The organism is Pandoraea sp. E26 (assembly GCF_000681415.1).
GTDB classification, from domain to species: Bacteria; Pseudomonadota; Gammaproteobacteria; order Burkholderiales; family Burkholderiaceae; genus Pandoraea; species Pandoraea pnomenusa.
In genome coordinates, this window is record NZ_AYXJ01000018.1 from 1 (window position 1) to 57,671 (window position 57,671).

The following is a 57,671-nucleotide window of genomic DNA, read 5'->3' on the forward strand; positions in this document are numbered from 1 at the left end:
GGGTGATTACGCCCGCCCGGCCAAACGCGGCGCCGATGACCGCGCGCCGCGTCGTTTCGACGAAGGTGGTGCACGGGGTGCACGGGGTGATTACGCCCGTCCGGCCAAACGTGGCGGTGAAGACGCACCACGAGGGCGCTTCGCCCGCGAGGACCACAATGCGCGTCCGGCACGCCCGGCACGCGCGGCGCGTGTCGAACGCGACGACGATGACGACATCAAGGTCCATCACGACGCGGCAGGCTCACTGCGCCTGTCCAAGCGCATGTCAGAGCTGGGCCTGTGCTCGCGACGTGAGGCGGATGAGTGGATTGCCAAGGGGTGGGTGCGCGTCGACGGCAAGGTCGTGACGGAACTCGGCACCAAGATTCTGCCGACGCAGGAAATCACGGTTGTCCAGGCCGCGCACAAGGAGCAGGCCAACCGCGTCACGATCCTGCTTCACAAGCCCGTGGGCTATGTCTCCGGACAAGCGGAAGACGGGTACGAACCCGCCGTCGTTCTGGTCACGCGAGAACACCATTGGGCCGAAGACGATGCCGGCGTGCGTTTCTCGCCATCGCACCTGCGTAGCCTGGCGCCCGCCGGGCGTCTCGATATCGATTCGACCGGCCTGCTCGTCCTGACGCAGGACGGGCGCATCGCCAAACAACTGATCGGCGAAGATTCCGAGATCGAGAAGGAGTATCTCGTGCGCGTGTCCTACAACGAGCATTCGCAGAACGTTCAGGCACACTTCCCGGCCGATCGCCTGGCGCTGCTGCGCCATGGACTGTCGCTCGACGACCAGCCGCTCAAGCCGGCCCAGGTCGACTGGCAGAATCCGGAGCAACTGCGATTCGTGCTCAAGGAAGGCAAGAAGCGTCAGATCCGCCGGATGTGCGACCTCGTCGGCCTGCACGTCACGGGACTCAAGCGCGTTCGCATGGGACGTATCACGCTCGGCAATCTGCCCGTCGGCGAGTGGCGCTACCTTCGCGCCGGCGAGGGATTCTGAGCGGAACGGCGACCTCGCCAATGAAGAAGCCCGCCAACAGGCGGGCTTTTTCTCGGCCATTTGCCGGTTACTCCGGTGTGCCGTCGCGCCGTCCCCACGCGGCGTCGGCGCAACGCCCGGCACCCGACCTCACCGCACGGCCCCGGCGTCAGGCCATCGACCGCTCGACCCGCCATGGCGTCTGAGATCGACGCGACAAATCAGTCGTCGCTCTTCGGATCGAGCCCCGGGAACAGGATCTCGGTAAAGCCGAACTTGCTGAAGTCGGTAATGCGCATCGGATACAACTTGCCGATGAGATGGTCGCACTCGTGCTGGACCACCCGCGCGTGGAATCCCTCGGCAATGCGATCGATGACACGTCCGTACTGATCGAACCCCTCATAACGCAGCATCGAATAACGGTTGACCATGCCTCGCAGCCCGGGAACCGACAGGCAACCCTCCCAGCCCTCTTCCATGTCCTGCGTCAGCGGCGTGATCACCGGATTGATGAGCACGGTCTCCGGCACTTCGGGGGCGTCGGGGTAGCGCTCGTTGTGCTCGAAACCAAAGATCACCACCTGCAGGTCGACGCCGATCTGCGGCGCGGCCAGTCCCGCGCCGTTGGCGTGCTTCATGGTGTCGAACATGTCGGCGACGAGTTCATGCAACTCGGGCGTATCGAAATGCTCCACGGCCTTGGCGAGGCGCAGCAAGCGCGGATCGCCCATCTTCAGAATGTCGCGAATCATCGATTGAGTCCTCACATCAAAGCGCGGCCAACATCGCGCGCATAGCGTCTTCGTCGAGCACCGGCACACCCAGCGACTCGGCCTTCGCCAACTTGCTCCCTGCGTCGGCTCCCGCCACGACATAATCGGTTTTCGCGGAAACCGAACCGGCAACCTTCGCCCCTTTTTCCTCGAGCATCGATTTCGCCTCGTCACGCGAAAGCGTCGGCAACGTCCCCGTCAGCACGAAGGTCTTGCCGGCCAACGGCAACGGGGCCGCCGCCGCCGGTTCCGACTCGGGCCAGGTGACGCCCGCCGCGCGCAGTTGCTCGATCACCTCGACATTATGCGGCTCACCGAAGAAATTGGCGATGGACTGGGCCACAATGGGTCCGACGTCAGGCACGGCGAGCAGTTCCTCGGTCGAGGCCGCCATCACATTGTCCAGCGTGCCGAAATGACGGGCGAGATCCTTCGCCGTCGCCTCACCCACATGCCGGATCCCCAGTGCGAAGATGAAGCGCGCGAGTGTAGTGTGACGCGCCGCCTCCAGCGCCGCCACCAGATTGGCCGCCGATTTGTCGGCCATGCGATCAAGCGCCGCCAGCTTGGCCACGCCGAGCTTGAACAGGTCGGCCGGCGTGCGAATGATGTGCTGGTCGACAAGTTGCTCGACGAGTTTGTCGCCAAGCCCTTCGATATCGAGCGCGCGGCGCTGCGCAAAGTGCAGCAAGGCCTGCTTGCGCTGCGCGGCGCAGATCAACCCGCCCGTGCAACGCGCGATGACCTCGTCGGGCAGCTTTTCGATGGCCGAACCGCACACCGGGCACGCCGTCGGCATCACAAACGCCCGCGCGTCGGCAGGACGTCGCTCCAGCACCGAACCGACCACCTCCGGAATCACATCCCCCGCACGGCGCACAATCACGGTGTCGCCGATCATGACATCCTTGCGCCGAATTTCGTCCTCGTTGTGCAGCGTGGCGTTCGTCACCGTCGCCCCGCCCACGAAGACCGGCGCCAGACGCGCCACCGGCGTGATCGCGCCCGTGCGCCCCACCTGCACCTCGATGTCGAGCAGCGTCGTGAGTGCCTCCTGCGCGGGAAATTTGTGCGCCAGTGCGAAGCGCGGCGCGCGTGACACGAAGCCGAGGCGCTCCTGCTCATCGCGTCGGTTGACTTTGTAGACCACGCCATCGATGTCGTACGGCAGCGACGGGCGCGCCTCGCCCACCGTTCGATAGAACGCGAGCAATCCGTGCGCCCCCTGCACCACCTCGCGACGGTCGTTGACCGGAATGCCCAGTGTGACGTACCAATCGAGCAGCGCGGAATGGGTCTGAGGCATCGGTGCGCCAACCAGTTCGCCGATCCCATAGGCAAAGAACGACAGCGGGCGCCTGGCGGTGATTCTCGAATCGAGCTGGCGCAGGCTACCGGCCGCCGCATTGCGCGGGTTGACGAAGACCTTCTCGCCGGCGGCTTCCTGCATCCGATTGAGCTTGTCGAAGTCAGCCCGGAACATCAGCACTTCGCCACGCACTTCAAGCACTTCGGGCGGATCGTCCGTCTCCAGGCGCAGCGGAATCTTCTTGATGGTGCGGATGTTGGCGGTCACGTCCTCGCCGGTCGTGCCGTCACCGCGCGTGGCTGCCTGCACGAGCACACCGCGCTCGTAACGCAGCGCGATCGCCAGGCCGTCGAACTTCAGCTCGGCCGCGTATTCGACCGGTGCGCCGAACAGATCGCCCGAGGCACCCGCCGCATTGCCATCGCGTAGCCCGTCCGTCACGCGACGATCGAACGCCTCGACGTCCTCGTCGGCAAAGCCGTTGTTCAGCGACAGCATGGGCACACGATGCACGACCGGAGCGAACCCCTCCACAGGCTTGCCGCCAACGCGCTGCGTGGGCGAATCGGCACGCTGCAATTCGGGGAAGCGGGCTTCGAGTGCGACGAGTTCGGCGAACAGACGGTCGTACTCGGCATCGGGAATCAGCGGGGCGTCCTCTTCGTAATAGGCGCGATTGTGTCGCGCCAACTCACGACGCAGCTCGGCGGCGCGCTGCGCGCCGACCGTCGCATCGTCAGACAAATGGGCGTTCGCGCCCTGACCCGGAACGGAAGTTTGGGACATGCGTGGAGACTCGGGTACGGGAATTCAGACCATTATGCCTTCGACGCACGCGCCTGCGCGCCGTCGAGAGCGGGAATCCTTCGGAACAAAAACGCCGCTCACCCGACGGTGAACGGCGTGCATCGAACAGGCAGGGCGCGACGGATATCGCCCGCCGCCTGCCGGCCTGTGCTTACTGGCTGAACAGACGGCGCGTGACGGGCGAGCCCGCCGGCAGTCCACGTGCCTCCAGGCGTTCGTAGAGCTTGAGAAGCTGCTTGTCGACGTTTTGCAGCGCAGCATCCGAGAGCGGTCGGCGCTGATCGTCCACCACCCGCCCGCCGATGCGCTGTCCGATGGAGCGCGCGTAATCGCACATCAGACGGAACGGCAGCAGGTCTTCGTCGGCCACCGGCACGTCCAGTAGCATGGTGATCAGGTCGCCGCCCTTATACGTCAGATCGTCGCGCAGAAAGTTGGTGTCGCCGAATTGCAGCATGAACACCGGGTTCTGGCGCGTGTCGAGCTTCACGAAGCGCATCCCGTCGCGCGAGAGCAACAGGCCGTCTTGCGTGGCCACCGCCTGCACATAATTGGCGGACCACGGCGCCCCATCGGAGAGCACGTTGACCGACAGTTGAGCGTCGCATTGCGCGGCAAAACTGTCCAGCTCGCGCGCTCGCGCCACCGTTTCCATCATGTCGGGCAATTCGGGCAATGCGTCGACGGCGTCCGCGAGCGTCTGGACGAGGTTCGAGAATTCGGAGAATTCGACCTCATTCAACGCCCCGGCCCGGTTGGCGAGCTGTACGGCCATGCGGAGCTGGTGGTAGCGACCGCCGGTGCGAATCAGTTCCCACGGCGAATGCTCGTCCGCACGGCCTTCGATGTTGACCGGCTTGCTGCCGGCGCGGCGCATGCGCATGGTCAACGGCATGAGACGCTCGGCGGCAATCACGTTCGCCAACGGCAACGCCACGATGCAGTCGATGCGCTCGTCGATGACCGCCGGCGGACCGCTCGGCGTCGCCTGGCGAGTGGCGGCCGCGGGCACCGCCGGCGCGGCCGGCGAGGCGGGCACCTCCGCCGTATCGGAGGTCGCAACGGTATCGGCGGCGGCATGGGCACCATCGGTCTTTGCAACGGGTTCCGCGTCCGGCGCACCGGCTACCGACGCGGCTGCCCCCGCGGGTGCGGCGTCGACGGTATCGTCCGCGGCGAGTTCGGCATCCATGCGCGCCACCGCGCCGGCGGCGGCCGCTTGTTCCGCATCGCGCGCCGCCTCACCGGCAGAGGCGCCGCCGACGTGGGGCGCGGCGGCGGGGGTATTGCCCGACGGCACGCTTGCCTCATGCGCAGCGACGACACCGCCTGCCTCGCTTGCGGCGGCCTTCTCGGCCGCTTCCTGCGCCGCCCGCTTGCGCGCGGCAGGCGGGGCGTCCCAGGCGTCTTCATTGATGGCAAACGCGTCCTGCACGGACGTGCCGGCAACCGTCGCCGGGCCCAGCGTCGGCTCGCGACGCTCCCCCGACTGTGCCGGCACTCGCGGCGGCGACAGCGTGGGCTCGATAAACGGGCGATCGTCGTCCGCGTCCGGCGCGCCGGCCGTCGCATCGATGCCCGCGCCATCGGCCGGCATGCGACGCGGTATGCGCGCACGCGCCTTGCTGCCTTGCCAGGCGTTATAAGCCACTACCCCCAGCAGTACCACTACCCCTGCGGCAATCAAACTAAGCTGCAGTTCATTCATGCGCGGCGTTCCTCTCTCTTCTCCATCGTGGGCGCGGGGTCAGGCGATCTCGGCCAGATTGATCGCTGACTCCATGTCCACCGCCACGATCCGCGACACCCCTTGTTCCTGCATGGTGACGCCGATGAGCTGATTGGCCATTTCCATCGCGATTTTGTTGTGCGAAATAAATACGAATTGGGTGCGGTCCGACATGCGCGCCACCATCTTGGCATAGCGCTCGGTGTTGGCGTCATCGAGCGGCGCGTCCACCTCGTCCAGCAGACAGAACGGCGCCGGATTGAGCTGGAACATCCCGAACACCAGCGCAATGGCCGTGAGCGCCTTTTCCCCACCAGACAGCAAATGAATCGTGGAGTTCTTCTTGCCTGGCGGCTGCGCCATCACCTGCACGCCGGCGTCGAGAATTTCGTCGCCGGTCATGATGAGCTTTGCCTGGCCGCCGCCGAACAGCATCGGGAACAGTTCGCCGAAATGCTTGTTCACTTCGTCGAACGTGCCCTGCAGCAGTACGCGCGTCTCTTCGTCGATCTTGCGAATCGCGCCTTCGAGCGTTTCGATGGCGTCGTTCAGATCGGCTGACTGGGCGTCGAGGAAGACCTTGCGCTCGCGCGCCGTTTCCAGTTCCTCGAGCGCCGCCATGTTGACCGGGCCGAGCGCGTTGATGGCGTTGTTGATGCGCGTGACTTCGCCCTGCAGATACGACGGCTTCATATCCGCCGTGAGCTTGGCCGACAATGCCTCTTCGTCGACTTGCGCAGTCGTGAGTTGCTCGGCGAACTGCTCGCGGTTCAAGCGCGCGGCCTGCTCCTTGAGCTGCAATTCCGTAATGCGGTCGCGCAGCGGTTGCAACCCACGCTCCGCCGCCAGACGCTCCTCGTCGCTTTGACGCAGCTTCTGCGTGAGGGCCTCCAGCTCCATGCGGGCGGCCCCGAGAATCTCTTCCTTCTCGGCGCGAAGCTCCAGCGCGTCCTGCAAGCCGTTCTCCGCTGTCTGCTCGGTGATTTGCGCGAGCTCGGCCTGCGCCTGCTCGATCGAGACGACCAGACGCTCGGCCTGCTCCAGCGCCGTCTGAATACTGCGGCGATGCTCGTCGATCTTGCTCGCGATCCCTTTCTGCCCGTAAGTCGCGTCCTGCGCGAGACGTTCGAGCTCGCGCGCGCGGTTACGAGCGTCGGACAGTTGACTGTCGAGCGATTCGAACTCGAGCTGACCGTCTTCGAAAGTGGCCTGCAACTCGGCCAGCCGGGCATCGCTGTGCTCGAAGTTCGCTTCCGACTCGGCGCGCATGGCCAGTTGCTCTTCGATCTGGGCCGCGATTTCGCGCAGTTCCTCGTCGATCTGCGAGCTGCGCGCGTTATAGCGCTCGTAGGCCTGAGTCAGCTTGAGTACGTCCAGCTGCAACGCATGCACGCGCTGCGTGGCGCGCTCGGCGCGCCCGCGCACCTCCGTGAGCGACTGGGCGGCCTGGCTGTAGGCGGCTTCCGCACGCACGGCCGCCGACTTGGCTTCGTCCGAGAGCAGCGCCTGCGCGCGCAGTTGCTTGCCGAGATTCTCGATTTCCTGCTGACGCGCGAGCAAACCGGCCTGCTCGGAGTCGGCGGCATATAGCTGCACGCCCACGCGGGTGACCTGATGCCCGGCCTTGACGACAATCGATGCCCCTTCGGGCAACTGCGCGCGGGCCGTCATCGCCTGTGCGAGGTCGTCGGCGACGTATGTGTGACCGAGCCATTCCTGCAACACGGCGCGCAGGCCCGGATCGTCGATGCGCAACAGCGAGAGCAGCGGACGCAGCGAGGCCGGCGCCTCCGGTGGTCGCGCGGCCGGCGGCGGCGAGTAGAACGCCAGCTTGGCCGGCGGAGCGTCGCTCGCGAAGGCCTTCACCCAGTCGAGGTTGCTGATTTCCAGCGCGGCAAGGCGCTCGCGCAGTACCGATTCGAGCGCGTTTTCCCAACCCGGCTCGATATGCAGTTTCTTCCAAAGTCGCGGCAGTTGCGCCAGCTCGTGCTTGTCGAGCCACGGCTGCACCTTGCCCTCGGTCTGCACGCTTTCCTGAAGCTGCTTGAGCGCACTCAGGCGAGCCTCGAGCTGCGCGATGGTCGCCGCCTCGGACTGGACCCGGGCCTGCGCCTCGGCGCGCTCCGCCTCCAGACGCGGCAGCCGTTCCTGCGCCTCGGCAAGCTCGGCCTGCGCATCCTCGAGCATCGCCTGATGTTCGGCGAGTTCGGCGCGCTGCATCTCCAGCTCGGCCTCGTCGGGCTTGTCGAGCCCACGCGCCTCACCTTGCAAGCGCTCCTGACGCTGCTGCAGTTGCTGCAGGGCCTGGTCGGCGTTGCGTTGGTGCGCGGCTTCGAGTTTCAGGCTCTGCTCGACCTGTGCGATCTCGCTGCGCTGCTCGTTGAGCAGGTTCTGCGCGTCGCGCCAGCGTGACTCCAGTGCAGGCAGGGCGTCGTTCTGTTCGGCCGCCTGATCCTGGGCCGTCGCCGCCCGCTCCTCCGCGATGACCAGTTCTTCCTCGGCAAGGGCCAGCGCCTCTTCCGATTGCGCACAGCGGGCCTGCCACTGTTCGCGTTGCGAGGTCAGCGCCGCCAGTTGCGCCTGCACGCGATTGCGCGACTCCACAACGTAACGGATCTCCGCTTCGAGGCGGCTCACCTCCGAATTCGCCTCGTACATGGCGCTCTGGGCGGCCTGCACGGCATCGGTGGCGGTGTAATGCGCGGCGCGCAGCGTTTCGAGGTCGGACTCCGACCCGCGCAAACGCGCCATCTGCGCCTCCAGGTCGACCTGTGCCGACTCGATGGCGCGTTGCTGGCGTTCCTGTTCGTTCTGGGCCTCGTTCTTGCGCAACAGCCACAACAGTTGCTGCTTCTCTTCGCCGTCGCGCTGCAAGTCCTTGAATCGATTGGCCACGACGGCCTGCGATTCCAGCTTTTCGAGGTTGGTGCCGAGTTCGCGCAGGATATCTTCCACGCGGGTGAGGTTCTCACGCGTGTCCTGCAGACGATTCTCGGTCTCGCGGCGTCGTTCCTTGTACTTGGAGACACCCGCGGCTTCTTCGAGGAATACGCGCAGTTCTTCCGGCTTGGCCTCGATGATGCGCGAGATCATGCCCTGCCCGATGATGGCGTAGGCGCGCGGCCCGAGGCCGGTCCCGAGGAAGATGTCCTGGATGTCGCGGCGACGCGCCGGGAGATTGTTGATGTAGTAGCTGGAGGTCCCGTCGCGCGTGAGCACACGCTTGACGGCGATCTCGGCGTATTGGCTCCACTGCCCGGCGGCACGTCCGGCGCTGTTGTCGAACACGAGCTCGACGCTGGCGCGGCTTGCCTGCTTGCGGGCGGTCGACCCGTTGAAAATCACGTCCTGCATCGATTCGCCGCGCAGCTCCGAGGCGCGCGACTCGCCGAGCACCCAGCGCACGGCGTCGATGATGTTGGACTTGCCGCACCCGTTCGGGCCGACAATGCCGACCAGTTGACCGGGCACCGCAAAATTCGTCGGATCGACGAACGACTTGAAGCCAGCGAGTTTGATGGATGTCAGACGCACGGCAGGTTCGCTTTTTCGGTCATTGAATGAGAGGAAAGACGCGGAACGCGCTAGCTGGTCCTGTCTGGCCTCGCGCACGCTGGCGCGCGCAGGCCGCATTTCTTGCTGATTACAGCGGTATCACGACGGTACGCATCATACCATCGCATCCCCCGCCGTCGCGGATTTACAACGCCCCGGATCCGGCAAAATACCCGACAGCACGCCGGCCGCCACGATGCACAACCCGCCCGCGATTTCCCGGGCCCCCAATCCTTCGCTCGCCAGCCACCAGGACGAGATCGCCGCCACCACGATTTCGAAAAGCATGATGAGCGCCGCCTGGTTCGCCGGCACCCGCGCCAGTCCGAACTGGACGATCACGTTGGTCAGGGCGATCGTGCAACCCAGCGCCAGCGCGACGGACGCCGCACCCGCGTCCGATGCCAGGGCCGAGATGGCGGCATGCCCGCTTTGCACGCCGCCGTCGAAGGGCATGACCAGCAGCCCGCCGACCACGCACCCGAGATACAGGGTCCAGCTTCGCATCTCCGCCCGCACGTCGGGCAATGCCTGGCTCACACGACGCAGCAGCACGTTATTGAGCGCAAAGGCCGCGCCCGCAACGGCGCCGGCCCATTCGCCCGCGTTGTTGGGCACCGGCCAGCCCAGCTCGGGCGACCAGAGCATCAGCCCCGCCCCGCCCAGCGCCAGCGCGATGAGCCCACCCCCGCGCAGGCCGACCCGCTCGCCGAGCAGCCAATGGGCGAAGAGCGCCGTCCAGACCGGGGTCAGGTAGAAGAGCAGCAACACCCGCATCACATGGCCGTGCGTGGTACCCCATACGAAGGCGACGTTGGTGGTCCCGCCGGCGAACGCCACGCCCACGAGCAGCCACGACCAGCGCAGCGTGTCAAGCGAGCGGCGATAGACGAGCGTGAGCAGCAACAGGGCCACGCCGGCGGTGCATATCTGCGCGGGAATCGCAGCCACGCCCCACTGGGCCAGCACGCGATAGGGAAACCAGGCCAGGCCCCACACCGACGAACCGATGAGAATGGCCAGGGCAGGTGCCGCCCGGGTGCGCAACGAGACCCCGGAAGTCGAAGCCGGGCCGTGCGCGCCGTTGCCGGCTACGGTCATACTGCTCTCTCCTGAAAAACCTGAGATACTCCGCCGGCTTGCCCCACTGGCGCCTCGGAATATGCTGAATTACGCGGCGCGCGCGCTTTGGGCGCGCCGTGACGGTATAATTTTCGCTTCGCCGATCTTGCCATTCTTGCGCGCGTCCGGGAACCCCTTTCTCCGTCGCCTCGCCTGATGTCGTGAATCAGCGAGGTTTGATAGCGGGCCGCCGCCGTGCTCCCGGACGACTTGAGCAAGCCCGGCCCCCGGGGAACGTGTCGCCGCAAAACGCGCCGGACGCCGGAAAGTCGCCAATCTCGTCCAGCCGCCGCGTGCGGCTCCGAATCGCCGTGAACGCTGCCCTCACCGGCAGTGCGAACCCTAGCCCTGAGTCTGTTTGAATTCTCGTGAACCCATTACTCGACAAGCTCCAGCCCTACCCCTTTGAACGCCTGAAGTCGCTCGTGGCGGACGTCACGCCCGCCGCCGCGTACAAGGCCGTCAGCTTCGGCATCGGGGAGCCCAAGCACCCAACGCCGCAATTCATCAAGGAAGCGCTGATCGAAGGTCTGGGCGGTCTCTCGAACTACCCCGCCACGGCGGGCGGCGAGCCGCTGCGCGCGGCGATCGCGCAGTGGCTGGAGCGCCGCTACGCGCTGCCGAATGTAAATCCGGCGACCGAAGTCCTGCCCGTGACCGGCTCACGCGAAGCGCTGTTCTCGTTCGCCCAGGCGGTCGTCGACGGCAGCAAGCCCGGCGCCCGCGTGATGTGCCCGAATCCGTTCTATCAGATCTACGAGGGCGCCACGCTGCTCGCCGGCGCAACGCCCTATTACGTCGACAGCGACCCGGCGCGCAATTTCGCGCCGGACTACGACAGCGTGCCGGCCGACGTCTGGCGCGATGTCCAGCTGGTCTACCTCTGCTCGCCGGGCAACCCGACGGGCGCCGTGCTGGGTCTGGCCGACTGGAAGCGCCTGTTCGAACTCTCGGACGAATACGGCTTCGTGATCGCGTCCGACGAGTGCTACTCCGAAATCTACTTCGACGAAGAGCGCGCACCGCTGGGCGGCCTCGCGGCGGCCCATCAGCTCGGCCGCGGTTTCGAGCGCCTGGTCGTGTTCTCGAGCCTGTCCAAGCGCTCCAATGTGCCGGGCATGCGCTCCGGTTTCGTGGCCGGCGACGCCGCGATTCTCAAGAAATTCCTGCTGTACCGCACGTACCACGGCTGTGCCATGAGCCCGGCCGTGCAGGCGGCGAGCGTGGCCGCGTGGAACGACGAGGCCCATGTGCGCCTGAACCGCAGCAAGTACCTGAAGAAGTTCCAGACCGTCACGCCGATGCTCGCCGAAGTGCTCGACGTGCGACTGCCGGATGCGGGCTTCTACCTGTGGGCCAAGGTCGACGCCAGGACAGGCCTGTCCGATACGGAATTCACGCGTCGATTGCTGGCGCAATACAATGTGGCCGTACTGCCCGGTTCGTATCTGGGCCGCGCCGCACACGGCGCGAACCCCGGCGAGCACTATGTTCGCATCGCCCTCGTGGCCGACGTGGACGAATGCACCGAAGGCGCGCAGCGCATCGTGCAGTTCTGCCAATCCCTTTAATTCCAACTGCAACTGATTCTCGCCATGTCGCAACAACTGCAAACCACCATCGATCAAGCCTGGGAAAACCGTGCCGAGATTTCGGCCAAGTCGGCACCCGCCGACGTACGTGAGGCCGTCGCCCACGTCATTGCCGAACTGGACAAGGGCGCCCTGCGCGTGGCCCAGAAGCATGACGGCAAGTGGATCGTGAACCAGTGGATCAAGAAGGCCGTGCTGCTGTCGTTCCGCCTGGAAGACAACGCCGTGATGCCCGCCGGCGGCTTCAGCCAGTTCTACGACAAGGTGCCGAGCAAGTTCGCCAGCTACACCGCGGAAGACTTCGCCCGCGGCGGCTTCCGCGTGGTGCCGCCGGCCGTCGCACGCCGCGGCTCGTTCATCGGCAAGAACGTGGTGCTCATGCCCTCGTACACGAACATCGGCGCGTATGTCGACGAAGGCACGATGGTCGACACCTGGGCCACGGTCGGCTCCTGCGCGCAGATCGGCAAGAATGTTCACCTCTCGGGGGGCGTCGGTATCGGCGGTGTGCTCGAGCCGCTGCAGGCCAACCCGGTCATCATCGAAGACAACTGCTTCATCGGCGCGCGCTCGGAAGTCGTGGAAGGCGTGATCGTGGAGGAGAACTCGGTAATCTCGATGGGCGTATATCTGGGTCAGTCGACCAAGATCTACGACCGCGAAACCGGCGAAGTGCACTATGGTCGCGTGCCGGCCGGCTCTGTGGTCGTGCCGGGCAACCTGCCCTCGAAGGACGGCAAGTACAGCCTGTACTGCGCCGTGATCGTGAAGAAGGTCGACGCCCAGACGCGCGCCAAGACCGCCATCAACGATCTGCTGCGCGGCGAGTAATCCCGCGAGGCTTTGACGGGGCATCGCTGTCGCTCGCGCGGCAGCGGTGCCTCCGACTTGCAGTCCCGAGACACCAGGAGTTCAGGCGATGACGGCAGTGCTTTACGGCATTCCCAACTGCGATACCGTGAAGAAGGCGCGCACATGGCTCGACGAGCACGGCGTGGCGTACGAATTTCACGACTTCAAGAAGGCAGGCGTGAACGACGCACTGCTGGGCACCTGGCTGGCCCAGGTGCCGCTTGCCACCTTGCTCAACCGCAAGGGCACCACATGGCGCAAGCTCTCGCCCGAACAGCAGGCTGCGGCCGCCGACGCGTCGGCGGCACGCGCCCTGATGATCGAGAACCCGTCGCTCATCAAGCGCCCCGTGCTGGTGGCCGACGGCAAGGTTTCCGTGGGCTTCACGCCCGACAGCTACGCTTCACGATTCTGACTTCATGACTTCCTCCCAGGGCGCCACGCTGGCGCTTACCGAGCAACTGATCGCCCGTCACTCGGTGACGCCCGAAGACCGCGACTGCCAGACGATCCTCGCGCGCCGCCTCGAGGCGATCGGCTTCGCGTGCGAGACCATCGCCTCGAATGGCGTGACCAACCTCTGGGCGCTCAAGCGGGGCACGCGCGGCACCGATGGCAAGCTGCTCGTCTTCGCCGGTCATACCGATGTCGTCCCGACCGGGCCGCTCGATCAATGGCATTCCGACCCGTTTGCACCGACGCATCGCGACGGCATGCTCTACGGCCGGGGCGCCGCCGACATGAAGACCTCGCTCGCCGCGTTCGTGGTCGCGTCGGAGGAATTCGTCGCCCGGCATCCCGCGCACGAGGGCTCCATCGGCTTCCTCCTCACGAGCGACGAGGAAGGCCCGGCCACCGACGGCACGGTAAAGGTCGTCGAGGCGCTGAGCGCGCGTGGCGAGCGACTGGACTACTGTGTGGTCGGCGAGCCGACGTCGAGCCAGCGCCTGGGCGACATGGTCAAGAACGGTCGGCGCGGATCGATGTCCGGCAAGCTCGTGATCAAGGGCGTGCAAGGCCACATCGCCTACCCGCATCTGGCGAAGAACCCGACGCATCTGTTTGCACCGGCGCTCGCCGAACTCACGCAAACGGTGTGGGACAACGGTAACGAGTATTTCCCGCCCACCACCTGGCAGATTTCGAACATTCATGCCGGCACGGGCGCGACCAACGTCATTCCCGGCGAGCTGACGGTGATGTTCAATTTCCGCTTCTCGACGGCGAGCACCTCGGACGGCCTGCAAAAGCGCGTCCACGAACTGCTCGACCGCCACGGCCTGACGTACACGCTCGACTGGTCGATCAGCGGCCAGCCGTTCCTCACGCCGCGTGGCGACCTCTCGCAGGCGCTCTCGAGTGCCATTCGCGAGGAAACGGGCCTGGAGACCGAATTGTCGACGACCGGCGGCACTTCCGACGGCCGATTCATTGCGCGCATCTGCCCGCAGGTGATCGAGTTCGGGCCATGCAATGCGAGCATCCACAAGATCGACGAGCATATTGCGGTGGCCGACATCGAACCGCTCAAGAACATTTATCGCGGGGTGTTGGCGCGTCTGGTGGCCTGAGGCTTCCGACACAACGACCGGCACGAGACATTCACCATGACACCCCAAGCCACTCACCCTTTCCGCACGCTGCGCGATCTGCTGCGCTACGCCGTCTCTCGCTTCACCGAGGCGGAACTGGCCTTCGGCCACGGCACGGCGACCGCCTATGACGAAGCGGCGTATCTGCTGCTGCACACGCTGCATCTGCCGATCGACACGCTCGACCCATTTCTCGACGCCCGCTTGCTGCCCGAGGAAATCGAGCGTGCACTGTCCGTCATCAACCGTCGCGCGGGCGAACGCGTGCCGGCGTCGTACATCACCAACGAGGCCTGGATGCACGGCCACCGGTTCTACGTCGACGAGCGTGTCATCGTGCCGCGCTCGTTCGTCGGCGAACTGCTCGAAGACGCGCTGCAACCCTGGGTCGACCATCCCGACGACGTCGCCGACGTCCTGGAGCTCTGCACCGGTTCGGGCTGCCTTGCGATCCTTGCGGCCGAAACCTTCCCGGCGGCTCGAATCGACGCCGTCGACATCTCCGCCGACGCGCTGGCCGTCGCCGCCATCAACGTGGCCGACTATGGCCTCGAAGACCGTATCGCGCTGCATCACGACGATCTTTACGCGCCGCTGCCCAAAGGCAAGCGCTACGAAGTCATCATCACCAACCCGCCGTACGTGAACGAAGGGTCGATGCAGGTGCTGCCGGCCGAATATCTCCATGAACCGCGTCTGGCGCTCGCCGGAGGCGACGACGGCATGGATGTGGTCCGACGCATCATTGCCGGCGCGCGCGAGCACCTCACGGATAACGGGGTGCTGGTCGTCGAGATCGGCAACGAACGGCATTTCGTGGAAGCCGCCTTCCCCGATCTGCCGATGACCTGGCTCGCCACGAGCGCAGGCGACGATATGGTCTTCCTCGTTCAGGCCGCCGACCTGTCCTGAGTGCGTGCCGAAACAGCCGAGGGCGGTCGCGACTGCCCCCGGATACGCCTCGCCTAACTTCACGCCCTCCGGTTACACTCGGGTTCCCGGGCCAGCGCGGCTCACGGTATGGAGGAAGGTAACCGCCCATGGTGCTCAACTGGCTCGACGTCGGCTTTGCCGTCGCCTGCATCCATGCACTCGGGATCGCCGCCGCGATCCACGCCGTTCTGACGGTGCGCACGTCGCAAGGCGCTGTCGCGTGGGCGGTATCGCTCGTGACGATGCCCTACCTCACGCTCATCCCCTACCTCTTCCTTGGCCGGTCCAAGTTCATCGGCTACGTGGAAGCGCGCCGCGCACGCAACCAGGTCCTGCAGTCGCGCATGGGCGAGACGCAGTGGAGCGGCGAGCCGCCTGTCGCCGTGGAAGCCCACCCCGAGTTCGCCGCACTCACGGCGATGACCGGCATGTCGTTCGTCGCGGGCAACCGGGTGCGTCTGCTCGTCAATGGCCGGGCAACGTTCGACGCGATCTTTGCCGCCATCGACCGGGCGCGCGACTACGTGATCGTCCAGTTCTTCATCGTCAAGGACGATGCCCTCGGCCGCGCGCTGGCCGCACGCCTGCTCGCCCGCGCCGCCACGGGCGTGAAGGTCTACTTCCTCTACGACCGCATCGGCAGCCACGACCTGCCACGCAGCTACTGCGAGAAGCTGCGCCAGGGCGGCGTACTCGTGCATGAATTCGCCGCCGCCAGGCGCGGCATCTTCGTCAATCGTTTCCAGCTCAACTTCCGCAACCACCGCAAGATCGTGGTGATCGACGGCAATGAAGCGTTCATCGGCGGGCATAACGTCGGCGTGGAGTACCTCGGCGAGAAGCCGCCACTGGCGCCCTGGCGCGACACGCACATTTCCGTGCGCGGCCCGGCGGTAGTCGGCATTCAACGTGCGTTTGCCGAAGACTGGCACTGGAGTACGGGCCTCGTGCCCGAGCTCAACCGGCAGCCGGTCGCGTCCGGCGAGGACATGCACTGTCAGGTGGTGCCGAGTGGCCCGGCGGATCGCCTCGAGACCTCGTCGCTGTTCTTCGTCAATGCGATCAACGCGGCGCAAAAGCGCGTGTGGCTCACCACCCCCTACTTCGTGCCGGACGAAGCTGTGTTTTCTGCGCTGCGCCTGGCGGTGCTACGCGGCGTCGACGTCCGTCTGCTGATCCCCGATCGCGCCGATCACTACGTGGTGTTCGAGGCGACCACGTCCTATGCCTTCGAGGCGGCGCGCAGCGGCATCCACGTCTATCGCTACCATCACGGCTTCATCCATCAGAAGGTCGTGCTGATCGATGACAGCGCCGCCGCCGTCGGCAGCGCCAATCTCGACAACCGCTCGTTCCGGTTGAACTTCGAGATCATGCTCCTGACGGTCGACCGGGCGTTTGCCGACGACGTCGCTTACATGCTGGCAGACGATTTCGGCAAGGCGTCGCTGCTCAACAAGGACGACTTCCGCCTGATTCCCCGGTGGCGGCAACTCGCCATGCGCATTGCGCGACTGTTCGCGCCCATCCTGTGAAAGCCGGCCGTGGGCAACAGCCGACGCCGTTCCCCGAGCGCCGCATCGCCGCACCGCCGCAATAGATTTCCGCCTCGGGCATGACACCCGGTAAAATGCGCGTTTGGCCGCCAGTGCGCGGCCCGGCTCGTATGCTTACCACCCTCCCGTGATCCGATTCGAACACCTCACCCTCGCACGCGGCACCAAACCGCTTTTCGAGGACACCTCCGTCACGCTCAACCCCGGCGAGCGCGTCGGTCTCGTGGGCGCCAACGGCGCCGGCAAGTCCACACTGTTTGCCCTGTTGCGCGGCCAGTTGCACGCCGACGGTGGCGACGCCTTCGTGCCGGGCCACTGGCGCGTTGCACACGTCATGCAAGAGACGCCCGCCGTCGAACGCACCGCGCTCGCGTATGTGCTCGACGGCGATACACGCCTGCGCGATATCGAAGCGACGATTGCCGCTGCCGAAGCCGCGCATGACGGCCACGCGCAGGCCGAGGCCCACGCCGCCTTCGCCGACGCCGACGGCTACACCGCGCCCGCACGCGGCGAGGCGCTGCTGCTTGGCCTGGGTTTCACGCTCGCTCAGACGCAACTGCCCGTTGCCAGCTTCTCCGGCGGATGGCGCATGCGCCTGAATCTGGCGCAGGCGCTCATGTGCCCGTCGGACCTGCTGCTGCTCGACGAACCGACCAACCACCTGGACCTGGACGCGATCGTCTGGCTCGAGGACTGGCTCAAGCGCTATGCGGGCACGCTCATCGTGATCTCGCACGATCGCGAATTCCTCGACGAGGTCTGCAACGTCACGCTTCACATCGAAAACCAGCAGATCAAGCGCTACGGCGGTAACTACAGCCAGTTCGAAATCCTGCGCGGCCAACAACTGGCGCTGCAACAAAGCGCGTTCGACAAGCAACAGAAGACGATTGCCCACCTCGAGTCGTACATCACGCGCTTCAAGGCCAAGGCATCGAAGGCGCGCCAGGCGCAAAGCCGCATGAAGGCCCTCGAAAAGATGGAGCGCATCGCGCCCGCGCACGTCGCGTCGCCGTTCACATTCGAGTTCCGCCCCGCCGACAGCGCCCCGAACCCGATGCTCGTGCTCGAAGGCGTGCGTTGCGGATATACGCTCGACGACGGCAGCGAGAAAGTCATCCTGCCGCACGTCACGATGTCGGTGCAGAACGAGCAACGCATCGGTCTGCTCGGCGCCAACGGGCAAGGCAAGTCGACCCTGATCAAGACGCTTGCCAACACGCTCGCGCCGCTGTCCGGGGTCGTGAAGACCGGCAAGGGATTGCAGATCGGGTATTTCGCGCAGCATCAGGTCGAAACGCTGCGACACGACGACTCGCCGCTGCAGCACCTTCAGCGCCTGGCCCCCGACACGCGCGAGCAGGAGTTGCGCGACTTCCTCGGTGGCTTCAACTTTCGTGGCGACATGGCGACGTCGTCGATCGCGCCCTTCTCCGGCGGCGAGAAGGCGCGGCTCGCGCTGGCGCTCATCATCTGGCAAAAGCCGAACCTGTTGCTGCTCGACGAGCCGACGAACCACCTGGACCTCGAGACGCGCCACGCGCTGACAATGGCCCTTGCCCAGTTCGACGGCACGCTGATCCTCGTCTCGCACGACCGGCATCTGCTGCGCGCGACGACCGATCAGTTTCTGCTCGTGGCCGCCGGCGAAGTCAAACCCTTCGATGGCGACCTCGACGACTACCGCGACTGGCTGCTGCAGCACGCGGCCGACCAACGCGCCGCCGCGCGCGAGGCGAGCACCGGCTCGAGCGGCGACGGCATGCAGGCGGGCGACGGTGCCAATCGCAAGGACCAGAAGCGCGCCGAGGCGCAGGAGCGCCAACGGCTGTCACAACTGCGCAAACCGTTGCAGCGCAAGATCGAAAAACTGGAGCAGTCGATGGCGAAGCTCTCGGACGAGAAAGCCAGACTCGACGCCATCCTTGCGGACAGCGGCACGTACGAAGAGGCAAAAAAGACGCTGCTGACCGACAGTCTGAAGCAACAGGCGGAAGTCACGAACCGGCTCTCGGACGTCGAAGCCGAATGGCTCGAGGCCCAGGAAGCGCTCGAACAGATCGTCTGACGGGACGTCGCTCGTGCCCGCTGTGCCGCTGTGCCGCTGTGTCGCCCAGCGGCCACAAAGAAAAAGCCCGGTCACGCAGACCGGGCTTTTTTGTTCGCCAGATTCAGCGAAGTCGGCACGTTCGCCGCGAGCGCGTGCGACTACAATCCGGCCACGACCGAAATCGCCTGCTCCAGACGGTCGACGGCATGCACTTCAAGACCGTCGATGGGTTGTTTCGGCGCGTTCGCCTTCGGAATGATGGCAATCGAGAAGCCGAGCTTCGCGGCTTCCTTGAGACGATCCTGCCCCCGCGGGCTCGGCCGGATTTCCCCGGCCAGCCCGACTTCGCCAAACGCGACGATGCCGCGCGGCAAGGGCTTGTTGCGCAGCGACGAGTGGATCGCCAGCAGCACGGCCAGGTCGGCCGCCGGCTCCGAAATCTTCACACCGCCCACGGCATTGAGGAACACATCCTGATCGAAGCAGGCGATGCCGGCGTGACGATGCATGACCGCCAGCAACATCGCCAGCCGGTTCTGCTCCAATCCCACCGCCAGACGACGCGGATTCGGCACCTGCGCCGTATCCACCAGCGCCTGCACTTCGACGAGCAGCGGACGGGTGCCCTCCTGGGTCACCAGCACGCAGGAGCCCGGCACGCTCTGCTCATGCTGCGAAAGGAACAGGGCCGACGGATTCGCCACCCCGCGCAGCCCTTTTTCCGTCATGGCGAAAACGCCCAGTTCGTTGACCGCGCCGAATCGATTCTTGAACGCGCGAACGAGGCGATAGGACGAATGCGTGTCGCCTTCGAAATACAGCACGGTGTCGACGATGTGTTCAAGCACGCGTGGCCCGGCCAGACTGCCCTCCTTCGTCACGTGGCCGACCATGATGACGGTCACGCCGCTTTGCTTCGCACTGCGTGTGAGTTGGGCCGCACACTCGCGCACCTGGGCCACCGAACCGGGCGCCGAGGTGAGGGCTTCGGAGTAAATGGTCTGGATCGAATCGATCACCACGACATCCGGCTTTTCCGATTCGATCGCGCCGAGAATCTTCTCCAACTGGATTTCGGCAAGCAGATCGAGCTCACCGCCGCCCTCGCCCGCCGCACCGAGGCCCAGTCGCTGCGCGCGCAGCGCAATCTGCGCGCCGGACTCTTCGCCGCTCACGTAAAGCGCGCGGCGCTCGCGCGCCAGATGCGCCAGGGACTGGAGCAGCAGCGTCGACTTGCCGATCCCGGGATCGCCGCCGATCAGCACCACGCCGCCGGCGACGAGCCCGCCGCCGAGCACCCGGTCGAATTCGCTCACACCGCTGGAAAATCGCGGCACGTCGGCCGCTTCGATCTGCGCGAGCTTGCGCACCGGCGTGCTCTTGGCGAGCGACTGGTACCGGTGGCCGGTCGACGTTTCGGCCACCGACTCGACGAGGGTATTCCAGCCGTTGCAGTTGGGACATTGCCCCGCCCACTTGGGCGTCTGCCCGCCGCACTCGGTACAGATATAGACAGTCTTGGCTTTGGCCATGCGTGGAGATCCCGTCGTGACGCTCAGTTCGCGTGCACCGGCACGCGGCGCGCCACGGCGCACATGAGCTCGTAGCCGAGCGTGCCCGCCGAGGCCGCCACTTCGTCGATGCTCAGGCCACGGCCCCAGAGCGTGACCGGCGTGCCGACGCGAGCCTGCGGCACCGGCGTGAGATCGACCGCGAGCATGTCCATCGAGACGCGCCCCACCGTGCGCGTACGCACCCCGTCGACCAGCACGGGCGTGCCCGTGGGCGCGACGCGCGGATAGCCATCGGCGTAACCACAGGCCACCGTGCCCACGCGCATCGGCGCATCGGCGCGGAACAGGCTGCCGTAGCCGACCGAGCCGCCGGCCGGCACTTCCTGGGTACCGATCAGCTCGGCTTCGAGCGTCATCGTGGGTTGCAGATCGAGTTCCGCCGCAGGCACGTCGACGCCCTTGGGCGAGGAACCGTAGAGCATGATGCCCGGGCGCACCCAGGCGCCATGCGTGCCCGGATGAAACAAGGTGGCCGCCGAGTTGGCCAGGCTGCGCTCGCCCGGCACGTCGCAGGCGCCGCGCTCGAACGCCTCCATCTGATAGGCGATGCCGCGCGGACCGTCGGCATCCGAGAAGTGCGTCATCAACACGATCTGGCTCACGCCGGGAATCGCACGGGCGCGCTCCCATGCGGCACGAAAACGCTCTGGCGCGAACCCCAGGCGGTTCATGCCGGAGTTCATCTTGAGCTGCACGTTGAGCGGCTTGGTCAGCCGCGTGGTCTCGAGCATACGCAGCTGCTCGTCGCAGTGCACCGTGGTCGTCAGGCCGTACTTGTCGACGACGGCAAGATCCTCGGGCTTGAAAAAGCCCTCCAGCAGCAGAATCGGGCCGGCCCATCCGAGCTCGCGAAGCCGAACGGCCTCGTCGAGGTCGAGCAGGCCGAAGCCATCGGCGTCGCGCAACCCGGGATAGGCGTTCTCGATGCCGTGCCCGTAGGCGTTGGCCTTGACCACCGCCCAGACCTTGGCGTGGGGCGCGTGGCGGCGGGCGACATCGAGATTATGGGCAAGCGCTGCGGTGTGAATGGAGACTTTGATCGGACGGGGCATGGGCGGAAACGGAATCGGAGGAGAAGCTTGCCGGGACAGGCCGACGGCATAACGCATGGGCATATTTTCGTGTTATAAAGCCGTGCGCACAACTTGTTTTGCCGAAATCTTTCTCCCGATAAGAATATGGGTCTCAGACCGAGGGCGACCGGGCGCCCGACACGGGGGCTTCGAGACCGAATATACGGTCGAAAGACGTCATTTGGATGGTCGAAGCGCGCAGATACCCCTGTGTTCAAGCCCGGTTTCTTCCCGTATGGGGGCCCCACTCGGGCACCGCGGATTCCGACAACCGAGACACGCAAGTTTTACGCCGCACGGGATCGACTCAAGTACCGATGAAGAAAGGCTTTTACACCATCATGGCCGCGCAGTTTTTTTCGTCGCTGGCCGACAATGCACTGCTCATTGCCGCAATCGCTCTCCTGAAGGACCTGCATTCACCGCAGTGGATGACCCCGCTGCTCAAGCTCTTCTTCGTTCTCTCGTACGTCATTCTCGCTGCCTATGTGGGCGCGTTCGCCGACTCGATGCCCAAGGGCAAGGTCATGTTCATCAGCAACTCGATCAAGGTCGCGGGCTGTCTGATGATGCTGTTCGGCTCGCATCCGCTGATCGCCTATGGCGTCGTGGGCTTCGGCGCTGCCGCCTATTCGCCGGCGAAGTACGGGATCCTGACCGAACTGCTCCCCGCCGAGCGGCTCGTGGCCGCCAACGGATGGATCGAAGGGCTGACCGTCAGCTCGATCATTCTCGGCACGGTGCTCGGTGGCGCGCTCATCAGCCCCCACATCGCCGAATGGATACTGCACCGCACCCCTGAGGTGATCAGTTCGCCGGCAATGGCCGCGATGGTCGTCATCATGGGCATTTACGTGATTGCGGCGTTGTTCAACCTTCGCATTCCCGATACGGGCGCCCGCTATGCGCGCCAGGAGCGCAACCCCGTCAAGCTCGTCTCCGATTTCGCCGATTGCTTCGTCACGCTGTGGCGCGACAAGCTCGGCCAGATCTCGCTGGCCGTCACCACGCTCTTCTGGGGCGCCGGCGCCACGCTGCAGTTCATCGTGCTGCGCTGGGCCGAGAAGGCGCTTGGCATGACGCTGTCCGAAGGCGCGATCCTGCAGGCCGTCTCGGCGGTCGGCGTGGCGATCGGGGCGATCGTCGCCGCGTCGCGCATTCCCCTCAAGCGCTCGCTCTCGGTGCTGCCGGTCGGCATCGCCATGGGGATCGCGGTGATGGCGATGGCCTTCTTCTCGAAGGACCTGCTGCCGTGGGGCACCGAGTGGAAGGTGCCGCTCTACCTGATCATCTCGTACATCTTCCTCATCATCGTTGGCGCGCTCGCAGGCTTTTTCGTGGTGCCGATGAACGCGCTGCTCCAGCACCGCGGCCACGTGCTGCTCTCGGCCGGTCACTCCATCGCCGTCCAGAACTTCAACGAGAACCTGTCGGTGCTCGTGATGCTCTGCCTCTACGCGCTGCTGATCTGGTGCAACGTGCCGGTCGGGGTCGTCATCGTTCTGTTCGGTGTGTTCGTCTCGGGCACGATGTGGCTCGTGATGAAGCGTCACCAGGCCAACCAGCGCGAATTCGATTCGGTCGCGCTCATTGGCGAAGTCAAGCATTGATATGAATTCGCGTCAGTCGTCCGCCCATCCCATTCCCATCGCCCTCACCATCGCCGGCTCGGACTCCAGCGGCGGTGCGGGCATTCAGGCCGATCTCAAGACGTTCTCCGCGCTCGGCGCCTATGGCGCCAGTGTGATCACCGCCCTCACCGCGCAGAACACGCGTGGCGTCACGGGCATTCACACGCCGCCCGCGAGCTTCGTGAGCGCACAGATGGACGCCGTGTTCCAGGACCTCGATGTCGATGCCGTCAAGCTCGGCATGCTGGCCAACGCCGAGGTCGTGCGCGCCGTCGCCGCCGGATTGCGCACCTACAAGCCCCGCTTCGTCGTGCTCGATACCGTGATGATCTCCAAGAGCGGGCACGCGCTGCTGCTGCCCGACGCGGTGGCCGCCCTGCGTGACGAATTGCTGCCGCTCGCCGATCTCATTACGCCGAATCTGCCGGAGGCGGCGGCACTGCTCGGCGTCGAGCCGGCCACCGACGAGAGCGAGATGGAGCAGCAGGCGCAGGCCTTGCGCGCCCTGGGGGCGCGCAACGTGCTGGTCAAAGGGGGGCATCTCGCAGGCGACCTGAGCCCGGACTGGCTGGTGAGCGCCGCAGGCGTGCAACGTTTCAACGCACCGCGCATTGCCGCGCACAACACGCATGGCACCGGCTGCACGTTGTCCGCAGCCCTTGCGGCACTGCGCCCATGCCGCACCGACTGGTCCGACACGGTGCGCGACGCCAAGGCCTATCTCAATGGCGCGCTCGCCGCGAGCGACGATCTGCGCATCGGTCACGGTATCGGGCCGGTACATCACTTCCATGCGGTCTGGCCCAAGCGCTGACACGCGCCGCAGGCGGATTCAGATCGACGGCGCGCTGTCGTCCGCGCTGCGAGCAAGCGCCCGACGCGCCGCCGCGTCCGCCCGCTCGCTCAACTCCTCGATACGATGCCGTGCGCGCGGCGCCCAATAGTCCGGCACGATAAATCCCCGGTCGCATTCGAACCAGTCCCCCGCGTCCGTGCGGCGTGTCAACGCAACGATCAGCAACGGTTCGGCCACGCCGCGCTCGCGCCAGTGCGCCTCGATGCGCGCATGCATTGCCGCCAGCGTGAAGGCGTGCGCGTCGTCGACGCGCGCCGGGGCGAGCCATCGCGCGCGCGGCAGCATCGCCCATGCGCGCTCACCGCGGGCGTCTGACTGGACCACCGGGACAGGGAACGCTGTCTGCGCGCTGGCCCACCATTCCTCCAGCGTCGCCCACCAGCCCTGCCCATGCGTTTCCGCAACCACTTGCGGCAATCGCCCCCGCTGAGCGAGCGGATGGAACAACCACCCCTTGAGATAGACCTGAGGCAACCACGGGCCGACGGCGGGCAAGGCACTGCGCGCGGCGTCGAGCGTGGTCAGCCGAAGTTGATGCTCGAGCAGGCGCGCCACTTTGTCGGCGAGGCTGTCGGCCAGATTCGGCCCGAGCCAGTGAAACTGTACGTCGCGCTCGCCGAGCGTCGCGGGCGCATCCGCAGGTGGAACGAACAGGTACAGCTTCACCGCCAGTTCCCAATGGAGCAACTGACGGTCCGCGCGTCGCATCAGCAGGAAGTCGCATTCGCCCAGCGTCATGTTGCCTCGCCGGGCGTCGCGTACCTGCAGGCCCGCGGCGAGCAGATCGAAGTGAGGACTGTGCAGCAACGCGAAGTGCAGCAGTTGCTCCGCGTAGCGCCCCAAGCGGTGACTCTCGCCACGCGACAGGAACTCGCGCAGCGGCGCGGGATTCGCATCGCACGCAAGTAGCCAGTCGTGCAGCGCACGGGAATGCAAGACGGATTCGCCGGTACCGCATTGGCCGGACCGGCCGGACCGGCCCGATTCGCTGGACCGACTGAGCACGGCCGCTGGGAGCGGTGGCGCCGAAGACAATGCGGGTGACGCAGATGACGAGGGCGATGGCGGCGCCGATGGGGACGAAACAGTTTCGGCCGCCCGCATGCCATCGAAATGGGCGAGCGGTGCCGGGAAACGGGCAGCGCTCAGCAGATCGGCGGACAACAGCAGCCACGCGAGGTCGCGCACGGGCGCCTCGCGCAACGCTTCAATCAGTTCGCCGTAGGCGTGTTGGCCGGAGTCGATTTGCACACCGCCTCGTAGGTCGCCCGCGCCAGGCACCAATCCGTCCAGGCCTTGGCCTTGTCGGGCAGGCTGCGTAACAGATAGGCCGGATGGTACGTCACGATCACCGGCACCCCTTCGTACTCATGCACACGTCCGCGCAAGCTGGCGATGCTCGCCTGGGTACGCAGAATACTCTGCACCGCGAAGCGCCCCATGACCACGATCACCCGGGGCCTAAGCAGCGCGACCTGACGCTTCAGGTAAGGCTCGCAGCTCGCGACTTCGTTGGGTTCGGGATCGCGATTGTTGGGTGGGCGGCACTTGAGCACGTTGGCGATGTAGACGTTCTCGCCACGCTGCAACGTCACTGCGCGCAGCATGTTGTCGAGCAGCTTGCCCGCCTGACCGACAAAGGGCTCGCCCTGCAGATCCTCCTGCTGCCCCGGCGCCTCGCCGATGAGCAGCCAGTCGGCCTCGCGATCGCCCACACCGAAGACCGTTTGCGTACGCTTCTCGCACAACCCGCAAAGGCGGCAATCCGCCACGCGTCCGGCGAGCGCGTCCCAGTCGAGCGCTTCCACGCCCGGCAGGGCCGCACGCGCCGGCGTCGCACCCTCGCCCGCATCGCGCATGATCGACCAGAGTGCGGCATCGGCGGCGGCATCGCCGTCCCCGTTGCCCTCGCTGTCGAGCCACATGGGAATGTCGTCCGGCGGCGCGTCTGCGGTGCGCCGGCCGGTGCTGCGCGAGGTCGGCGCCGGTTCGTCCCGCACAGGCGCCACAGGTCTGCCGGCTACCGCAGGATCGCGCTCGGGTCGGACCGCCCGGCGCGCCGCCTCGGGGGCTTGCGACGTCGCCAAGTCCCAGGGCGGCATATCGTCCGCCGCAGCATCGTCTCGTGCCGCCACCGGCTCGGCGAGCGTCGCCACATCAGTGTCGCCGGCCATCGTCGAGCGGGCTTCGGCTTGCGCAGCGGCCCGGGCCGCGGCGTCATGCGACATCCACACCGGCCACAGCCCGAACTCTTCCAGAATCGCTTTAGGCCACGGCACGGTCGGTCTCCCAAGTCAGGCGCATCACGATGGCGTCTTCGCGACGCCCACTCGCCGGATAGTATCCCTTGCGCCGGCCGATCTGCTCGAAGCCGAAACGCTCGTAAATGCGCAACGCGCGCACATTGGACGGCCGCACTTCCAACAGCACGCCGCCCATGCCCTGTGCGCGCGACACACGCACCACCTCCTCGAGCAACTGCACGCCAAGCCCATTGCCCTGCATCTCCGGTACCACACAGACATTGAGCAAATGCGACTCATCCACCACGGGCATCAGGAGGAAGTAGCCGAGCAGCGTGCCATCCACGGCGCGCAGGCAAACTCCCTGATGCCCCGCGTCGAGCGAGTCCGAAAAGTTCTGACGCGTCCAGGGAAACGGATAGGCGCGCACCTCGACGGCGACGACCTCGTCGAGATCGGCAAGCGTCATTGGCGAAAAATGGTTCGGGCCGACCTGGCGCATCAGGGCGCCTCCTTGGCGGGCCCATGCGACGCGGCCTGCCGGATGGCTTCACGCTCGGCCGTCGTTTGCGCCACCTTGTTCCGGATGTAGACCGGCATGGCCTGATCGGCGGGAATCGCCTCGCCGCGCGCAAACGCGCGCGCCGCCAGCGTCGCAACGTAACGGGCGCGCGGCATGGCGTCAGCCAGCACCGCCTGAGCCTGCAAAGCGGCCTGGAGCCGTTCGCCGAAGGCGGTCACGGCGTTCCCGGCCACGACAAACTCGGCGTCGGGTGCGCGCACCTGTTCGGCGGCATCGAGCGAGGGCGCCTGAACTTCGCGCCAGTCGCCGGCATCGACGTCCCACGCGTAATCGGCCCAGTAGGCCTCGTTCATGCGCGCATCCAGCGCAACGAGCACGCGCCGGGTGTCGACGCGCAGCGCGCGCGCCGCCTCGGCGCAGGCCAGCAGCGTGCCGACCGGCACCACCGGCAATGCCGCGCCAAACGCCAACCCCTGCGCAACGCCGCACGCGGTACGCAGCCCGGTAAACGAGCCCGGACCGGCGCCGAAGGCGATCGCATCGCACTCGGCGAGCGTCACGCCGGCCTCACGCAGCACGTCGCGCGCGGCGGGCAGGATATGCGTACTGGAAACGGGGCCGGTATCGAGGTGGCGCTCGACCATCAGGGCGGGCACCCCACCGGCAGGATCGTGGCGATACACGGCGACCGAGCAGAATTCGGTCGAGGTATCGAGGGCAAGAAGCGTAATCGAAGACATGGCGTTATTGTAATCGGGCCTGCAGCGCGCCACCTAGTGGGATCGAGAGCGAACGCCGCTGTACCCCGAGCCGTCGCCGACCGACCCGTCGCGCGCGGGCACCGCGGACAGGCATTTCACTCGGTGCAAATCCGAACGTGCACTTTTCCAAAAAGACAGGTATAATGCGCGCTTCGCCTCGCAAGGATCTATGCATTTTCCTTCAGGCGACGAAAAACCGCGTTTTGCCCCAATCCTGTGATAAGCCATTGTAGTTTTTGCCGGTACTGGCGTTCCTGAGGAACGACCCGCCGCCGTCCCCTCCCTGGCTTACGATACGGATTTCGATCCGCTTTCTGCCCCATCCGCGATTTGCTTCCTGCTTGCGACGAATTGGGTTTGCCGATTGGCGCCAACGCCCCGACACAACCCATCCATCCGCAAGAGGATACATGGAACAGACTTCCAAGCGGTCTGCGCTCGCGCAGACGTACTTCCCTTCGTCCGAAGAAAATGCTGACGCCATCGTCGAGACGGCAACCGCCGGCGAAAACGACGGTCAGCCCACGTTCGCCGAACTCGGCCTGAACCCGGCCATCCTGAGCGCGCTTGCCACCGCCGGCTACAGCCACCCGACGCCCGTGCAGCAGCGCGCGATTCCGGCCGCGCTCGCCGGACGCGATCTGCTCGTATCGAGCCCGACCGGCTCCGGCAAGACGGCGGCGTTCATGCTGCCGGCGATCCATCGCTTTGCCGAAATGCAGGCGAGCGGCGAGCTGAACAACCGTGCGCCGGCCGCGCATCCGCGCAATCAGCCGGCCGCACCGGGCGAGAAGCCCCGCAAGGGCCAGCGCGTGCGCCGCGTGGCCGCCCAGCCGCTGCTGCTCGTGCTCACGCCGACGCGCGAACTCGCACAACAGGTCTCGACCGCCGCCGATACGTATGGCAAGCAACTGCGCCGCCTGCGCACGGTGAGCATTCTGGGCGGCATGCCCTACCCGCGTCAGCTCGAAATGCTGGCCAAGCAGCCCGAGATCATCGTGGCCACGCCGGGCCGCCTGCTCGATCACATCTCCAGCGGCAAGATCGACCTGTCGCAACTGATGATGCTCGTGCTCGACGAAGCCGACCGCATGCTCGACATGGGCTTCATCGACGATATCCAGACCATCGTCGACGCCACGCCCGAAACGCGCCAGACGCTGCTCTTCTCGGCAACGATCGATGGCCGCATGGGCGAAATCACGCGTCGCCTGCTGCGCGATCCGGAAACCATCGAAATCACGCGCGGCAGCGAGCAACGTACCAATGCCAACATCGAGCAAACGCTGCACTACGTGGACGACCGCGCCCACAAGGACCGTCTGCTCACACACCTGCTCGGCAACGACGCCCTGGATCAGGCCATCGTGTTTACGTCGACCAAGCGCGACGCCGACCTGCTGGCCGACCAACTCGAGCAGGCCGGCTTCGACAGCGCGGCACTGCACGGCGACATGCCGCAAGGCGTGCGCAACCGCACGCTGCGCGCCCTGCGCGAGCGTCGCGTTCGCGTGCTGGTCGCCACCGACGTGGCCGCGCGCGGCATCGACGTGCCGGGCATCACGCATGTGTTCAACTACGATCTGCCGAAGTTCGCGGAAGACTACGTTCACCGTATCGGCCGCACCGGCCGCGCCGGGCGTCGCGGTGTGGCCGTGAGCCTCGCCGCACACGCCGAAATCGGCGCAGTGCGCCGCATCGAGCGCTACACGCGCGAGCCGTTGCCGGTCAACGTGGTTGCAGGCTTTGAGCCGCGTCGCTCGCCCCCCAAGGCGGGCGCGGGCGGCAAGCGTCCGGGGCCGGGCCGTGGCGGTCCGCGTCATGGTCAGGGCAACGGCGGTGGCCGCTGGAGCAACAACGGCCCGCGCCAGGGCAATGGCGGCGGTTACCAAGGCGGCCAGCGCTTCGGCGGCAACAAGCCGGCGGGCAGCCCGTTCGAGCGTCGCGAAAGCAATGGCTTCCACGGCGGCTATCAGCAGAACGAAGGTGCCAACGGCTTCTCGAACGGCAGCGCCACCGACCGCTTCGAGCGCCGCGCGCCGCGCCCGTTCGAGGGCAACCGTCAGGACCGCGGCAACCGCAGCTTCGATGGCGCACGCCAGGATCGTGGCTACGGCAATCGCGGCAATGGCGGCGGCTTCGGCAATCGCGGCAACGGTGGCGGCTTCGGCAAGCGCCGCGGCGACTGAGCCAACGGGTAGCCCTCAGGACGTGCAGCCGCGCGTCCTCGCCAGGACACACCGAACCCCGGTATCGACGTCAAATGTCGGTACCGGGGTTTTGTTTTGGACCGTCCGTCACGCGCACTGCGATTCGCGAACCGCAAGCCGATCAGGTCGCGGCGAACCGGTCAGTCGCTTCGATGAGCCAATGCAGGACGGTAGGCTCGCTGAATGCGTGTCCGGCGTCGGCGGCCCAGAAAAAATCGGCCTCGGGCCAGGCCTTGTGCAACTCCCAGGCCGTGCGCGCGGGCGTTGCCACGTCATAACGGCCCTGCACGATCACACCCGGCACGTCGCGCAGCACTGGCGCGCCGCCGATCAGTTGATTGGGCTTGAGAAAGCCGTCGTGCACGAAGTAATGATTCTCGATGCGAGCAAATGCGATGGCATAGTGCGGATCTCCGAACGCTTCGGCGAGATGGTCATCCGGCAGCAACGTAATGGTGCTGCCCTCCCACAAGCTCCATGCGCGGGCCGCCTCGATTCGCACGGCCGCGTCGGGACTCGTGAGGCGCTTGCGATAGGCGCGCATCAGGTCGCCGCGCTCCTCCAGCGGAATCGGCGCGAGAAACTTCTCCCATCGGTCCGGGAACAGCCACGACGCGCCTTTCTGGTAGTACCACTGCAACTCCTCGCGACGCACCGTGAAAACGCCTCGCACGACCAGTTCGCTGACCCGTTCAACGTGCGTTTGCGCATAGGCCAGCGCCAGCGTGCTGCCCCAGGACCCGCCGAAGACGAGCCACCGGTCGTAACCGAATTTCGTTCGCAACCGCTCGATATCGTCGACGAGGTCCCACGTCGTGTTGTAATCGAGACTCGCATGCGGGGTCGAACGCCCGCAACCGCGCTGATCGAAAAGCGTGACGCAATACTTCGTCGGGTCGAAGAGTCGTCGGTGCTCCGGCGAGCAGCCGCCGCCCGGACCGCCGTGCAGGAACACCGCGGGCTTGCCGAGCGGATTCCCGCACCGTTCCCAATAGATGCTGTGTCCGTTGCCGACGTCGAGCATGCCATGCTCATAGGGCTCGATAGGCGGGTACAACTCCCGCAATACCGAAGGGAGTGTCTCGATCACCTTGCCGGGACCGCGCGGCTTGCGCGCAGCGTGCGGCGCCAACGCATGCGCATCGGTGCGTGTGCTGCCCGGGGCGTCATCGGGAAAATCGGCTGGCATCGGCATCCTCGAAAGAACCTGTCACTACAGGTTGAGTGTAGCGCGGCGCCTCAAACAAGACAAAGCAGGCCCAAAATGAAATGGGACGATGTCGCCATCGTCCCATTCGGGATACCCGCAGGCGCCCCGCCACCGTCGTGGCCACCCCGGGTATGCCGGACCGCTTTCAGGGTCAGACTTCTTCGTAAAGCGGCAACGTGAGGAAGTCGACGAAGTCCGCACTGGTGCTCATCTGCTCGAAGATGACGGCGGCGCGATCATACGTCGGCGCGACCTGCCCGACCAGTGCCTTCACATTGGCCAGCTCCTGGGGAATCAGTTCTCGCACCAGTTCGGCGGTGACCTTGCGGCCGTCCTCGAGCTTGCCCTTCGGCGAGCGAATCCATTGCCACACCTGCGAGCGCGAAATCTCGGCCGTGGCCGCGTCTTCCATCAGGTTGTGAATCGGCACGCAGCCGTTGCCCGCGAGCCAGGCGCCAAGATAGTGGATGCCAACGTTGATGTTGTTGCGCAGGCCCGCTTCGGTAATCGGCGCTTCGGGCTTGAACTCCAGCAACTCACGCCCCTTGACCGTCACGTCATCGCGCTGCTTGTCGATCTGATTCGGACGATCCCCAAGCACCTTCACGAACTCTTCCATTGCGACCGGCACGAGACCCGGATGCGCCACCCATCCACCGTCGTAGCCGTCGGTCGCATCGCGCGCCTTGTCCGCGCGAATGCCCGCCATTGCCCGTTCGTTGGCCTGCGGATCGTTCTTGATCGGGATCAATGCGCTCATGCCCCCAATGGCCGGCGCGTTGCGGCGATGGCAGGTCTTGAGCAGCAGCAACGCGTAGGCGCGCATGAATGGCACGGTCATGTTGATGCGGCTGCGGTCGGCCAGACAGAAATCGGCATCGACCTTGAACTTCTTGATGCACGAGAAAATGTAGTCCCAACGCCCGGCGTTCAGGCCGGAGCTGTGCTCGCGCAGTTCATACAGAATCTCGTCCATTTCGAATGCGGCGAGTATGGTCTCGACGAGCACCGTCGCCTTGATCGTTCCCTGCGCCACGCCCAGCGCATTCTGCGCGAGGACGAAGACATCGTTCCAGAGGCGCGCCTCGAGATGGCTTTCGAGCTTCGGCAGATAGTAGTACGGACCGAATCCTCGCTCGAGCGACGCCTTGGCGTTGTGAAAAAAATGCAAACCGAAATCGAACAGGCTGCCCGACATGCGCTCGCCATCCACGCTCACGTGCTTCTCGTCGAGATGCCAGCCGCGCGGGCGAACGATCAGCGTGGCGACCTTGTCGTTGAGCCGGTACTGCTTGCCGTTCTGCTCCAGGCTGATGGTTCCGCGCACGGCGTCGCGCACGTTGATGTGGCCCTGCATCTGGTTGTGCCAGTTCGGCGCATTCGAGTCCTCGAAGTCGGTCATGTAGCTGTCCGCCCCCGAGTTCAGCGCATTGATGATCATCTTGCGCTCGACCGGTCCGGTGATCTCCACGCGGCGGCATTGCAGCGCCTGCGGCAGCGGTGCAATGCGCCAGTCGCCGTCGCGAATGGGCTGCGTCGCCGGCAGGAAGTCGGGCACCTCGCCCGCGTCGAGCCGCGCAGCGCGTGCGACGCGCTCGGCGAGCAAGGCCCGGCGCCGCGGCTCGAACGTACGGTGCAGATTGGCGATGAAGGCGAGCGCCTCGGGGGTCAGGATCGCCTCGTAATCGGGGTGAATATCGGCAGCATCGACATGCAGTTGCATGCCGGGGGGCAGGCTAAGGGACATCGGGAATCTCCAGCTATCTTGATTTATGTAGGGGAGCACGCCGCAAGGAACAACGTCAGGGGCTTTGCACGAGGCCTCACACCACACGGGATATCAGGCGCGCGCTCCCGTCAATGCCTCGACGAAACGCTGCAAGTCGCGCATGTCGCGCCCCATCCCTTGCGGCGTGACGCCGAGTTGTTCGACCGGCAGCCCGGCACGATTGACCCAGAACGTCGGGTAACCGAACCAGGTGGCACCGGCCACGTCCCAGCCGTTGCTGGAGACGAAAACGATGGCGCCGGCGCTCACGCCGAACGCGTCGGGGCCAAGTTGGTAGGCTTCGGGGGCCGTCTTGAATTTGCGCACGGCGTCGACCGACAGCACATGGTCGAACAGCTCCAGGATGCCGCCACTCTTGAGGCCCACATCGAGCATGCGCGGATCGCCATTGGATAGCACCCCCAGACCGAGCCCCATCGCGCGCAGCGAGCGCAGCACGGGCGGGTTTTCCGGGAACACCGACAGGCAGGTGTACTCGTCCATCAAGCGCTTTTCCGCCACCGGCGAAAGCGTGAGATTCAGTCGGGCGGCCGCGTAGCGAAGCGCGTCGGCGGTAATGTCCCAGAACGGCCGATAGCGCTCGCCGCGCGGGCCCGAGAGCGAGCGCAGTTGCGTGTACTCGATCTGTTTCACGCGCCACAGGTCAGCGAGCGCCGCCCCGTGACCGGGGAACTGCTGCTCGGCGGCCGCAGCGACGGAATACACGTCAAAGAGCGTGCCGTACGCGTCGAAGATCACTGCCTGAATGCGGGAGGCCATATGCCGGTTCCTGGGGAATACTGGGTATTACGCAAACATGCTTGCCATTGCGATTCGATTGTATTATTGATATTGGCCAGCATAAAAGAACGCATTAATCACTTTATCTGTGACTTTTTAGTACATAATCGGCTACATGGATCGCTTCAAACAGATCGAGACGTTTGTCGCCGTGGCGGCCAAGGGGGGCCTGTCGGCCGCCGCCGCGCTCGAGGGCGTGGCGCCGGCCGTGATCGGACGTCGCATCGACGCGCTCGAATCGCGTCTGGGCGTCAAGCTGCTCGTGCGCACCACACGCCGCGTGACACTCACGTTCGAGGGCTCGGCGTTTCTCGAGGACTGTCAACGGATCCTCAACGACATGCACAATGCCGAAGCCGCCGTGTCGGCAGGCGGCGTCAAGGCCAGTGGACATTTGCGGCTGTCGGCGCCCGCCGGATTCGGGCGGCGGCACGTCGCACCGCTACTGCCGGTGTTCATCGAAACGCACCGGGACGTCAGCGTCACGCTCGATCTCTCGGATCGTCTGGTCGATCTGGTGAACGAAGGCTTCGACTGCGCCATCCGACTGGGCGAATTGCCCGATTCGAGCCTCGTGTCGTTACGCCTCGGCGAGAACCGGCGGGTGTGCGTGGCTTCGCCCAGCTACCTTGCGCGACACGGTCGCCCCGCGTCGCTCGACGAGCTCGCCCACCACAATTGCCTCGCGTTCGGATCGACCGCCAACCAACAGCGCGGCTGGACCTTCTCGCAGGACGGCAAGGTCGTGACCATCCGCGTGAACGGCAACATGGAGTGTACGGACGGTGCCGTGCTGCACGATTGGTGTCTGGACGGTTACGGGCTCGCGTGGCGCTCGTGGTGGGAGGTGGGCGACGACATCCGCGCCGGACGACTCGTCACGGTGCTGGACGCCTTCGCCGCCCCGCCCATCGGCATTCACGCCGTATTCGCGCAGCGCCGCCATCTGCCGTTGCGCGTCAGGTTGTTCATCGACCATCTCAAGCATCACTACAGTAGCCCCGCCTACTGGCGGGACGACTCGGCATAAGGTTCGCAATTCGCGCGCGGCGATCATGGGCGCGTGTCGATCGGACACGTCCGGTGGCGGGAACGTCGGCGGCGTGGGCGTCGTCTTATGGGCAGACGGGGTAACGGCCTCGAGGCGACGGCGGATGGCGGCTGGCGGATGGCGGATGGCGGGTGGCGCAACGTCCACGGTATCGAATTCGCGGGTTTCGCACGCACTGGGGGCGCGCCGGGTGCCGCCGCGCCCGGGTTTGGGCTTTACTGGAGACGGCGGCGGCGCATTGGCGGCACGCCATCGGGTTTGCACCCGTTGTTGCGTCGCGCCAAAGCCATAGAATCGAAGCGAAGGATCCGCGGACGATGCGCGGGAATCGGCATCGAGAACTCCGAAACAGCGTGCCGGACGCGAGACCGCGATATCCGCGCGAGCCTGTGAACGCTTGTTCAGCAACGCCAACTGAGGGAGGTCATATGCTGTTTACCCACATCCTCATTCCGACCGACGGCTCGGAGCTATCCGAGAAGGCCGTGACCGGCGGACTCGAACTGGCACGTGCACTGGGCGCGAGAGTGACCGGCTATTGCTGCCTCGCGGAGTATCCCTACTCGCCGTTCAGCGAATATGTGCTCGAAGCGCCAGCCACGTTCAGCGAGCGCATTGCCGAAGAGGCGTGCGCGCACCTGGACAAACTGGCCGAGGCGGCGGCGGCGGCGGGCGTGCCGTTCGACCGTTGCAGTTCCACCTTTCCGGCGCCCTATCTGGGCATCATCGATGCGGCGGAGCGTCATGGGTGCGACGTCATTCTCATGGCCTCGCACGGACGGCGCGGACTGACCAGCCTGTTGCTCGGCAGCGAGACGCAACGGGTGCTCGTGCACTCGAAGATTCCGGTGCTGGTTTACCGGTGAGGCGACGGCCCGTTGAGGCCATGGCGCAGGCTCGCCGGCTCGGCGAAAGTGCATGAAAAAAGGCCCGCGAGCGGGATAAGCTCACGGGCCTTTTCTCGTTCAGGCGTGCTTTGCAGCCCTGACTGCGACGGGACCGCAGTGCGGGCCGCCCCGGCCGGATAGGCCGGACGCGCGGTCATGGCGCGGTGTCGTTCCGGGTTCGGCGATGTGCCCCCACGCCCATCGCCGCTCACGGGCGCACCGCGCCCTCCCTCAGCCCTGTCAGGCTGCCTTGACCTGCGCCTTCTTCTCGTCGAAGAACTGTTCGTCCTCCGTCGAACCCTTCAGGGCCGTGGTCGATGCGTCGCGCTCGATCGTTTGCGTGACGGCATCGAAGTAGCCCGTACCCACCTCGCGCTGGTGCTTGACTGCCGTGAAGCCCTTGTCGGCAGCAGCGAATTCGGCTTCCTGCAACTCCACGAAGGCGCTCATCTGACGACGGGCGTAGCCGTGTGCCAGGTTGAACATCGAGTAGTTCAGGCTGTGGAAGCCGGCCAGCGTGATGAACTGGAACTTGTAGCCCATGGCGCCGAGTTCCTTCTGGAACTTGGCGATGGTGGCGTCGTCGAGGTTCTTCTTCCAGTTGAACGACGGCGAGCAGTTGTACGAAAGCATCTTGCCCGGGAAGTGCTTGTGAATGCCCTCGGCGAACTGCTTGGCGAATTCGAGATCCGGCTTGCCGGTTTCGCACCACACCAGATCGGCGTACGGCGCATAGGCCAGACCGCGGGCGATGGCCTGGTCGAGACCGTTGCGGGTGCGGTAGAAGCCTTCGACCGTGCGCTCGCCGGTGCAGAACGGCTGGTCGAGCGGATCGACGTCCGCGGTGATCAGGTCGGCGGCTTCAGCATCGGTACGGGCGATCAGCACCGTCGGCACGCCGAGCACGTCGGCGGCCAGGCGCGCGGCGACCAGCTTGGCCACGGCCTCGCGCGTCGGCACCAGTACCTTGCCGCCCATGTGGCCGCACTTCTTCACCGAAGCGAGCTGGTCTTCGAAGTGCACGCCACCGGCGCCCGCCTCGATCATTGCCTTCATCAGTTCGAAGGCGTTGAGCACGCCGCCGAAGCCGGCTTCGGCATCGGCCACGATCGGCGCGAAGTAATCGATGTAGCCCTCGTCGCCCGGGTTCTTGCCTTCCGACCACTGAATCTGGTCAGCGCGCGTGAAGGTGTTGTTGATGCGGCGCACGACCTGCGGCACCGAGTTGGCCGGGTACAGCGACTGGTCGGGGTACATCTCGCCCGCGAGGTTGGCGTCGCCCGCCACCTGCCAGCCTGACAGATAGATGGCCTTCAGGCCGGCCTTGACCTGCTGCATGGCCTGGTTGCCGGTCAGAGCGCCCAGAGCGTTCACGAACGGCTCGTCGTTGATCATGCTCCACAGGCGCTCCGCACCGCGGCGGGCAAGCGTTTGTTCCGGCTGGATCGACCCGCGCAGACGCACCACGTCCTCGGCCGAGTAGCCACGCTTGATGCCCTTCCAGCGCGGGTTGTTCGCCCAGTCCTGCTCGAGTTGCTTCACTTGCTCTTGACGGGTCGTCATGATGATCTCTCCTGGTTTCTCGATACAAATAAAAGGGGGGTGACGCTTGCTGCCGGATCGTCTCTGGGACGCCAGTGACCGCTTTCGGCGTGTCCTGATCGGCAGGTCTTGTATAAGAGTTTAGGGATTTCTCATGCGACGCAACAGAAGGAATTGCGGGATAGAACAATATTTTTTATCAAATAAAATCATATAGATAGCAAAATATTTTCTTAATATGAAACGATATTTCCCTTCCTGAAATCATCACTTTGTGCCAAGCAGCGCAAATTTTTACGCACCGCAAAGGCATTCCGCATCATGAAAAAAGCCGGTCGTGCGCACGACCGGCCCTTGGGAAAGCGATAGGATGCGATGGCGACGCCCGGCGCCTCGCTAGGAGGGAGCGCGCTGCGTCGACGCAACGGCTCTAGGGGGTTTGCAGACGAGCCACACGGCCAGCGCGATGAAACAACCGCCGACGAGGTGGGCCAGCGTGACGGCTTCGTTCAGGAAGAGCGCTCCCCAGAGCACGCCGAACGGCGGTATCAGGAACGTGACCGTGAGCGAGCGCAACGGGCCGAGATCGGCGATCAGACGAAAGTACAACATGTAGGCGATGGCGCTGCAGAGGAAGCCGAGCGCCGCCACCGCGGCCCAGACGCCGCCCGTGGCCTGTCCCGGCATGCCGGAGGTGACCGACACGTAGCCGAAGAACGGCAGCAGCACGAGCGCCGCCCCCAACTGACTGCCGAACGCGACCAGCTTCGCGTCGAGACCGCCTCGCTCGGTGATCCAGCGGCGCGTGAGATAGCCCGCAAGGCCGTAGCACGATGTGGCCACCAGGCACGCCAACGCCCCCATCGCGACCGGCCCCGACATCGTGACCGGTCCCGTGCGCGTGAGCACTGCCACGCCGGCCAGCCCGACCAGCACGCCCAGCGCCTTCGCCCCGGTGAGCCGGTCGTGAAAGCACATGGCGCCGATCACCACGCCCATCAGCGGCGTGGTGGCGTTGAGAATGGCGGAGTAGCCGGCTGGCAGCACGCGCGCCGCGAGGCAGTACATGACGAAGGGGATGCCCGAATTGATCACACCCAGCAGCATCGAGGCGCCGAGCAGGCCCTTGAACGCCCAGCGCACCCGCAGCGCGAGCAGAATCACCGCCAACCCGACGGCGCCCAGCGCCACGCGAAGAAATGCCGTGGGCAGCGGCCCCAGCGCCGGCACGATGATCCGCATGAACAGGAAGCTCGCCCCCCAGATGGCGGAAAGCGACAGTAAACGGGCAATGTCTGACGAACGCATGATCGGGAAGACGGCGCATGCGGCCGTCGCGAGGAATGGGAACGGCTGCATCGTCCCATATCGCCGCGCCCCCTGCTGGTCAAATTCGGACATGGAGATGCGTGCCGCATGCGCCCCGCGAGCCGGCTACGACGACGGTGTCTCGTTCAAGCCGTTCCGGGTCGGTTCGGACGCGCCGGCCGCACCTGACATCCCTGACGCGTCCGACGCGTCGCGTGCGCGGCGGTAAGCCACCCAGTCGCCGCCGTCGATACGGGGCAACCGGACGACCGCCGATTCGCTGACCGGGTACACAATGCATGCATAGGTCTTGCCGGCGCACTCGACGTCGCGACGTTCGCGCACGAACAGGCCGGACTCGCCCGGATACACTTCCTCGATTTCGTCGAGCACGGGAATGAGCGCCGCCGGTATGCGGTACACATCGCCGACGACGCGGCTCGCGCCGCGCTCGTCGGCACGCGGGAACACCATGCCGGGGTAGGCGCCGAAATCGTAGAGACGGCCCCCCAGCGAAGTCGTACCGACGAGCGTCGGCGCGGCAATGCCGTGGCGCGCCGCGGCCAGACGCATGTCGTTGATTTCGCCCGCGCGCAGCGTGCCATATACGAACGCGTAGCACGCGCCGTCGCGTGCCGTCTCGTGACCGCCGTCCTCGTTCGTCTCGTCGATCCCGCCGGAGCCGTGCATTGCCGCCGTCATTGCCTCATCCTGTTCGGAATTCATCGGCATCAAGCTTACACTTACGGAACCCGAATTGTCGCGCCGACAGCATGCCCAACCTCACGCTCCCGAAGGTCGGGGCGCCCGAGCCGGCGGGTGCCCGATGAAAGCTTCGCCGCCGCGCCCGCCCCTACATCTGCCGGAACAGGTGCGCGTACTGCCGACTGACGGCGACACGGTCCTTGCGGCGCCTGAGCTTGAGCGTGAGGCGCCCCAGCGGCGTATGCTGCGCGCTCACGACTTCGGCCACATTCACCACCGTGCTGCGATGCACCTGCCAGAAGCGCGACGGATCGAGTTGCGGCAATAGCTCGCGCAGACTGGTGCGAATGAGCAGATCGCCGTCGGTCGTCGCCACGACGACGTACTTGTCCGCCGCCTCGAAAAAGCAGACGTCCTCGACCGGCACGATTCGAACCTCGTCCTTCACCGACGCCCGCACGAAGCGCAGGTAATCGCGCCTCTCGCGCGCGACCGTCAGCACCGCCGGCTCGTTGGCCTCCTCCACCTCCGCCGCCACCTCTGTCGCCCCCTGCGCCGTAGCGATACCGTGCACCTCGCCTGGCGCCGCATCGTTCGCCACACCGTCCGCGCGACCGTTCACCGGCAGGGAGCTGACTTGCAGCCGCGTGCGCAATGTCGTCAACAGTTGCGCGAGCGCGCCGTCATCGGGAGCATCAAGCCGGTCACGCAGGCGCGCGACCGTGCGTGCGAGGCGATCGGGTTGCACCGGCTTGAGCAGATAATCGACGGCGGCCGCGTCGAACGCGTCAAGTGCGAACCGGTCGAACGCGGTCACGAACACGATCTGCGGGGGCCGGCTCAGCCGTGCACAGGCGCGTGCCACGTCGAGCCCCGTCGCGCCAGGCATCGCGATGTCGAGAAACACGACTTCGGGCTGATGCTGGACGATGGCGGCAATCGCCGACGTGCCATCCAGCGCGACCGGCAGCACACGCAACTCGGGCCAGGCCTGCGCGAGCATGGCGCGCAGCGCCTCGGCCAGCAGGGGTTCGTCTTCGGCAATCAGGGCGAGGGGGGATGTCATGCACGCCACGCTCCGGGACCAGAAACCTGTGTCGGTGCCCCATCGGCCGGACCGCCGGCGCTCATGGGCAAGCGCAACGTGGCGACAACGCCACGCGGCACGCCTTCGGCAAGTGTCAGACTTGCCGCGTCGCCGTAGCGCACGCGCAGGCGCTCCCGGATATTCATCAACCCCACGCCGTCGGCGCCTGTGTCGGCATGAAAGCCCGCGCCGTCGTCCGCAACGCGGATGACGACGTGTTGCGAATCCTCGCCGGACGCCTCGAGCCATGCCTCGACGTGCACGGCGGCGCCTTCGGGGAGTGGCTCCACGCCGTGCTTGAGCGCATTTTCGACCAGCGGCTGGACGAGCATCGGCGGCACGCGCAGGGCGCGGCAATCGTCGGGCAGGTCGAACGCGTAGCGCAGGCGTTCTCCGAAGCGCACCTGCTGGATGGCGAGCAGCGCGTCGAGCAACACGAATTCGTCGGCCAGCGACGTGACCTCGGCACGCGTGGCCGCCAGCGAAGCCCGCAGGAACCGGTTCAGGTGGGCCAACAGCATGCGCGCACGCGCGGCGTCGCTCGCGATCAACGCGTCCAGATTGGCGAGCACGTTGAACAGGAAATGCGGTTCGAGTTGCGCCTGCAGCGTCTTCAGGCGCGCCAGCACGAGTTGCCGCTCCACCGACGCCTCGCGCAATGCCTGCCGCGCCGCCGCTTCACGCAGTTGCGACAGTCGGGCCCGCGACCAGCCGTGATACGTGCCGATGCCGGTGCCGGCCAGGGCGACCGCCAGCACGATGGACACGGAATGATTGCCCACGGGGCGCCACATCGACATCGGCAGACCGAGCAGCGCCGTGCCCATGCCGACGCCAGCCGCCAGTCCGCCAAGGCAGCCCAACGCCACGAGCACGAGAAACGGCCCCATGGGTGGCACACCCTCGCGCCAGATCACGCGGCGCCCACCGTCCACCAGCGCGGCAATCGAGAGGCCGATGCACTGGCTGAACACGAAGTTTTGCGCAAAGGTCCCGCCAAAGCCGATCAATCGCAGCCCCAGTGCAATGAGGGTGTTGAAGATCATCACGCCGGCGAGTTCGCGCCAGAAGGTCTGCCACAGGCCACGCTTCGCCCGTAGGGGCGCCGCCTGTATGGGCTGAGCGGATTGCGGTTGTCTCATCGTCGGCGTCGCTCTCACGCGTGTGTCCCGTCGATCGTCACGGGCAGCCCCGACCCGACCATCGGTGCACGTCGCGTTTGTTGTCCGGTTCCCGCTGGCTTGTCGGTATTGCTGCAGGTGTCGCTGCTCGTGCCGCTGGCACTGTCCTTGTCTATGATTCGTTCGATCGCCGCGTCGGACACGGCAGAGGTTGCGTGGATGCTTGCCCCGGGTCGACGCGAGCACAGTCCGCACGGGCCTGCGCCAATTTCGCGTCATGGTGCCACAACTGCACGAGCGCACGGTTCAGCAGGCGCCCCGGTACCGCCACGGCGGCCACGCCCGCGATCACCAGCCCGGCGTACAGACCGAGCATGCGTCGCCGATGGCTCGCCACCCGCCCCTGGCGAATCGCCCGCACGGCCAGCACCAGGTTCACCAGCACAAACGACGAGAGGACGTGCAGCCAGGAAAGCTGCATGCCGCCCGATCCGTCGCCCCCACCGACGCCGCCGATGCCACGGATGCCGAAACTCGAGAGCGCCGTCACCGCCATCGCCGCAACCCACAGACGCCCCAGCCATCGGTGTCTCGACGTGCCCCGCCGCATGAACAGGATGCCGATGCCAAGCCCCACCGCCGCCCCTGCGGCGGCCAGATGCATTACCAGAATCGTCTCCATGATGTCCTTGCTGTGATGGGATCATGGTGTGACGATAGGGCGCGGGGTCATCCACCGCATGCGTGGTGCGACGAACGACACCGGCGCGGCGCCAACGGTTGCCGGTCGGCGCGAACGGCACGGCGTTTGCGCCGTCGACGCACGCGGCCGCGTATTGTCGCCGACGATTGTGACACGACGAAAAAATCACCGCGATCGGAAAGGACGTATGCCCAAATGGCAAATCGTTGGCCGAGGGGGCTACCAGTGGATGGTCTTCGCAAAGTCCACGAATGCGCGCAATGGCGACGGCAGGTAGCGGCGGCCCGGATAGTACAGCAACGGACCGGTGAAGCTGGGCCACCAGGGCTCCAGCAACGGGTCCAGTTCGCCGCGGTCGATATAGGGCTGCAGCCATTCCTCGAATAAATAGATCACGCCCGCGCCAGCCACCGCCGAATCAACGGCCAGGTCGGCGGCGGCGCCAAGGTTCACGATCAACGGTCCGTTCGTTTCCACCGTCAACGATTTCCCTTTGCGCGTAAAGTGCCAAGGCGGCATGGCACCACTGGAAAAGCGTCCGCGCAGACAAATATGCTCGCGTAGATCGTTCGGATGGCGCGGTCTGCCGTGTTGCGCGAGATAGCCTGGCGAAGCCGCCAGGGCCATGCGCTGGCGCCGCGGGCCGATGGGGACCGCCACCATGTCCTGATCCATTCCTTCTTCGTATCGGATGCCGGCGTCACAGCCTGACTGCAGCAAATCCACAAAGCGATCTTCCACGATCACCTCAAGACAGATGTCGGGGTACTCAGCGAGGAACTGCGGAACGATGCGCGGCAATACCAGTTTGGAGGCGGCCAATGGAACATTCAGTCGCAAGCGTCCAGCGGGACGGTCGCGAAAGCCATTGACCACGTCCAGCGCCGATTCGACGGCGCTCAGCGCAGGCGTCAGATGTTCCAGCAGGCGCTGGCCCGCATCGGTGGTCGCCACGCTGCGTGTCGTGCGATTGAGAAGTCGCACGCCGAGACGCGACTCCAGCCGGCGCACCGCCTCGCTCAGTTGCGAGGCGCTGGTACCCGAGATACGTGCGGCGCTGCGAAAGCCACCCTGCGTGGCTACGGCTACGAAGGCGGCAATGTCCTGCAAATCGGCCATGGCGATTAGATTGTCTGGAATTTCGCACAAGCTGTCTTATTGCGCGGGATTGTCGCACACCGAGCAAGCTCCTAGACTGCGCTGACATTACCGCTTTGCGCAACCGAGGAGAAACGATGTATCAAGCCAATCAAGCCGGCAGCTACATGCTCGGTGACCTCGAAGTCATCCGCATGGGTTATGGCGCCATGCAGCTGGCGGGCCCACATGTATTCGGCCCCCCTGGGGACCGGCAGCAAGCCATCGCTGTATTGCGTTCGGCGTTGGAGATGGGCGTCAATCACATCGACACCAGCGATTTCTACGGTCCGCATATCACCAACCAGATCATTCGCGAGGCGCTGCATCCCTATCGCGACGATTTGGTGATCGTCACCAAAATTGGCGCACGTCGCGGCACAGATGGCTCGTGGCTGAAGGCGATGTCTCCTGCCGAACTGGAATCTGCGGTGTACGACAATTTGCGCAACCTGGGCGTGGAAGTGCTGGATGTCGTGAACCTACGCCTGATGTTCGACGTGGCGGCACCGGCGGAGGGAGATCTGGAAGCCCCTCTGACAGCGCTTGCGGAGTTAAAGCGCAAGGGTATCGTTCGGCATATTGGCCTGAGCAACGCGACGGCCAATCAGATCGCTCAGGCACGGACCATGACCGATATCGTCTGCGTGCAAAACCAGTACAACCTTGCCCACCGGGGCGACGACCCGCTGGTGGCGCAACTGGCGAGCGCAGGTATTGCCTATGTGCCGTTCTTCCCGCTGGGTGGGTTCTCGCCACTGCAGTCGGCAACGCTTGAGCAGGTAGCTGCCGACTGCGGGGCGACGCCTTTGCAAACGGCTCTGGCGTGGCTACTGCAACGTTCTCCCAATATTCTGCTGATTCCGGGAACCGCGTCGGTTGGCCACCTGCGGCAAAACATCGCTGCCGCAGCCTTGCATTTGTCGTCCGACGCGGTAGCCGCGCTCGACACCATCGGTGGCATTGGCGGCATCGGTGGCATCGGCGCCGCAACTCCGGAGACAGCGTCGCAATGAGGTGGCTGAATCCGTCGAGCGCCGGAACGATAAAAAAACACCCCTGCGAGAGGGGTGTCCTATCAGGTTGACCGCCGGGAGAGCCGATCTCCCGGGCCGACGGCTTATTCCGCTGCCGCCTCCGTCTCGCGGCCGACCTGTGCGGCCGTCTCGCCTTCGAAGGTGAAGCGGCCGTTGCGCCAGTCGACCGGGATCGTATCCTTCGGCCCGAACTTGCCGGCAAGCACCAGCTTGGCGACCGGATTCTCGATCTCCTGCTGGATAGCCCGCTTGAGCGGACGCGCGCCGTACACCGGATCGAAGCCCTCGCGCGCCACATGGGCGAGCGCCGACTTGCTGACCTCCAGGTGCATCTCGAGCTTGGCCAGACGCTGGCGCAGGATCTCGATCTGAATCGTGGCAATCGACTCGATGTGCTTCTGGTCGAGTCCGTGGAACACCACGACTTCGTCGATCCGGTTGAGGAATTCCGGACGGAAGTGCTCCTTGATCTCCGTCCACACGGCATCCTTGATCCGGTCTTGCGGCTCGCCGACCATCGACTGAATCATCGACGACCCGAGGTTCGACGTCATCACGATCACCGTGTTCTTGAAGTCCACCGTACGGCCCTGTCCGTCGGTCATGCGGCCGTCGTCGAGCACCTGCAAGAGCACGTTGAACACGTCCGGGTGCGCCTTTTCGACCTCGTCGAGCAGGATCACGCTGTACGGCTTGCGACGCACGGCCTCGGTCAGATAACCGCCCTCTTCATAGCCGACATAGCCCGGGGGCGCACCGATCAAACGCGCCACGCTGTGCTTCTCCATGAACTCGCTCATGTCGATGCGGATGAGGTGATCTTCCGAATCGAACAGGAACATCGCCAAGGCCTTGCACAGCTCGGTCTTGCCCACGCCGGTCGGCCCGAGGAACAGGAACGACCCGTACGGGCGGTTCGGATCGGCCAGCCCCGCGCGCGAACGACGGATGGCGTCGGCCACGGCGGTAATCGCCTCGTCCTGGCCCACCACGCGCTCGTGCAGCTTGGCTTCCATGTTGAGCAGCTTCTCGCGCTCGCCCTGCATCATCTTCGAGACCGGGATACCCGTGGCACGCGAAACCACTTCGGCGATTTCCTCGGTGCCTACCTGCGTGCGCAGCAGTCGCGGATGCGCCTGTTGGCCCGCGGCCTCGGCCGCATCGGCGTCCTTCAGTTGCGCTTCGAGTTGCGGGAGCTTGCCATATTGCAGCTCCGCCACCTTGTCGAGCTTGCCCTCGCGCTGCAACTTCGCGATCTCGGCGCGCACACGGTCGATCTCTTCCTTGACCTGCGCACTACCCTGCACGGCGGCCTTTTCCGCCGTCCAGACTTCCTCCAGGTCGGCGTACTCGCGCTCCAGGCGCGCGATCTCTTCCTCGATGAGCGCCAGGCGCTTCTGCGAGGCCTCGTCGGTCTCCTTCTTGACGGCCTCGCGCTCGATCTTCAACTGGATGAGACGACGGTCGAGCTTGTCCATCACTTCCGGCTTCGAGTCGATTTCCATCTTGATCTTCGACGCCGCCTCATCGATCAGGTCGATGGCCTTGTCCGGCAGGAACCGGTCGGTGATGTAGCGCTGGCTGAGTTCCGCCGCCGCCACGATGGCCGGGTCGGTGATCTCCACGCCGTGGTGCAGTTCGTACTTTTCCTGCAGACCGCGCAGAATCGCGATCGTTGCCTCGACGCTCGGCTCGTCGACGAGTACTTTCTGGAAGCGGCGCTCCAGCGCGGCATCCTTTTCGATGTACTTGCGATATTCGTCGAGCGTGGTCGCACCGATGCAGTGCAGCTCGCCCCGTGCGAGCGCCGGCTTGAGCATGTTGCCCGCATCCATTGCGCCTTCGGCCTTGCCCGCGCCCACCATCGTGTGAATCTCGTCGATGAACAGGATCGTGCGGCCTTCGTCCTTGGCGATGTCATTGAGCACGGCTTTCAGGCGCTCCTCGAACTCGCCGCGGAACTTGGCGCCGGCGAGCAGCCCCGCCATGTCGAGCGCGAGCACACGCTTGTTCTTGAGCGACTCCGGCACTTCGCCATTGACGATACGCTGCGCCAGGCCCTCCACGATCGCGGTCTTGCCTACGCCCGGCTCACCAATGAGCACCGGGTTGTTCTTGGTGCGACGCTGGAGAATCTGGATTGTGCGGCGAATTTCGTCGTCGCGCCCGATCACCGGATCGAGCTTGCCCTGCGCCGCGCGTTCGGTCAGGTCGAGCGTGTATTTCTTGAGGGCCTCGCGCTGGCCCTCGGCATCCTGGCTATCGACGGACTGACCGCCGCGCACACCCTCGATGGCCGCCTCCAGCGACTTGCGCGTGAGGCCGCGAGCGCGGGCGAGCTTGCCCGTCTCGCCCTTGTCGTCGGCGAGTGCGAGCAGGAACATTTCGCTGGCGATATAGGTGTCGCCATGCTTTTGCGCTTCCTTGTCGGCCTGGTTGAGCAAGCCTGCGAGTTCGCGGCCGACCTGCACGTTGCCGTCGGTGCCCTGCACCTGAGGCAACTTTGCGATGGCCGTCTCGAGGTCGTGCGCCAGCGGCTGGACCTGAACGCCCGCGCGCTGCAGCAGCGAACGCGCCGCCCCCTCGGGTTGAGCGATCAGCGCGGCCAGAAGGTGCAGCGGCTCGATGTATTGCTGGTCGCGACCGACTGCCATGCTTTGGGCATCAGCCAGCGCTTCCAGGAACTGCGTGGTGAATTTGTCTTGTCGCATCTCGTGCTCCGGTAAGAATTCATTTCTGCATCGGATGTGCGGACAATCCCCTGTGGTTTCAAGGGGCATTACGGCGCGAGATCGACCTTTCTCACGTAGCCCGAGGCACGCCGGAATCACGGGTCACGGCACGCGCCGGGGGCGCCGCGGAACCACGTCCGGGAATGCGTGGGACACGCCCGGGTTTGAAGCTCATAATAGTCATTTTAAGCACGCCGCACCATGAGTCATCCTGACACACAGCCCCCGGTCGACAGCGCGACGTCCGGCCGTGCGGCATCGGAAATGCCGCCCGGAACGGGGCCAGACGCCCTTCCCGGCGTTGCACCGCAAACCACGGCCGAATGGCCGTCGGCACGGCTGGCGGCCATCGACGAAGACGCCGTGCGCCTGCTCGTGCATACGTTCTATGGGCGTATCCGCGACGACGACATGCTCGGGCCCGTCTTTCGCGAGGCGCTCGAAGGCCGCTGGGATGGGCATCTCGAGAAAATGGTGTCGTTCTGGGCCAGCATCGTGCTCGGTGCCAAGCGGTACCGCGGCAATGTGACGCAGGCGCATCAGCCGTTCGCGCATCTGAGCGGCGAGCATTTCAGCCGCTGGCTCGCCCTGTTCTTCGATACGCTCGACAAGATCTTCGAACCGCAGGCCGCGTTCGCCTTTGCGGAGCCCGCCATCCGGATCGCGGAGAGCCTTCAACTGAACCTGTTCGGGTGGGAGTATTCGCTGCCACCGGCGCAACGTCTGTTGCTCGATAGCGTGAAACAAGCCAGACCGTCTCGACCGCACAAATGAAACGATCGGCGAATTTTGCTTAAATTCGCCGATTTTTCCTGAAAAAAGCGTATTTCCGACGCGCCCTGGCGCGACCGCGCTCGGGGGTCGTCCCGGCCGGTTACCGACCGTCGCCCTTCGTCCAGCGCTCCCGCGCCGCGGTGTCGGTCTCCCGGGCATCGACCCAGCGCTCACCCTGTGGCGTGGACTCCTTCTTCCAGAACGGCGCCTCGGTCTTCAGGTAGTCCATGATGAATTCGCACGCCGCGAACGCATCGCCCCGGTGGGCCGACGTCACCGCCACCAGCACGATCTGGTCGCCCGGCCCCAGATCGCCGTAACGATGGATGACCAGGGCGTCGAACAGGCGCCAGCGCTCGTGCGCCTGGGCGACGATCGCCGAGAGCGCCTTCTCCGTCATGCCGGGATAGTGCTCCAGCGTCATGCGGGACACATCCTTGCCATCGTTCAGATCGCGCACAGTGCCGACAAAGCTCGCCACGGCACCCACGCGCAGGTCGTTGGCACGCAGTTGGCGGATTTCCTCCGACAGGTCGAAATCCTCGGTCTGTACGCGAATCGGCATGGTGTCGATGTGCTCTGTATAGGGTTGGCGGGCCGGGTTGCCGCATATCCGAGGCCGGCCGCCGCCCCGCCGCGACCCCGGATGCGAACCTGAACTTGTCAGCCGCCGGTGACCGGCGGGAAGAAGGCGACCTCGCAGCCCGTCGTGAGCCGCGTGCCGGCCGGCACCATCTCGTGATTCAGCGCCATGCGAAGCGCGCGCTGCTCGCCGAGCGTCTCGGCCCAGACGGGGCCGCGATTGCACAACCACCGACGCACGTCTCCCACTGTGGCAACCCCCTCGGGGACTTCCACGTTCGGCTCCTCGGCAACGTTCAGCGCCTCGCGGACACTGGCAAAAAAGCGAAGATTGATCTGCATGGTTGCTTCCCCGGCGCGCCGCATGGGCGGCGCCCCTGTCTCTCAATATAGAAGATCGGAAAACGGCAGGAATGCCACCGTCTGCCCCGCTTCGATGCGGTGCCCGGGCGGGTTGTCGATGAGGCCGTCGCCCCAGACGGTCGAGGTGAGCACCGCGGAACTCTGGTTCGGAAACGCCTCCAGACCGCCCTGATCGTTGACGCGGGCGCGCACGAATTCATTGCGACGGTCCGCCTTCTTCTGCGTGAAATCGGCTCGCATCGCGATACGGCGCGGCGCCACGTCCGCCACGCCATGCAAGCGCAGAATGAACGGGCGCACGAACAGCAGGAACGTCACGAAGCTCGACACCGGATTGCCCGGCAAGCCGATGAAGTGCGCCGTATCGCCGCCCGCACCGTGCTCGCGACTCGCGTCAGTCGCGTCAGTCGCGTTCGTCGCATCACTCGCGCCACGCGGACGGTTCACCTCGCCGTATGCGAGCGGTTTGCCCGGCTTGAGTGCGATCTGCCAGAGGTTCAGTCGCCCCTCGGCCTCCACCGCCGGCTTGACGTGATCTTCCTCGCCCACCGACACACCGCCCGACGTGATGATCAGGTCATTGCCGCGCGCGGCGTCACGCAGAATCGCACGCGTGGCCGCAAGATTGTCCGGCACGATGCCGTAATCCGTCATCTCGCAGCCAAGGTTCTCCAGCAGGCTGCGCAGCACGAATCGGTTCGAGTTGTAGATGCCGCCCTCGCGCAGCGGCTCGCCCGGCATGGTCAGTTCGTCGCCGGTGAAGAACACCGCCACGCGCAGGCGGCGCGCCACCTGCAACTTCGCGATGCCCACCGAGGCCGCCAGCCCGAGCGACTGGGCGCGCAGGCGCGTGCCCGCCGCGAGGATCACGCTGCCGCGACGAATGTCCGCGCCCTGACGATTGATGAACTCGCCGGCCGCGGGCACATGGCGAATCACGACCTTGCCGTCCTCGCGCGCCTCGCATTGCTCCTGCATCACGATGGCGTCGGCGCCCGGCGGCACCGGAGCGCCGGTGAAGATGCGCGCCGCCGTGCCCTCGGCCAGCGGCGCCGGTGCGTGACCGGCGGGAATGCGCTGCGAGACGGGCAAGACCGTCTCGGCGTCACGCAGATCCGACAACCGGACGGCGTAGCCGTCCATGGCGCTCGTGTCCATCGGCGGCACATCGAGCGTGGCAATCACGTCGGCGGCCAGCACGCGACCGTTCGCCGCGAGCGTGTCGACCGTCTCGTGGCGGCCGAGCGCACGCGCGGCGCCCAGCACGGCATCGAGAGCTTCTTGGGTACTCAGCATGAGGGGGGGCCCGGAAGTCTGAGAACAGCGCACGCCGGCTTACAGGCCGGTGTGCTCCGCAATGTACGCCTTCACGCGCGCAACGTCGTTCGGCACGGTCTCGAAGCGCTGCGGCAGCGATTCGAGCTGCTCGAAGCCCGCCGGACGCGGCGGCTCGCGATGCAGCGCCTCGCGAATGGTCTCGGCGAACTTCGCCGGCTGCGCCGTCTCGAGCACCACCATCGGCACCCCGGGCTCGAGCGCTTCGCGCGCGACCTTCACGCCATCGGCCGTATGGGTGTCGATGACCACGTCGTAGCGACGGGCCACGTCCTGGATCGTGGCCACACGGTCGTCGTGCGTGCTGCGACCCGAGACGAACCCGAACTGCGCCACGCGCGCGAACGCCTCGGTGCCTGAGAGATCGAAACCGCCCTCGCGCTCGACCTTCGACAGCAGATCGGCCGTTGCCTGGGCGTCGCGCCCCAGCAGGTCGAACAGGAAGCGCTCGAAGTTCGACGCCTTCGAGATGTCCATGCTCGGACTGCTCGTATGGAACGTTTCGGCGGACTTGCGCACGCGGTAGCGTCCGGTGCGGAAGAACTCGTCGAGCACGTCGTTCTCGTTGGTGGCCACCACCAACTTGCGAATCGGCAAGCCCATCATGCGCGCGATGTGACCGGCGCAGACGTTGCCGAAGTTGCCCGACGGCACGGTGAACGACACTTCCCCGTCCTGGCCGGACTTGCCGCCCGTGGCCGCGAAGTACCCCTTGAAGTAGTACACGACCTGCGCCACGACGCGCGCCCAGTTGATCGAGTTGACCGTGCCGATCTTGTAGCGCGCCTTGAAGGCGTGATCGTTCGACACCGCCTTGACGATATCCTGCGCGTCGTCGAACACGCCTTCGACCGCGAGATTGAAGATGTTCGGGTCCTGCAGGCTGTACATCTGCGCCGTCTGGAACGCACTCATCTTGCCGGCGGGCGAGAGCATGAAGACCCGAATGCCTTCCTTGCCGCGCATGGCGTACTCGGCCGCGCTGCCCGTGTCGCCGGACGTGGCGCCCAGAATGTTCAACGCATCGCCGTGCTGAGCCAGCGCGTACTCGAACAGGTTGCCGAGCAACTGCATGGCCATGTCCTTGAACGCGAGCGTCGGACCGTTCGAGAGCGCCAGCAGCGAGAGCGGCGTGCCATTCTCGACGCCGAGCGGCAGCAGCGGCGTGATCTCGGCGGCATCCTCGCCGGGACGCACATTGCGGTAGACCTCGGCGGTGTACGTGCGCAGGGTCAGATCCGCCAGGATTTCGGTGGGAATGTCGCCGGCGAACTTGGTCAGCACCTTCGCCGCGAGCTCGGCGTAAGACAACTGGCGCCAGGCGCGCAGTTCGTCGGCCGTCACCCGCGGATATTCGGTCGGCAGGTACAGGCCGCCGTCGGGGGCCAGGCCACCGAGGAGAATGCTCGAGAACGATTGCGGCTCGCCGGAATTCAGGCCCGCGCCGCGCGTGGAGATGTATTTCATGTGAGTCGTGTCCTGTCGAATGGGTTCGTGCAGCGGGTCGTCGGCGCGCCGGCCTGCGGGCGCGCGCGACCGACTCAGCTCAGCGCCTCCATGCGGATGCGCGTGACCTTCGAGAGCACCGTCTCCATCGCCTCGATCTTCGCGATGGCCGCGTTGATGTGCTTTTCCTGGGTCTGATGCGTCAGGATGATGATGTCCGTCTGATGTTCGCCTTCGCGCGATTCCTTCTGCAGCAATGCGTCGATCGAGATGTCCAGGTCCGCGAGAATGCGCGTGAGTTCGGCCATCACACCGGCACGATCCACCACACGCAGGCGCAGGTAGTAGCTGGTGGTGACTTCGCCGATCGGCAGCACCGGCGTGTTCGACAGCGCGTCGTGCTGGAACGCCAGGTGCGGCACGCGATGCTCCGGGTCGGCCGTCTGCAGACGCGTCACGTCCACGATGTCGGCCACCACGGCCGAAGCCGTCGGCTCGGCGCCCGCGCCCTTGCCGTAGTACAGCGTGGCGCCCACGGCGTCGCCCTGCACCAGTACGGCGTTCATGGCGCCTTCCACGTTGGCGATGAGGCGCTTGGCGGGGATGAGCGTCGGATGCACGCGCAGCTCGATACCCGCCTCCGCGCGACGCGTGATGCCCAGCAGCTTGATGCGGTAGCCCAACTCCTCGGCGTACTTGATGTCGAGCGCCGAGAGCTTGGTGATGCCCTCGATGTAGGCGCGATCGAACTGCACCGGTACGCCGAACGCGATGGCGCTCATGAGCGTGAGCTTGTGCGCGGCATCGACGCCTTCGATGTCGAACGTCGGGTCGGCCTCGGCATAGCCCAGACGCTGTGCGTCGGCAAGCGCCACGTCGAAGTCGATGCCTTTGTCGCGCATCTCCGAGAGGATGAAGTTCGTGGTGCCGTTGATGATGCCGGCGATCCACTGGATGCGGTTGGCGGTGAGCCCTTCGCGCAACGCCTTGATGATGGGAATGCCGCCGGCCACCGCGGCCTCGAAGGCCACCATGACGTTGGCCTTGCGCGCCGCGGCGAAGATTTCGTTGCCATAGACGGCCAGCAGCGCCTTGTTCGCGGTGACCACATGCTTGCCGTTCTCGATCGCCTTGAGGACCAGTTCCTTCGTGAGGTCGTAGCCGCCGATGGTCTCGACCACGACATCGATGTCCGGATCGTTGACCACCTCGAACGGGTCACCCGTCACGACAGCCGCCTGGCCGACGAGACCGCGCGCGCGTTCGACGTTGCGCACCGCAACCTTCGTGATCTCGATACCCCGGCCGGCACGACGTTGAATTTCTTCCTGGTTGCGAGCCAGTACCTGGAAGGCGCCATAGCCTACCGTGCCAAGGCCGAGGAGGCCCAATTTGATCGGATTCATGCAGTTTTACTCAAAAGTCGAAATCGGTTGGCGCGCATCACTTGCCGTGGCGACGGCGATAACCGTCAAGGAAGCGGGCAATGCGACTGATGGCGTCTTCCAGGTCGCCCTCGTGAGGCAGGAACACGACACGGAAATGGTCGGGGTGCATCCAGTTGAAACCGCTGCCCTGCACCAGCAGGACCTTTTCTTCGAGCAGCAACTGGAGGATGAATTCCTGGTCGTTGGCGATGGGGTACACCGCCGGATCGAGACGCGGGAACAGGTACAGCGCCGCCTTCGGCTTCACGCAGGTCACGCCGGGAATAGCGGTGAGCATGCGGTGCGCGATTTCGCGCTGCTCGTACAGGCGCCCGCCCGGCACGATCAGGTCCTGAATGCTCTGGTAGCCGCCCAGCGCCGTCTGGATGGCGTACTGCCCCGGCACGTTGGGGCACAGCCGCATCGAGGCCAGGATGTTCAGCCCTTCGATATAGTCGCGCGCCGGGCGCTTGTCGCCGGACACGATCATCCAGCCCGCGCGGTAACCGCACGCGCGATAGCTTTTCGACAGGCCGTTGAAGGTAATGGTGAGCACGTCCTCGGACAACGAGGCGATCGACGTATGCTCGGCGCCGTCGTAGATGATCTTGTCGTAGATCTCGTCGGCGTAAATGATGAGCTTGTGCTCGCGTGCGAGCGCGACGATCTCCTTGAGCAGTTCGTCGGAGTAAAGCGCGCCGGTCGGGTTGTTCGGGTTGATGATGACGATGGCGCGCGTGTTCGGCGTGATCTTTTTCCGAATGTCCGCGAGGTCGGGCTGCCAGTCCGCCTGTTCGTCGCAGACGTAGTGGACCGGGGTGCCGCCCGAGAGGCTGACCGCCGCCGTCCACAGCGGATAGTCGGGCGCGGGCACGAGGACCTCGTCGCCATCGTTGAGCAGTGCCTGCATGGCCATCACGATGAGCTCCGACGCCCCGTTGCCGAGGTAGATGTCGTCGAGCTGCACATCCTTGATGCGCTTTTGCTGACAATAATGCATGATCGCCTTGCGCGCCGCGAACACGCCCCGCGAGTCCGAATAGCCGGCCGAATTCGGCAGGTTGCGGATCATGTCCTGCACGATCTCGTCGGGCGGCTCGAAGCCGAACGGCGCCAGATTGCCGATGTTCAGCTTGATGATGCGATGACCTTCGTCTTCCATGCGCTTGGCATGTTCGAGCACGGGCCCACGAATGTCATAGCAGACATTCTGCAATTTCTGCGATTTGAGGATCGGTTTCACGGCGGTTGTGGTCTTGGCGGGCGACGCAGGGGCCGGTCGGGCCGGCAGCAGGCGGGACGCACGACGCACCGGCGGCGGCGCAAACCGGCGCGCAAAGCGCACGGGACACCGCTTTTCCCCGATTTCGGCGTGGCAAATGCCGCACTGCAACGGTTTTGCCGTGCTGCGTACGGCAAAAAGCTATAATTTAGCCAATTATGACAGAGTTCGGCAATGCATCATTGACGGTTTGCAAGACGCGAGGCAAGATGCCCGGCCGTTGTACACCGCGCCGACGCTCATCCACCACCGGGCAACCCCTGGTAGGGAATCTTTCGAAAGTGAAACTGCATCAAGACCCGTCGCAAGCCCTGAACACGGTGACCGGCTACGGCCGCGGCTATGTCGAAGTCAACAAGATTCGCCACGACCAGAGCGTGATCATTGCGCCCGAGGGCGAGATCCAGCACTGGCCGGTGTCGCGCTTCGACGCGCTCACGCCCGCCGACTTCGACCTGTTGCGCCGCCTCGACCCCGAGGTCGTCATCTTCGGCAGCGGCTCGCGCCTGCGCTTCGCCCATCCCAGACTGACCACGTCGCTGACGAGCGCACGCATCGGCGTGGACTCCATGGACACGCAAGCCGCCTGCCGCACCTATAACATCCTGATGAGCGAGGGGCGGCGCGTCGTGCTCGCCCTGCTCATCGAGCCCGAGGCGACTGAGTGAGTCGCCGCCCGCTCGCACCCGGCCTGCCGGGCACGGACCCACTCGCTGCGCCCGCCTTGCCGCCCGCGTCCCCTCGCGACGCAACGCCGTCCGCCTACCCCCTGTCGCCCGCCGCCTTCTGGCTGCTGCTTCTGGGCTTCGCCCTGGTCTGGTTCGGCGTGCTCGACTATCGCCACCTGATCGCGAGCGACGAGGGCCGCTATGCGGAAATGGCGCGCGAGATGTGGGTGACCGGCGACTGGATCACGCCACGCTACAACGGCTACAAGTACTTCGAGAAGCCGCCGCTGCAAACCTGGATGAACGCGCTCACCTTTGCCGCCTTCGGGCTCGGCGAGTGGCAGGCACGGCTTTGGACGGCGCTCACCGGCTTTGCCGGCGTGCTGACGGTGGGCTACACCGGCCGCCGCGTGTTCAATGCGCGCGTCGGCCTGTTCGCCGCAGCCGCGCTGGCCAGCGCGCCGCTGTGGTCGCTGCTCGGACACTTCAACGTGCTCGACATGGGCCTGTCGTTCTTCATGGGGCTGTCGTTGTGCGCGCTGCTGCTGGCCCAGCGCCCCGGGCTCGATCGCGGCGCGGTGCGCGGCTGGATGTGGTTGTGCTGGGCGGCCATGGCGCTTGCCGTGCTGAGCAAGGGCCTCGTCGGCGTCGTGCTGCCCGGCGCCGTGCTGGTGATCTACACACTCGTGGCTCGGGACTGGGCCTTGTGGCGGCGACTGTATCTGGGCAGCGGCCTGATCGTCTTTCTCGCAATCGCCGCGCCGTGGTTCGTGCTGGTGCAGTTGCGCAACCCCGAATTCTTCGATTTCTTCTTCATCAACGAGCACTTCCGCCGCTTCGCGATGGAAGGCCATAACCGCGACGGCGCCCCCTGGTACTTCGTGCCGGTGTTCATCGTCGGCTTCCTGCCGTGGCTGTCGGTGCTGCCGGGCACCGTGCGCGCCACGCTACGCATGCCCCGCCAACCGAACGGCTTCGCGCCGGCGCTGATGCTCTGGGTCTGGTCGGCGTTCATTTTCCTGTTCTTCAGCGCGTCGCATTCCAAGCTGATTTCCTACCTGCTGCCGATCGCGCCGGCCATGGCGCTGCTCTTCGGACTGTATCTCGCGCAGTTGCGTCGCGACACCGTTCGCCTGCACATGGCCGGCTATGCGATTTTCCTGATCGCGGCGCTCGTGATGGTAGCGATCTTCGTCGGCCGCGCCGGCAGCGTGCGCAATCCGAACGAGCTCTACAAGGCCTTCCAGGTCTGGTTGTACGTGGCCGTGGGCCTCGGCCTGGCGGGAACGCTCGTGGCGTGGCGGCTCGCGCGTCACAGCGCGCGGCGTGCCCTGCTCGCCTTCTCGGGCGCCATGCTGCTGCTCGTGACCGTGGGCGGCATGGGACACGAGGTGTTCGGCCGCCAGAGTTCGGGGGTGCTGCTGGTGCCGGCCGTCCAGGCCGAGATGGCCCGCCTCGGGCCGAACGTCCCCTTCTATTCCGTGAACGTGCTCGATCACACCATGCCCTACTACCTCGGGCACACGATGATCATGGTGCAGCATCCGGATGAGCTCGAATTCGGCGTGAAGCAGGAGCCGCAGAAATGGCTGCCCACGCTCGCCGACTTCTATGCGCGGTGGCGGTCCGACCCGAAGGCGCTCGCGCTGGTCGATCCGGGTACGTTCGGCAAGCTGGAGGCCGAACGCCTGCCCATGCGCGTCGTCGCGCGCGACACGCGGCGGATCGTGATCTCGAAACCTCAGCCGGAAGACGACGTAAAATAGCGCGCTAATTGTTTCGGCCGGCGCCACACGCATGAATACCGCCGGCAATGACAAGATCGGGGAAAGGGCCTCGCGCCGCACGACGGCGCCAGGACTGGCCAATTTGCAGCGTCCATAATTATTCACAAACGTTCACAAACGTTCCATGAATCTCGCTACGTTTTCACTTATTCTCACGGGCGTGCTGCTCAATGCATGCGCTCAGTTGCTGCTCAAGGCCGGCGCGAACGCCATCGGCGCCATGGAATTCACCCGCGCGAACATCGTGCCGATCGGCATCAAGCTCGCAACGCAGGTGCCGATCATGGGCGGCCTCGTCTGCTACGCGATCAGTGTGGTTGTCTGGATTCTGGCACTCTCGCGCGTCGAGGTCTCGATCGCCTATCCGATGCTCTCGCTCGGGTACGTCGTCAACGCGATCGCCGCGTGGTACCTGTTTGGCGAGACGCTGTCGATGCAGCGGCTCGTGGCCATCGGCATCATTCTGGTCGGTGTTTATATTCTGGCCCGCAGCTGACGCTGCGCGCCTTCGTGGGTTCGACGCCATCGCCTGCCCCCGGGCGCACGCGTTGCTCCACGCTTACCTGAGGCTTCGTCTTACATCATGAGCGACTCGGCAACCCCTCAATCGAATCAACCGTTCCTGCCGTTCACGCGGCCGAGCATCGACGACGCCACCATCGCCGGCGTGACCGAGGTGCTGCGCTCGGGCTGGATCACCTCGGGCCCGCAGGTGCAGGCCTTCGAGAAGGCGCTGTCCGAATATTTCGGCAACCGCCCCGTGCGCGTCTTCAATTCGGGCACCGCAACGCTTGAAATCGGGCTGCGCATCGCGGGCGTCAAGGGTGGCGACGAAGTCATCACCACGCCGCTGTCGTGGGTTGCCACGTCCAACGTCATTCTCGAAGTGGGCGCCACGCCCGTGTTCGTCGACGTGGACCCCGTCACGCGCAATCTGGATCTCGATCTGCTCGAAAAGGCAATCACGCCCCGCACGCGCGCGATCATCCCCGTCTATCTGGCGGGACTGCCCCTCGACATGGATCGTCTGTACGACATCGCGCGCCGGCACGGGCTGCGCGTGATCGAGGACGCCGCGCAGGCCATGGGCTCGACGTGGCGCGGCGAGCGCATTGGCGCCATCGGCGACCTGGTGTCGTTCAGCTTTCACGCCAACAAGAACCTGACCTCGATCGAGGGCGGCGCACTCGTGTTC

The 57,671-nt window shown here is 65.6% G+C and carries 46 protein-coding genes and 1 pseudogene (1 of these 47 running past the window's edge); 19 read left to right on the top strand and 28 right to left on the bottom strand.

The genetic code is table 11. The annotated features are described in order from the left end of the window. On the top strand, window positions 1-997 hold a 997-nt coding region (locus W930_RS0113100; RefSeq protein ID WP_152552658.1), incomplete at its 5' end, for a pseudouridine synthase. 200 nt (window positions 998-1,197) lie between these two features. Here the strand turns inward: W930_RS0113100 and def are convergent. The 5 genes from def to W930_RS27270 form a co-directional block, all read right to left on the bottom strand. Further along, window positions 1,198-1,731 carry a peptide deformylase gene (gene def / locus W930_RS0113105; protein WP_023596253.1) on the bottom strand — a complete coding sequence of 178 codons (534 nt, stop codon included), beginning with the start codon at window positions 1,729-1,731 and terminating at the stop codon, window positions 1,198-1,200. A gap of 16 nt (window positions 1,732-1,747) precedes the next feature. Then, on the bottom strand, window positions 1,748-3,847 hold the full coding sequence (gene ligA / locus W930_RS0113110; RefSeq protein WP_023596254.1) for an NAD-dependent DNA ligase LigA: 2,100 nt from the start codon (window positions 3,845-3,847) through the stop codon (window positions 1,748-1,750). Between the two features lie 172 nt (window positions 3,848-4,019). Then, on the bottom strand, window positions 4,020-5,576 hold the full coding sequence (locus W930_RS0113115; protein WP_023874154.1) for a cell division protein ZipA C-terminal FtsZ-binding domain-containing protein: 1,557 nt from the start codon (window positions 5,574-5,576) through the stop codon (window positions 4,020-4,022). A 39-nt stretch (window positions 5,577-5,615) separates the two neighbouring features. Beyond that, on the bottom strand, window positions 5,616-9,131 hold the full coding sequence (smc, locus tag W930_RS0113120) for a chromosome segregation protein SMC (protein WP_023874153.1): 3,516 nt from the start codon (window positions 9,129-9,131) through the stop codon (window positions 5,616-5,618). Window positions 9,132-9,266: 135 nt separating this feature from the next. Next, window positions 9,267-10,253 (bottom strand): DMT family transporter, encoded by a 987-nt coding sequence (locus tag W930_RS27270; protein WP_023596257.1) that lies wholly within the window; start codon window positions 10,251-10,253, stop codon window positions 9,267-9,269. Between the two features lie 389 nt (window positions 10,254-10,642). Here W930_RS27270 and dapC point away from each other — a divergent pair, with 389 nt between their 5' ends. The 7 genes from dapC (at window position 10,643) to W930_RS0113160 (ending at window position 18,870) form a co-directional block, all read left to right on the top strand. Beyond that, window positions 10,643-11,845 carry a succinyldiaminopimelate transaminase gene (gene dapC, locus W930_RS0113130; protein WP_023596258.1) on the top strand — a complete coding sequence of 401 codons (1,203 nt, stop codon included), beginning with the start codon at window positions 10,643-10,645 and terminating at the stop codon, window positions 11,843-11,845. Window positions 11,846-11,869: 24 nt separating this feature from the next. After that, entirely contained in the window at window positions 11,870-12,697 is an 828-nt protein-coding gene (gene dapD, locus W930_RS0113135) for a 2,3,4,5-tetrahydropyridine-2,6-dicarboxylate N-succinyltransferase (RefSeq protein WP_023596259.1), read from the top strand. An 88-nt stretch (window positions 12,698-12,785) separates the two neighbouring features. Continuing rightward, entirely contained in the window at window positions 12,786-13,133 is a 348-nt protein-coding gene (locus W930_RS0113140; protein ID WP_023596260.1) for an ArsC family reductase, read from the top strand. 4 nt (window positions 13,134-13,137) lie between these two features. Further along, on the top strand, window positions 13,138-14,289 hold the full coding sequence (gene dapE / locus W930_RS0113145; RefSeq protein WP_023596261.1) for a succinyl-diaminopimelate desuccinylase: 1,152 nt from the start codon (window positions 13,138-13,140) through the stop codon (window positions 14,287-14,289). Window positions 14,290-14,325: 36 nt separating this feature from the next. After that, complete coding sequence (gene prmB, locus W930_RS0113150) at window positions 14,326-15,222, top strand: 50S ribosomal protein L3 N(5)-glutamine methyltransferase (protein WP_028731034.1); 897 nt, start codon at window positions 14,326-14,328, stop codon at window positions 15,220-15,222. A 128-nt stretch (window positions 15,223-15,350) separates the two neighbouring features. Beyond that, window positions 15,351-16,778: a cardiolipin synthase gene (gene cls / locus W930_RS0113155; protein ID WP_023596263.1), complete on the top strand. Its 1,428-nt coding sequence runs from the start codon at window positions 15,351-15,353 to the stop codon at window positions 16,776-16,778. A gap of 148 nt (window positions 16,779-16,926) precedes the next feature. Continuing rightward, a complete protein-coding gene (locus W930_RS0113160) occupies window positions 16,927-18,870 on the top strand; it encodes an ATP-binding cassette domain-containing protein (protein WP_023874152.1) in 1,944 nt (647 codons plus the stop codon). A gap of 140 nt (window positions 18,871-19,010) precedes the next feature. Here W930_RS0113160 and radA read toward each other — a convergent pair whose 3' ends face one another. Beyond that, complete coding sequence (radA, locus tag W930_RS0113165) at window positions 19,011-20,384, bottom strand: DNA repair protein RadA (RefSeq protein WP_023874151.1); 1,374 nt, start codon at window positions 20,382-20,384, stop codon at window positions 19,011-19,013. Window positions 20,385-20,407: 23 nt separating this feature from the next. Then, window positions 20,408-21,478 (bottom strand): alanine racemase, encoded by a 1,071-nt coding sequence (alr, locus tag W930_RS0113170; protein ID WP_023874150.1) that lies wholly within the window; start codon window positions 21,476-21,478, stop codon window positions 20,408-20,410. 338 nt (window positions 21,479-21,816) lie between these two features. Here alr and lplT point away from each other — a divergent pair, with 338 nt between their 5' ends. Further along, window positions 21,817-23,109, top strand: coding sequence for a lysophospholipid transporter LplT (lplT, locus tag W930_RS0113175; RefSeq protein WP_023596267.1), 1,293 nt, complete (start codon window positions 21,817-21,819; stop codon window positions 23,107-23,109). Window position 23,110: 1 nt separating this feature from the next. Next, the gene (gene thiD, locus W930_RS0113180; protein ID WP_023596268.1) at window positions 23,111-23,944 is read left to right on the top strand and encodes a bifunctional hydroxymethylpyrimidine kinase/phosphomethylpyrimidine kinase; all 834 of its coding nucleotides are present in this window, start codon (window positions 23,111-23,113) and stop codon (window positions 23,942-23,944) included. An 18-nt stretch (window positions 23,945-23,962) separates the two neighbouring features. Here the strand turns inward: thiD and W930_RS27275 are convergent, their stop codons facing one another. From W930_RS27275 to tsaB, 4 genes are read right to left on the bottom strand one after another with little or no spacing between them, the layout of a single operon-like run. Further along, window positions 23,963-25,237, bottom strand: a complete 1,275-nt coding sequence (locus W930_RS27275) for a DUF1853 family protein (protein ID WP_023874147.1) — start codon at window positions 25,235-25,237, stop codon at window positions 23,963-23,965. Then, on the bottom strand, window positions 25,198-26,265 hold the full coding sequence (locus W930_RS27280; protein ID WP_023874146.1) for a uracil-DNA glycosylase family protein: 1,068 nt from the start codon (window positions 26,263-26,265) through the stop codon (window positions 25,198-25,200). The genes W930_RS27275 and W930_RS27280 overlap by 40 nt, the downstream gene beginning before the upstream one ends. Then, the gene (gene rimI / locus W930_RS0113195; protein ID WP_023874145.1) at window positions 26,252-26,731 is read right to left on the bottom strand and encodes a ribosomal protein S18-alanine N-acetyltransferase; all 480 of its coding nucleotides are present in this window, start codon (window positions 26,729-26,731) and stop codon (window positions 26,252-26,254) included. The genes W930_RS27280 and rimI overlap by 14 nt, the downstream gene beginning before the upstream one ends. Continuing rightward, window positions 26,731-27,492: a tRNA (adenosine(37)-N6)-threonylcarbamoyltransferase complex dimerization subunit type 1 TsaB gene (gene tsaB / locus W930_RS0113200; RefSeq protein ID WP_023874144.1), complete on the bottom strand. Its 762-nt coding sequence runs from the start codon at window positions 27,490-27,492 to the stop codon at window positions 26,731-26,733. The genes rimI and tsaB overlap by 1 nt, the downstream gene beginning before the upstream one ends. Window positions 27,493-27,923: 431 nt before the next feature. Between tsaB and W930_RS27285 the strand changes: the two genes are divergently transcribed. Continuing rightward, a complete protein-coding gene (locus tag W930_RS27285; RefSeq protein ID WP_023874143.1) occupies window positions 27,924-29,702 on the top strand; it encodes a DEAD/DEAH box helicase in 1,779 nt (592 codons plus the stop codon). A 142-nt stretch (window positions 29,703-29,844) separates the two neighbouring features. On the opposite strand, the gene pip is transcribed toward W930_RS27285, so the two are convergent. The 3 genes from pip to W930_RS0113220 form a co-directional block, all read right to left on the bottom strand. Continuing rightward, window positions 29,845-30,780: a prolyl aminopeptidase gene (gene pip / locus W930_RS0113210; RefSeq protein WP_023874142.1), complete on the bottom strand. Its 936-nt coding sequence runs from the start codon at window positions 30,778-30,780 to the stop codon at window positions 29,845-29,847. Between the two features lie 304 nt (window positions 30,781-31,084). Further along, window positions 31,085-32,680: a malate synthase A gene (gene aceB / locus W930_RS0113215; RefSeq protein WP_023874141.1), complete on the bottom strand. Its 1,596-nt coding sequence runs from the start codon at window positions 32,678-32,680 to the stop codon at window positions 31,085-31,087. A gap of 93 nt (window positions 32,681-32,773) precedes the next feature. Beyond that, complete coding sequence (locus W930_RS0113220) at window positions 32,774-33,481, bottom strand: haloacid dehalogenase type II (RefSeq protein ID WP_024788846.1); 708 nt, start codon at window positions 33,479-33,481, stop codon at window positions 32,774-32,776. A 136-nt stretch (window positions 33,482-33,617) separates the two neighbouring features. Between W930_RS0113220 and W930_RS0113225 the strand changes: the two genes are divergently transcribed. After that, window positions 33,618-34,532 carry a LysR family transcriptional regulator gene (locus W930_RS0113225; RefSeq protein WP_023874138.1) on the top strand — a complete coding sequence of 305 codons (915 nt, stop codon included), beginning with the start codon at window positions 33,618-33,620 and terminating at the stop codon, window positions 34,530-34,532. Window positions 34,533-34,984: 452 nt separating this feature from the next. After that, on the top strand, window positions 34,985-35,419 hold the full coding sequence (locus W930_RS0113230; RefSeq protein WP_023874136.1) for a universal stress protein: 435 nt from the start codon (window positions 34,985-34,987) through the stop codon (window positions 35,417-35,419). Window positions 35,420-35,680: 261 nt separating this feature from the next. Here W930_RS0113230 and aceA read toward each other — a convergent pair whose 3' ends face one another. The 7 genes and pseudogenes from aceA to W930_RS0113265 all read right to left on the bottom strand — a co-directional run bounded on the left by aceA (window position 35,681) and on the right by W930_RS0113265 (window position 43,025). Continuing rightward, entirely contained in the window at window positions 35,681-37,003 is a 1,323-nt protein-coding gene (aceA, locus tag W930_RS0113235) for an isocitrate lyase (protein WP_023596279.1), read from the bottom strand. A gap of 375 nt (window positions 37,004-37,378) precedes the next feature. Next, window positions 37,379-38,290, bottom strand: a complete 912-nt coding sequence (locus W930_RS0113240) for a DMT family transporter (RefSeq protein ID WP_023874134.1) — start codon at window positions 38,288-38,290, stop codon at window positions 37,379-37,381. A gap of 207 nt (window positions 38,291-38,497) precedes the next feature. Further along, window positions 38,498-38,962 (bottom strand): annotated as a pseudogene (locus W930_RS30835) (gamma-glutamylcyclotransferase); the annotation flags it as partial. 181 nt (window positions 38,963-39,143) lie between these two features. Next, window positions 39,144-40,061, bottom strand: a complete 918-nt coding sequence (locus W930_RS0113250) for a LytTR family DNA-binding domain-containing protein (RefSeq protein WP_023596282.1) — start codon at window positions 40,059-40,061, stop codon at window positions 39,144-39,146. Further along, a complete protein-coding gene (locus W930_RS27295) occupies window positions 40,058-41,224 on the bottom strand; it encodes a sensor histidine kinase (protein WP_023596283.1) in 1,167 nt (388 codons plus the stop codon). Before W930_RS27295 ends, W930_RS0113250 begins: the two co-directional genes overlap by 4 nt. Window positions 41,225-41,375: 151 nt before the next feature. Continuing rightward, on the bottom strand, window positions 41,376-41,885 hold the full coding sequence (locus tag W930_RS27300) for a DUF2306 domain-containing protein (RefSeq protein ID WP_023596284.1): 510 nt from the start codon (window positions 41,883-41,885) through the stop codon (window positions 41,376-41,378). Between the two features lie 240 nt (window positions 41,886-42,125). Further along, on the bottom strand, window positions 42,126-43,025 hold the full coding sequence (locus W930_RS0113265) for a LysR substrate-binding domain-containing protein (protein WP_023596285.1): 900 nt from the start codon (window positions 43,023-43,025) through the stop codon (window positions 42,126-42,128). Between the two features lie 116 nt (window positions 43,026-43,141). Between W930_RS0113265 and W930_RS0113270 the strand changes: the two genes are divergently transcribed. Next, window positions 43,142-44,059, top strand: coding sequence for an aldo/keto reductase family oxidoreductase (locus W930_RS0113270; protein ID WP_023874131.1), 918 nt, complete (start codon window positions 43,142-43,144; stop codon window positions 44,057-44,059). Window positions 44,060-44,163: 104 nt separating this feature from the next. On the opposite strand, the gene clpB is transcribed toward W930_RS0113270, so the two are convergent. After that, window positions 44,164-46,791 carry an ATP-dependent chaperone ClpB gene (clpB, locus tag W930_RS0113275; RefSeq protein WP_023596287.1) on the bottom strand — a complete coding sequence of 876 codons (2,628 nt, stop codon included), beginning with the start codon at window positions 46,789-46,791 and terminating at the stop codon, window positions 44,164-44,166. A gap of 222 nt (window positions 46,792-47,013) precedes the next feature. Between clpB and W930_RS27305 the strand changes: the two genes are divergently transcribed. Next, the gene (locus W930_RS27305) at window positions 47,014-47,586 is read left to right on the top strand and encodes a group III truncated hemoglobin (protein ID WP_231107066.1); all 573 of its coding nucleotides are present in this window, start codon (window positions 47,014-47,016) and stop codon (window positions 47,584-47,586) included. Between the two features lie 100 nt (window positions 47,587-47,686). Here the strand turns inward: W930_RS27305 and moaE are convergent, their stop codons facing one another. From moaE to W930_RS0113310, 6 genes are all read right to left on the bottom strand, one after another. After that, window positions 47,687-48,151 carry a molybdopterin synthase catalytic subunit MoaE gene (gene moaE / locus W930_RS0113285; RefSeq protein ID WP_023596289.1) on the bottom strand — a complete coding sequence of 155 codons (465 nt, stop codon included), beginning with the start codon at window positions 48,149-48,151 and terminating at the stop codon, window positions 47,687-47,689. Between the two features lie 98 nt (window positions 48,152-48,249). After that, window positions 48,250-48,510, bottom strand: coding sequence for a molybdopterin converting factor subunit 1 (moaD, locus tag W930_RS0113290; protein WP_023874129.1), 261 nt, complete (start codon window positions 48,508-48,510; stop codon window positions 48,250-48,252). Window positions 48,511-48,552: 42 nt separating this feature from the next. Then, entirely contained in the window at window positions 48,553-49,827 is a 1,275-nt protein-coding gene (gene glp, locus W930_RS0113295; RefSeq protein ID WP_023874128.1) for a gephyrin-like molybdotransferase Glp, read from the bottom strand. Window positions 49,828-49,866: 39 nt separating this feature from the next. After that, window positions 49,867-51,333, bottom strand: a complete 1,467-nt coding sequence (thrC, locus tag W930_RS0113300; protein WP_023874127.1) for a threonine synthase — start codon at window positions 51,331-51,333, stop codon at window positions 49,867-49,869. Window positions 51,334-51,407: 74 nt separating this feature from the next. Continuing rightward, a complete protein-coding gene (locus W930_RS0113305) occupies window positions 51,408-52,718 on the bottom strand; it encodes a homoserine dehydrogenase (protein WP_023596293.1) in 1,311 nt (436 codons plus the stop codon). A 37-nt stretch (window positions 52,719-52,755) separates the two neighbouring features. Then, complete coding sequence (locus tag W930_RS0113310) at window positions 52,756-53,982, bottom strand: pyridoxal phosphate-dependent aminotransferase (protein ID WP_023874125.1); 1,227 nt, start codon at window positions 53,980-53,982, stop codon at window positions 52,756-52,758. Between the two features lie 320 nt (window positions 53,983-54,302). On the opposite strand from W930_RS0113310, the gene W930_RS0113315 reads away from it, so the two are divergent. The 4 genes from W930_RS0113315 to W930_RS0113330 all read left to right on the top strand — a co-directional run. Further along, window positions 54,303-54,689, top strand: a complete 387-nt coding sequence (locus W930_RS0113315) for an Mth938-like domain-containing protein (protein ID WP_023596295.1) — start codon at window positions 54,303-54,305, stop codon at window positions 54,687-54,689. Window positions 54,690-54,745: 56 nt separating this feature from the next. Beyond that, on the top strand, window positions 54,746-56,455 hold the full coding sequence (locus W930_RS0113320; protein WP_028731035.1) for a glycosyltransferase family 39 protein: 1,710 nt from the start codon (window positions 54,746-54,748) through the stop codon (window positions 56,453-56,455). A gap of 145 nt (window positions 56,456-56,600) precedes the next feature. Continuing rightward, entirely contained in the window at window positions 56,601-56,972 is a 372-nt protein-coding gene (locus W930_RS0113325) for an SMR family transporter (protein ID WP_023596297.1), read from the top strand. Between the two features lie 87 nt (window positions 56,973-57,059). Next, window positions 57,060-57,671 carry the 5' portion of a DegT/DnrJ/EryC1/StrS aminotransferase family protein gene (locus W930_RS0113330; protein WP_023874122.1) on the top strand. It continues 555 nt past the right edge of the window, so 612 of the gene's 1,167 nt are visible here — the first part of the coding sequence; its start codon is at window positions 57,060-57,062; the stop codon falls past the right edge of the window.

What these genes read in the sequence shown, in the direction of transcription:
- def (WP_023596253.1), bottom strand. Translation starts at nt 1,731, where the DNA reads ATGATTCGCGACATTCTGAAGATGGGCGATCCGCGCTTGCTGCGCCTC.
- ligA (WP_023596254.1), bottom strand. Translation starts at nt 3,847, where the DNA reads ATGTCCCAAACTTCCGTTCCGGGTCAGGGCGCGAACGCCCATTTGTCT.
- W930_RS0113115 (WP_023874154.1), bottom strand. Translation starts at nt 5,576, where the DNA reads ATGAATGAACTGCAGCTTAGTTTGATTGCCGCAGGGGTAGTGGTACTG.
- W930_RS27270 (WP_023596257.1), bottom strand. Translation starts at nt 10,253, where the DNA reads ATGACCGTAGCCGGCAACGGCGCGCACGGCCCGGCTTCGACTTCCGGG.
- dapD (WP_023596259.1), top strand. Translation starts at nt 11,870, where the DNA reads ATGTCGCAACAACTGCAAACCACCATCGATCAAGCCTGGGAAAACCGT.
- W930_RS0113140 (WP_023596260.1), top strand. Translation starts at nt 12,786, where the DNA reads ATGACGGCAGTGCTTTACGGCATTCCCAACTGCGATACCGTGAAGAAG.
- dapE (WP_023596261.1), top strand. Translation starts at nt 13,138, where the DNA reads ATGACTTCCTCCCAGGGCGCCACGCTGGCGCTTACCGAGCAACTGATC.
- prmB (WP_028731034.1), top strand. Translation starts at nt 14,326, where the DNA reads ATGACACCCCAAGCCACTCACCCTTTCCGCACGCTGCGCGATCTGCTG.
- cls (WP_023596263.1), top strand. Translation starts at nt 15,351, where the DNA reads ATGGTGCTCAACTGGCTCGACGTCGGCTTTGCCGTCGCCTGCATCCAT.
- radA (WP_023874151.1), bottom strand. Translation starts at nt 20,384, where the DNA reads ATGGCCAAAGCCAAGACTGTCTATATCTGTACCGAGTGCGGCGGGCAG.
- alr (WP_023874150.1), bottom strand. Translation starts at nt 21,478, where the DNA reads ATGCCCCGTCCGATCAAAGTCTCCATTCACACCGCAGCGCTTGCCCAT.
- lplT (WP_023596267.1), top strand. Translation starts at nt 21,817, where the DNA reads ATGAAGAAAGGCTTTTACACCATCATGGCCGCGCAGTTTTTTTCGTCG.
- thiD (WP_023596268.1), top strand. Translation starts at nt 23,111, where the DNA reads ATGAATTCGCGTCAGTCGTCCGCCCATCCCATTCCCATCGCCCTCACC.
- rimI (WP_023874145.1), bottom strand. Translation starts at nt 26,731, where the DNA reads ATGCGCCAGGTCGGCCCGAACCATTTTTCGCCAATGACGCTTGCCGAT.
- tsaB (WP_023874144.1), bottom strand. Translation starts at nt 27,492, where the DNA reads ATGTCTTCGATTACGCTTCTTGCCCTCGATACCTCGACCGAATTCTGC.
- W930_RS27285 (WP_023874143.1), top strand. Translation starts at nt 27,924, where the DNA reads ATGGAACAGACTTCCAAGCGGTCTGCGCTCGCGCAGACGTACTTCCCT.
- aceB (WP_023874141.1), bottom strand. Translation starts at nt 32,680, where the DNA reads ATGTCCCTTAGCCTGCCCCCCGGCATGCAACTGCATGTCGATGCTGCC.
- W930_RS0113220 (WP_024788846.1), bottom strand. Translation starts at nt 33,481, where the DNA reads ATGGCCTCCCGCATTCAGGCAGTGATCTTCGACGCGTACGGCACGCTC.
- W930_RS0113225 (WP_023874138.1), top strand. Translation starts at nt 33,618, where the DNA reads ATGGATCGCTTCAAACAGATCGAGACGTTTGTCGCCGTGGCGGCCAAG.
- aceA (WP_023596279.1), bottom strand. Translation starts at nt 37,003, where the DNA reads ATGACGACCCGTCAAGAGCAAGTGAAGCAACTCGAGCAGGACTGGGCG.
- W930_RS0113240 (WP_023874134.1), bottom strand. Translation starts at nt 38,290, where the DNA reads ATGCGTTCGTCAGACATTGCCCGTTTACTGTCGCTTTCCGCCATCTGG.
- W930_RS0113250 (WP_023596282.1), bottom strand. Translation starts at nt 40,061, where the DNA reads ATGACATCCCCCCTCGCCCTGATTGCCGAAGACGAACCCCTGCTGGCC.
- W930_RS27295 (WP_023596283.1), bottom strand. Translation starts at nt 41,224, where the DNA reads ATGAGACAACCGCAATCCGCTCAGCCCATACAGGCGGCGCCCCTACGG.
- W930_RS27300 (WP_023596284.1), bottom strand. Translation starts at nt 41,885, where the DNA reads ATGGAGACGATTCTGGTAATGCATCTGGCCGCCGCAGGGGCGGCGGTG.
- W930_RS0113265 (WP_023596285.1), bottom strand. Translation starts at nt 43,025, where the DNA reads ATGGCCGATTTGCAGGACATTGCCGCCTTCGTAGCCGTAGCCACGCAG.
- W930_RS0113270 (WP_023874131.1), top strand. Translation starts at nt 43,142, where the DNA reads ATGTATCAAGCCAATCAAGCCGGCAGCTACATGCTCGGTGACCTCGAA.
- clpB (WP_023596287.1), bottom strand. Translation starts at nt 46,791, where the DNA reads ATGCGACAAGACAAATTCACCACGCAGTTCCTGGAAGCGCTGGCTGAT.
- W930_RS27305 (WP_231107066.1), top strand. Translation starts at nt 47,014, where the DNA reads ATGAGTCATCCTGACACACAGCCCCCGGTCGACAGCGCGACGTCCGGC.
- moaE (WP_023596289.1), bottom strand. Translation starts at nt 48,151, where the DNA reads ATGCCGATTCGCGTACAGACCGAGGATTTCGACCTGTCGGAGGAAATC.
- moaD (WP_023874129.1), bottom strand. Translation starts at nt 48,510, where the DNA reads ATGCAGATCAATCTTCGCTTTTTTGCCAGTGTCCGCGAGGCGCTGAAC.
- glp (WP_023874128.1), bottom strand. Translation starts at nt 49,827, where the DNA reads ATGCTGAGTACCCAAGAAGCTCTCGATGCCGTGCTGGGCGCCGCGCGT.
- thrC (WP_023874127.1), bottom strand. Translation starts at nt 51,333, where the DNA reads ATGAAATACATCTCCACGCGCGGCGCGGGCCTGAATTCCGGCGAGCCG.
- W930_RS0113305 (WP_023596293.1), bottom strand. Translation starts at nt 52,718, where the DNA reads ATGAATCCGATCAAATTGGGCCTCCTCGGCCTTGGCACGGTAGGCTAT.
- W930_RS0113325 (WP_023596297.1), top strand. Translation starts at nt 56,601, where the DNA reads ATGAATCTCGCTACGTTTTCACTTATTCTCACGGGCGTGCTGCTCAAT.